The 46,103-nt window shown below is 72.5% G+C and carries 44 protein-coding genes; 20 read left to right on the top strand and 24 right to left on the bottom strand.

Annotated elements, in window-relative coordinates; translation table 11 throughout:
- Positions 1-27 precede the first annotated feature (27 nt).
- The 3 genes from ACWDX7_RS26520 to ACWDX7_RS26510 form a co-directional block, all read right to left on the bottom strand.
- Positions 28-714: a hemerythrin domain-containing protein gene (locus ACWDX7_RS26520; RefSeq protein ID WP_451489556.1), complete on the bottom strand. Its 687-nt coding sequence runs from the start codon at positions 712-714 to the stop codon at positions 28-30.
- Positions 715-852: 138 nt separating this feature from the next.
- Positions 853-2,028 carry a zinc-dependent alcohol dehydrogenase gene (locus ACWDX7_RS26515; protein ID WP_451489555.1) on the bottom strand — a complete coding sequence of 392 codons (1,176 nt, stop codon included), beginning with the start codon at positions 2,026-2,028 and terminating at the stop codon, positions 853-855.
- Positions 2,025-2,504, bottom strand: coding sequence for a hypothetical protein (locus ACWDX7_RS26510; RefSeq protein ID WP_451489554.1), 480 nt, complete (start codon positions 2,502-2,504; stop codon positions 2,025-2,027). Before ACWDX7_RS26510 ends, ACWDX7_RS26515 begins: the two co-directional genes overlap by 4 nt.
- Positions 2,505-3,059: 555 nt before the next feature.
- On the opposite strand from ACWDX7_RS26510, the gene ACWDX7_RS26505 reads away from it, so the two are divergent.
- From ACWDX7_RS26505 to ACWDX7_RS26490, 4 genes are all read left to right on the top strand, one after another.
- Positions 3,060-3,545 carry a DUF2243 domain-containing protein gene (locus tag ACWDX7_RS26505; protein WP_451489553.1) on the top strand — a complete coding sequence of 162 codons (486 nt, stop codon included), beginning with the start codon at positions 3,060-3,062 and terminating at the stop codon, positions 3,543-3,545.
- Positions 3,542-4,384 carry a cytochrome c oxidase assembly protein gene (locus ACWDX7_RS26500; RefSeq protein ID WP_451489552.1) on the top strand — a complete coding sequence of 281 codons (843 nt, stop codon included), beginning with the start codon at positions 3,542-3,544 and terminating at the stop codon, positions 4,382-4,384. Before ACWDX7_RS26505 ends, ACWDX7_RS26500 begins: the two co-directional genes overlap by 4 nt.
- Before the next feature lie 121 nt (positions 4,385-4,505).
- The gene (locus tag ACWDX7_RS26495) at positions 4,506-5,702 is read left to right on the top strand and encodes a hypothetical protein (protein WP_451489551.1); all 1,197 of its coding nucleotides are present in this window, start codon (positions 4,506-4,508) and stop codon (positions 5,700-5,702) included.
- A gap of 68 nt (positions 5,703-5,770) precedes the next feature.
- Positions 5,771-6,355, top strand: coding sequence for a hemerythrin domain-containing protein (locus ACWDX7_RS26490; protein ID WP_451489685.1), 585 nt, complete (start codon positions 5,771-5,773; stop codon positions 6,353-6,355).
- Between the two features lie 114 nt (positions 6,356-6,469).
- On the opposite strand, the gene ACWDX7_RS26485 is transcribed toward ACWDX7_RS26490, so the two are convergent.
- The 4 genes from ACWDX7_RS26485 to argG all read right to left on the bottom strand — a co-directional run bounded on the left by ACWDX7_RS26485 (position 6,470) and on the right by argG (position 11,786).
- Entirely contained in the window at positions 6,470-7,003 is a 534-nt protein-coding gene (locus ACWDX7_RS26485; protein WP_451489550.1) for a hypothetical protein, read from the bottom strand.
- A 57-nt stretch (positions 7,004-7,060) separates the two neighbouring features.
- Positions 7,061-7,525, bottom strand: a complete 465-nt coding sequence (locus ACWDX7_RS26480; protein ID WP_451489549.1) for an SPW repeat domain-containing protein — start codon at positions 7,523-7,525, stop codon at positions 7,061-7,063.
- 79 nt (positions 7,526-7,604) lie between these two features.
- Positions 7,605-9,995 carry an ATP-binding cassette domain-containing protein gene (locus ACWDX7_RS26475; protein WP_451489548.1) on the bottom strand — a complete coding sequence of 797 codons (2,391 nt, stop codon included), beginning with the start codon at positions 9,993-9,995 and terminating at the stop codon, positions 7,605-7,607.
- Between the two features lie 345 nt (positions 9,996-10,340).
- Positions 10,341-11,786, bottom strand: a complete 1,446-nt coding sequence (argG, locus tag ACWDX7_RS26470; protein ID WP_451489547.1) for an argininosuccinate synthase — start codon at positions 11,784-11,786, stop codon at positions 10,341-10,343.
- Positions 11,787-11,903: 117 nt separating this feature from the next.
- Between argG and ACWDX7_RS26465 the strand changes: the two genes are divergently transcribed.
- The 6 genes from ACWDX7_RS26465 to ACWDX7_RS26440 all read left to right on the top strand — a co-directional run bounded on the left by ACWDX7_RS26465 (position 11,904) and on the right by ACWDX7_RS26440 (position 16,653).
- Positions 11,904-12,323, top strand: coding sequence for a helix-turn-helix domain-containing protein (locus ACWDX7_RS26465; RefSeq protein ID WP_451489546.1), 420 nt, complete (start codon positions 11,904-11,906; stop codon positions 12,321-12,323).
- Between the two features lie 10 nt (positions 12,324-12,333).
- The gene (locus tag ACWDX7_RS26460) at positions 12,334-12,750 is read left to right on the top strand and encodes a VOC family protein (protein ID WP_451489545.1); all 417 of its coding nucleotides are present in this window, start codon (positions 12,334-12,336) and stop codon (positions 12,748-12,750) included.
- Positions 12,751-12,852: 102 nt separating this feature from the next.
- Positions 12,853-14,457 carry a N,N-dimethylformamidase beta subunit family domain-containing protein gene (locus ACWDX7_RS26455; protein WP_451489544.1) on the top strand — a complete coding sequence of 535 codons (1,605 nt, stop codon included), beginning with the start codon at positions 12,853-12,855 and terminating at the stop codon, positions 14,455-14,457.
- A 70-nt stretch (positions 14,458-14,527) separates the two neighbouring features.
- Positions 14,528-15,889 (top strand): LCP family protein, encoded by a 1,362-nt coding sequence (locus ACWDX7_RS26450; RefSeq protein ID WP_451489543.1) that lies wholly within the window; start codon positions 14,528-14,530, stop codon positions 15,887-15,889.
- Between the two features lie 139 nt (positions 15,890-16,028).
- Positions 16,029-16,259 carry a hypothetical protein gene (locus ACWDX7_RS26445; protein WP_451489542.1) on the top strand — a complete coding sequence of 77 codons (231 nt, stop codon included), beginning with the start codon at positions 16,029-16,031 and terminating at the stop codon, positions 16,257-16,259.
- 178 nt (positions 16,260-16,437) lie between these two features.
- Entirely contained in the window at positions 16,438-16,653 is a 216-nt protein-coding gene (locus ACWDX7_RS26440) for a hypothetical protein (RefSeq protein ID WP_451489541.1), read from the top strand.
- 33 nt (positions 16,654-16,686) lie between these two features.
- On the opposite strand, the gene ACWDX7_RS26435 is transcribed toward ACWDX7_RS26440, so the two are convergent.
- On the bottom strand, positions 16,687-17,463 hold the full coding sequence (locus tag ACWDX7_RS26435) for an LppU/SCO3897 family protein (protein WP_451489540.1): 777 nt from the start codon (positions 17,461-17,463) through the stop codon (positions 16,687-16,689).
- Positions 17,464-17,627: 164 nt separating this feature from the next.
- Positions 17,628-18,647 carry a helix-turn-helix transcriptional regulator gene (locus ACWDX7_RS26430; protein WP_451489539.1) on the bottom strand — a complete coding sequence of 340 codons (1,020 nt, stop codon included), beginning with the start codon at positions 18,645-18,647 and terminating at the stop codon, positions 17,628-17,630.
- Between the two features lie 93 nt (positions 18,648-18,740).
- On the opposite strand from ACWDX7_RS26430, the gene ACWDX7_RS26425 reads away from it, so the two are divergent.
- The 4 genes from ACWDX7_RS26425 (at position 18,741) to ACWDX7_RS26410 (ending at position 20,644) form a co-directional block, all read left to right on the top strand.
- On the top strand, positions 18,741-19,460 hold the full coding sequence (locus tag ACWDX7_RS26425; RefSeq protein ID WP_451489538.1) for an NADPH-dependent F420 reductase: 720 nt from the start codon (positions 18,741-18,743) through the stop codon (positions 19,458-19,460).
- Between the two features lie 69 nt (positions 19,461-19,529).
- Positions 19,530-19,766, top strand: a complete 237-nt coding sequence (locus ACWDX7_RS26420) for a hypothetical protein (RefSeq protein ID WP_451489537.1) — start codon at positions 19,530-19,532, stop codon at positions 19,764-19,766.
- A 149-nt stretch (positions 19,767-19,915) separates the two neighbouring features.
- The gene (locus ACWDX7_RS26415; RefSeq protein WP_451489536.1) at positions 19,916-20,329 is read left to right on the top strand and encodes an STAS domain-containing protein; all 414 of its coding nucleotides are present in this window, start codon (positions 19,916-19,918) and stop codon (positions 20,327-20,329) included.
- Between the two features lie 162 nt (positions 20,330-20,491).
- Positions 20,492-20,644: a hypothetical protein gene (locus ACWDX7_RS26410; RefSeq protein ID WP_451489535.1), complete on the top strand. Its 153-nt coding sequence runs from the start codon at positions 20,492-20,494 to the stop codon at positions 20,642-20,644.
- 62 nt (positions 20,645-20,706) lie between these two features.
- Here ACWDX7_RS26410 and ACWDX7_RS26405 read toward each other — a convergent pair whose 3' ends face one another.
- The 6 genes from ACWDX7_RS26405 to ACWDX7_RS26380 form a co-directional block, all read right to left on the bottom strand.
- Entirely contained in the window at positions 20,707-21,741 is a 1,035-nt protein-coding gene (locus tag ACWDX7_RS26405) for a DNA topoisomerase IB (protein WP_451489534.1), read from the bottom strand.
- A gap of 95 nt (positions 21,742-21,836) precedes the next feature.
- Entirely contained in the window at positions 21,837-22,145 is a 309-nt protein-coding gene (locus ACWDX7_RS26400) for a hypothetical protein (RefSeq protein ID WP_451489533.1), read from the bottom strand.
- Positions 22,146-22,223: 78 nt separating this feature from the next.
- Positions 22,224-22,706, bottom strand: a complete 483-nt coding sequence (locus ACWDX7_RS26395) for a hypothetical protein (protein ID WP_451489532.1) — start codon at positions 22,704-22,706, stop codon at positions 22,224-22,226.
- Positions 22,707-22,845: 139 nt separating this feature from the next.
- Positions 22,846-23,925 carry an SCO0930 family lipoprotein gene (locus tag ACWDX7_RS26390; RefSeq protein WP_451489531.1) on the bottom strand — a complete coding sequence of 360 codons (1,080 nt, stop codon included), beginning with the start codon at positions 23,923-23,925 and terminating at the stop codon, positions 22,846-22,848.
- Positions 23,926-24,023: 98 nt separating this feature from the next.
- Positions 24,024-25,439: an NADH-ubiquinone oxidoreductase-F iron-sulfur binding region domain-containing protein gene (locus ACWDX7_RS26385; RefSeq protein ID WP_451489530.1), complete on the bottom strand. Its 1,416-nt coding sequence runs from the start codon at positions 25,437-25,439 to the stop codon at positions 24,024-24,026.
- Between the two features lie 29 nt (positions 25,440-25,468).
- A complete protein-coding gene (locus ACWDX7_RS26380) occupies positions 25,469-26,473 on the bottom strand; it encodes a hypothetical protein (RefSeq protein WP_451489529.1) in 1,005 nt (334 codons plus the stop codon).
- Positions 26,474-27,190: 717 nt separating this feature from the next.
- Here ACWDX7_RS26380 and ACWDX7_RS26375 point away from each other — a divergent pair.
- A complete protein-coding gene (locus ACWDX7_RS26375) occupies positions 27,191-28,351 on the top strand; it encodes a PucR family transcriptional regulator (protein ID WP_451489528.1) in 1,161 nt (386 codons plus the stop codon).
- Between the two features lie 331 nt (positions 28,352-28,682).
- Here the strand turns inward: ACWDX7_RS26375 and ACWDX7_RS26370 are convergent, their stop codons facing one another.
- From ACWDX7_RS26370 to ACWDX7_RS26355, 4 genes are all read right to left on the bottom strand, one after another.
- Positions 28,683-30,125 (bottom strand): DUF1996 domain-containing protein, encoded by a 1,443-nt coding sequence (locus ACWDX7_RS26370; RefSeq protein ID WP_451489527.1) that lies wholly within the window; start codon positions 30,123-30,125, stop codon positions 28,683-28,685.
- Between the two features lie 9 nt (positions 30,126-30,134).
- Entirely contained in the window at positions 30,135-30,830 is a 696-nt protein-coding gene (locus ACWDX7_RS26365; RefSeq protein WP_451489526.1) for a DUF4142 domain-containing protein, read from the bottom strand.
- A 321-nt stretch (positions 30,831-31,151) separates the two neighbouring features.
- Positions 31,152-32,456, bottom strand: coding sequence for an MDR family MFS transporter (locus ACWDX7_RS26360; protein WP_451489525.1), 1,305 nt, complete (start codon positions 32,454-32,456; stop codon positions 31,152-31,154).
- Entirely contained in the window at positions 32,453-33,598 is a 1,146-nt protein-coding gene (locus ACWDX7_RS26355; protein ID WP_451489524.1) for a PLP-dependent cysteine synthase family protein, read from the bottom strand. The genes ACWDX7_RS26360 and ACWDX7_RS26355 overlap by 4 nt, the downstream gene beginning before the upstream one ends.
- A 1,110-nt stretch (positions 33,599-34,708) precedes the next feature.
- Here ACWDX7_RS26355 and ACWDX7_RS26350 point away from each other — a divergent pair.
- The 5 genes from ACWDX7_RS26350 (at position 34,709) to ACWDX7_RS26330 (ending at position 38,428) form a co-directional block, all read left to right on the top strand.
- Entirely contained in the window at positions 34,709-35,545 is an 837-nt protein-coding gene (locus ACWDX7_RS26350) for an ABC transporter substrate-binding protein (protein ID WP_451489523.1), read from the top strand.
- The gene (locus tag ACWDX7_RS26345; protein ID WP_451489522.1) at positions 35,512-36,342 is read left to right on the top strand and encodes an amino acid ABC transporter permease; all 831 of its coding nucleotides are present in this window, start codon (positions 35,512-35,514) and stop codon (positions 36,340-36,342) included. The genes ACWDX7_RS26350 and ACWDX7_RS26345 overlap by 34 nt, the downstream gene beginning before the upstream one ends.
- Before the next feature lie 55 nt (positions 36,343-36,397).
- Complete coding sequence (locus ACWDX7_RS26340) at positions 36,398-37,198, top strand: amino acid ABC transporter ATP-binding protein (RefSeq protein ID WP_451489684.1); 801 nt, start codon at positions 36,398-36,400, stop codon at positions 37,196-37,198.
- 87 nt (positions 37,199-37,285) lie between these two features.
- Positions 37,286-37,492: a hypothetical protein gene (locus ACWDX7_RS26335; protein WP_451489521.1), complete on the top strand. Its 207-nt coding sequence runs from the start codon at positions 37,286-37,288 to the stop codon at positions 37,490-37,492.
- Between the two features lie 327 nt (positions 37,493-37,819).
- Positions 37,820-38,428, top strand: a complete 609-nt coding sequence (locus ACWDX7_RS26330; RefSeq protein ID WP_451489520.1) for a response regulator transcription factor — start codon at positions 37,820-37,822, stop codon at positions 38,426-38,428.
- A gap of 18 nt (positions 38,429-38,446) precedes the next feature.
- Here the strand turns inward: ACWDX7_RS26330 and ACWDX7_RS26325 are convergent, their stop codons facing one another.
- The 5 genes from ACWDX7_RS26325 to ACWDX7_RS26305 form a co-directional block, all read right to left on the bottom strand.
- Entirely contained in the window at positions 38,447-40,372 is a 1,926-nt protein-coding gene (locus ACWDX7_RS26325; protein WP_451489519.1) for an ATP-binding cassette domain-containing protein, read from the bottom strand.
- Positions 40,369-42,123, bottom strand: a complete 1,755-nt coding sequence (locus tag ACWDX7_RS26320; protein ID WP_451489518.1) for an ABC transporter ATP-binding protein — start codon at positions 42,121-42,123, stop codon at positions 40,369-40,371. Before ACWDX7_RS26320 ends, ACWDX7_RS26325 begins: the two co-directional genes overlap by 4 nt.
- A gap of 67 nt (positions 42,124-42,190) precedes the next feature.
- The gene (locus ACWDX7_RS26315) at positions 42,191-42,328 is read right to left on the bottom strand and encodes a SapB/AmfS family lanthipeptide (protein WP_451489517.1); all 138 of its coding nucleotides are present in this window, start codon (positions 42,326-42,328) and stop codon (positions 42,191-42,193) included.
- Positions 42,325-44,967 carry a class III lanthionine synthetase LanKC gene (gene lanKC, locus ACWDX7_RS26310; protein ID WP_451489516.1) on the bottom strand — a complete coding sequence of 881 codons (2,643 nt, stop codon included), beginning with the start codon at positions 44,965-44,967 and terminating at the stop codon, positions 42,325-42,327. Before lanKC ends, ACWDX7_RS26315 begins: the two co-directional genes overlap by 4 nt.
- 292 nt (positions 44,968-45,259) lie before the next feature.
- Positions 45,260-45,931 carry a restriction endonuclease gene (locus tag ACWDX7_RS26305; protein WP_451489515.1) on the bottom strand — a complete coding sequence of 224 codons (672 nt, stop codon included), beginning with the start codon at positions 45,929-45,931 and terminating at the stop codon, positions 45,260-45,262.
- Between the last annotated feature and the right edge of the window lie 172 nt (positions 45,932-46,103).

Below are 46,103 nucleotides of genomic sequence, written 5' to 3'. Positions count from 1 at the left end.
GTCCAGGACCGCCCACCCCGCGCGATGTCACCGCCTGCGGCGCAGCGCGGCGCGCAGCCCCCAGGCGGCCAGCACCGCCGTGAGCGCTCCCGCGACGAGGCGGCGCTGCGGCAGGTGGCCAGGGGCGGCGGGCAGCAGGTCACGGGCCCGGTCGAAGAGGCTCAGGGGGAGCCCGGCCAGGGCGTTGCCGGGCGGACGGCGCGAGACCGCCGGGTGGGGGTGGGTCGGCGCGGTGCGGCGTACGATCTCCCAGGCCGTGCCCAGGCGCCGCAGCCGGGCCGGGTCGTTGCCCATGGCCTCCTGGAGCCGGGGCAGCAGCAGGTCCTCCTCGTCCCGGATGTCCTGCCGGATGAGGTCGAACGCCGCCTCCACCCACTGCTCGTGCCGGGGGTCGCCCGGATCGGTGGACTCGATCGCGGCCACGAGGGCGTTGATCTCCTGGTGTTCCTCCTCCACCCGTGAGGTGAGCTCCGCCCCGTCGGGCGCCAGGCGTCGCAGGGCGGGCCACAGGACGGTCTCTTCGGCGAAGGCGTGGCTGAAGGTGAGCTGGATGATGTCGTGGAGGATCTGCCGGCGCTCGGACGCGCTGCGGCTGCCGTGCGTGTACAGGTTCATGAGCCGGTCGAGTTCGGCGTGGTCGCGGCGCTGGCGGGCCAGGACGCTGGCCTGTCCGCCGAGCTGTTCGGGGCTCTGCCGTGCGATGGAGAGGGGCATGAGGGTTGTCCTAACGCGGGAAGCTGTGGATGGCCGGGGCCGGCGCGAGTCCGCGCACGGCCGGCCCGGTTGCCGAGCCGGCTGCCAACACGGCCGCTGGTTCCGCCCCGTGGGAGCCCGAGTACGAGTACGGGTCCCTCAGGCGTCGGGGCGGATGACGGCGCGTACGCATCCGTCCTTCTTGTACTTGAACATGTCGTAGGCCCGGGGCGCCTGGTCCAGCGACACCGTGTGCGTGGCGAGGTGAGAGGTGGTGAGCTCTCCTGCCGCCATGCGTTCCAGGAGCATGGGTATGTACCTCTGCCCGTGCATCTGGGCGCCGCGCACCGTCAGGCCCTTGTTGATCACCGCGCCCAGGGGGAACTTGTCGACGGCGCCGGTGAAGACACCGAGGATGAAGACGGTGCCCGCCTTGCGGCAGGCGTGAATGGCCTGGCGTACCGCGGTCGGCCGGTCGGTCTGCATGCGCAGCTGCACCTTCGCCTGGTCGTAGAGGTGCATGGGGCCGTCGCTGTGGGCTTCCAGCCCCACCGCCTCGATGCATACGTCGGGTCCGCGGCCGCCGGTGCGCTCGCGCAGCTCGGCGGCCACGTCGGTGGAGGTGTAGTCGATGGTCTCGGAGCCGATGAACCGCTCGGTCATGGCGAGGCGTTCGGGGATGCGGTCGATGGAGATGACCCGCTCCGCTCCGAGCAGGATCGCCGCCCTGGCCGCCATCTGGCCGACGGCGCCGCAACCCCACACCGCGACGGTGTCGCCCGGTTCGACGCCCCCGAGATCCGCCCCCATCCAGCCGGTGGGCACGGAGTCGGACACGAACAGGGCGCTGGTGTCGTCGATTCCGTCCGGGATCGTGAAGGCCCCGTAATCGGCGAAGGGGACCCGCACGTATTCCGCGTGACTGCCGCGCAGTCCGCCCATCGCGTGCGAGTAGCCGAAGATGCCCGCCGATTCGTAGCCGAAGAGGGCCTGGCCGATCCCGGGGTTGGTGTTGGTGTTGTCGCACAAGGACCACAGGTCGTGCGCGCAGTACCAGCACCGTCCGCACCCGACGAAGGAGCAGACGACCACCCGGTCGCCCACCCGGTGGCGCCGCACCTGCGGGCCCACCTCGACGACCTCGCCGATGAACTCGTGGCCGATCACGTCCCCGGACCGCATGGCCGGGATGTAGCCGCCGATCAGGTGCAGGTCCGAGCCGCAGGTCGTCCCGGCGATCAGCCGCACGAGCATGTCCTGCTCGTTGCGCAGTTCCGGATCGGGCACCTGCTCGACGGACAGCTTGTTGACGCCTTCCCAGCACAGGGCTTTCACAGCACTCCCTCCCCACCGGAGCGGCGGCTGATCATACCGACGAGCCGGCCGGCAGGGGTCCCTCCGGTCTCGGTGGGCGGCGAGTCCGGCCGCATGACCTCACCGGCTTCCAGGAGGGCCTTGGCTTCCCGCAGCGCGGTACGGACCTCCTGCCGCGGGTCCCGGCCCGCGAGCCTGGCGGGCAGCGAGGCGGCTTTCGGCTGGCCCTCCGGCTGGCGCAGCCGGACGGCCAGCTCGGTGCCGCGGTCACCAGGCGCCGGGCGGACCCGCGCCTCCAGCCTGTCGCCCAACCGGTCCAGCGGCGCCGGCGGTGCGCCGTCGACGTACACGTCCGTCGGCGCACGGTTGACGGTCACCACGAGCCAGCGGTCATCGTCGTCCTTCCGCCAGGCCTCGTGGAGCCGGGCCTTGCGGGCCGCGGCCACACCCGCGCCCAGCCCGGCACCCAACAGCATCACCCGATACGACCGTTTCACGTGTCCTCCCCGTGAGAGCCGAGCTTCCTCGGGGGCGCCTGCCCCCGGTACCGGCCGGGAAACGGCCGTTCCCGGCACACCGGGCCGTACGCGCGCCGTGGCGGGCGGTACGGCGAGCTGATCACGGCCGTTCGCGCCCCGCCCTGGCCGGCTCCCCTCCAGCCCGCGCGGTGGGCCACACACGCATGCACCCCACCCACTGCACCGCGCACACCACCGCCTGACCACTGCCTGAGGAGACCCGGCCGCCCGCCGGCACAGCATGAGCGCCGCGGCCGGGGGAAGGCGCTCCGCGCAGGGGTCCTCGGCCCCCGGCCCACGACGAGCAGGTACCGGCCCACCCCGACAGGAGGTCGTCATGTCGATCATCACGCCGTCCCTACGGCGGAGCCTTCGCAGCGGTGCTTTCGCCCGAGCGGGAGACGACCGGGTGGCCCGCGGCCACGACTCCGTCTGCCGCCTCTCGCCGCTTCCCCCGCCGATGCTCCGTACCGACCGCCGGACCACACCCGAAGCCCGGCGCGCAGCGGGGGCCGGCCGGCCCGCACCACGGCGATGAGGGGCCCCGCGGCAGTGGCCCCCGGCGCACGCCGTGAAGGCGGGCGGTCGGCGGCGGTGTGCGCCCTCATCGGCGCGGCGGTGATGGCGGCCGTGGACGAGATCGTCTTCCACCAGATCCTCGGCTGGCACCACTTCTACGACCGCTCCACCCCGGCCGTGGGCCTGCTGTCCGACGGTCTCCTCCACACGGCGGAACTCCTCGCGCTCGTGGCCGGGATCTTCCTGTACGCCGACCTCGGCCGGCGCCGCGCGCTGTCGGCGCCGCACGCGTGGGCCGGTTTCGTCACCGGCACGGGAGCCTTCCAGCTGTTCGACGGCATCGTGGACCACAAGCTGCTGCGCCTGCACCAGATCCGCTACGGCGTCGACGTCACCCCGTACGACTGGGCCTGGAACGCCTGCGGTGCCGTACTCCTGCTCGTCGGCTGCGGTCTCGGTCTGCGCGCCCACCGCCGTGCCGCACGGGAGGACCCCACGTGACACCTGCCCACCTCCACCCCGGCCCGGCCGGCACGGGCGTGGACCCGGCCGCATGGGTCACGGTGGCGGCGGCGCTGCTCGCGGCGTCCGCCTACCTGCTGGCCGCCGCCCGGCTCAGGCGCCGTGGGGACGCCTGGCCGTGGCCGCGTGACGTGTCCTTCGGCGCCGGCTGCGCCGCGCTCCTCTGGGCGGCCGCGGGCCCCTTGCCGGGCGGCCCCTTCACCGCGCACATGGGTTTGCACCTCCTCACCGGTATGGCGGCCCCGCTGCTCCTCGTCCTCGCCCGCCCGCTCACGCTGGTGCTGCGAAGTCTCCGGCCCGGCCGGACCCGCCGCGGACTGCTGGCCGCGGCGCACTCCCGGGCCGCCGCCCTGCTGATCGCCCCTCCCGTCGCCGCGCTCCTGGACGTGGGTGGCCTGTGGCTGCTCTACCGCACCCCGTTGTTCGCGGCCACCCAGCACCGGCCGCTCCTCCAGGCGGTGGTGCACGCACACGTACTGGCCGCCGGACTGCTGTTCACCTTCGCCGTCTGCCGGCTCGACCCCGTACGCCACCCGGCGGGCCTGCCCCTGCGCGCCGCCACGCTGCTGGCCGCCGGGACCGCCCACGCCGTCCTCGCCAAGAGCCTGTACGCGGCGCCGCCTCCCGGGACCTCCTTCGCCCTGGCGGACCGGCACCTGGGGGCGCAGCTGATGTACTACGGCGGCGACTTGGCCGGGCTCGCCCTCGCCCTCACCGTCGCCGTCCAGTGGTACGCCGCCACCGGACGGGCGTGGGCCCGGCGGCGGCCCGTCACGGACAGGGTGCGGGTGGACGCGCACGGGGGCGGGCAGGGCTGATGGCAGGGCTGATGGGGTGAGCCACGCAAGTGCCCGCGCGTGGGCCACGGATGTGGACGCCGAAGCGGGGAAGGATGGCCCACATGTCCCCATCCGTCCGTCTACCGAAGGCCGGTGCCTTATGACGTTCAATCCTCTGGAGCAGCGCGGTATCCCGCTGGACCGTCAGGTACGCAGCTGGCGGGAGCTGAACGTCTCGCCGATCGACCCCGATGCCACCGACCCTTACACCCGCTGCCGGGTCATCACGATGAACGGCATCGAGGTCGAGGCGATCATGTTCAGCCACCAGTTCGCGCGCCACTGCCCCGACCCGGAGGTCAAGCGGCAGCTCGCCGAAGTGCGTTACGTCGAGGCGCAGCAGCAGAAGGCCGTCAACTGGCTGCTGCCCGGTGTCTCGTCCGTCCTGGAGACGACGATCGCCTACGAGCAGGTGGCCGTCGACCTCACCTCCTGGATCGCCCGCATGGAGCCGGACCCGTATCTGCAACAGGCCTACCAGTTCGGTGTGCTGGAGGACTTCGACCACCTGTACCGGTACGCGAACCTGTACGAGATGATCGAGCACCGCAAGGCCGAGTCGATCGTCGACGGCCTGACGGAGGTCATGCCGGGCCGTCCCACCCGGATGCACCACCGGCACCCGGTGGACAACGTGCGTGACCCCTACGACAAGGCCACCACCAACCCCCTGTCCAAGCTGCACGCGCTGACGGTCCTGTCGGCGGAGCAGCAGACGATGAACTTCTACATGAACACCGGCCCCACCTACATGGAGCCGATCGCCCGGCAGCTCTACCAGGAGATCGGGCTGATCGAGGAGGAGCACGTCACCCACTACGAGTCCCTCGTCGACCCGGGCGAGACGTGGTGGGAGCAACTGGTCAACCACGAGTACAACGAGTGCTACCTGTACTACTCCTTCATGGAGCAGGAGAGCCACCCCAAGGTGAAAGCGCTCTGGGAGCTGCACCTGAACATGGAGCTGGAGCACCTGCGGATCGCCTGCGACCTGATGCGCCGCCACGACGGCCGCGAACCGGAGGAGATCCTCGCACCCGCCCTCCCGAACGTCTTGACCTTCGAGCCGAACAAGGAGTACCTGCGGGAGCTGCTCGCCACCCAGATCGACGTGACCACGCTGGGTGCCGGCTACGTCCGCGAAGCCCACGAGCGGTTCGAGCAGATGCAGCAGCGCCTGCACGACGGCGAGAGGCCGCCCAGCGACCGCGTCGTGGAGCAGCACCGGCAGATGTTCGAGCGTGACTACCGGGTGGAGAGCGAAGGCCCGCACCCGGTCGCATCCGAGCGCGCCTGATGGCGGGGAAGAAGGACGGCGCAATGGCAGCGATGGACCGCGCGAAGGAAGGTGCGAAGGAGGGCGCGATGGACGAGCAGGCCCAGCCCGGCGACCCGGCGGCCGGGGAAGACGTGGTGGCGCTCCTGATGCGCCAGCACGGTCAGATCCACAGCCTCTTCGACGAGGTCCGCGCGGCCCGGGGGGAGGAGCGCACGGACGCGTTCCGGCGTCTGCTCCAGCTGCTGTCCGTGCACGAGACGGCCGAAGAGGAAGTGGTGCACCCGCACGCCCGTTCCGCGTTCGAGGGCGGCACCGAGGTGGTGGAGGAGCGGCTCGCGGAGGAGAAGGCCGCCAAGGAGAAGCTCTCCGCCCTGGAGGACATGGAGACCTCGGATCCCGCGTTCATGCCCGCCCTGCTCTCCCTGCGCAACGCCGTCCTCATCCACGCGCGGTCCGAGGAGCGCTACGAATTCGCCCAGCTGCGCCGCACCACATCGCAGGCCCGGCTCGCGCTGATGGCCAAGGCCGTGAAGGCGGCGGAGGCGGTCGCGCCGACACATCCCCACCCCGGGATCCAGAGCGCTACCGCGAACCTGACGCTCGGCCCCATGGCAGCCGTCGCCGACCGCGCACGCGACGCCATCCGCCGCACCATGGCCGACGGCGGCTGAAGCCGGTGCAGAAGCCGGGGCCACCCGCCCCACACGGGTGGCCCCGGCGCGAACGCCGCGGTGGCCGTGGAGCTGCATGACCCGCGGCGTCCGGATCAGCCCCGGGGCGCCCAGCTACCGGCCGTACGCCTGCTCGCGGGGCAGCGGGCCGACGTGCTGGTGCCGGCCCGGGCGCCGGGCGGCGTGCGCCTGACCGGGGCCGGGGCCGTCGCGCTCGGCCAGGGCATCGGCGACGATTCCGGTGGCGAAGGCGTAGACGGCCTTGTGGAGGAGGTCCACCACCAGTTCCTTCCTCGGCCATGTCGGCGGCGGAGCTCCCACGCCGGTGGCGTTCTCCAGGATCTGGTCGTTGGTCAGCCGTACGACGGCGAACTTCGCGGAAGACCACGGGCCTCGCAGACCCGCCTGCGCCATGACCGAGCGCAGCACCCCCAGCGCGGCGCCCTGACCGAAGTGCATGGCCCAGTTCAAGGCCGACGGCTGGCGGCCCCGTCGCTCGGGCAGGCCCGTCAGCCGTTGCAAGACCCTGGCAGGCACGTACGAGTCGGGGCGGCCGGTGAAACGCTGCTCCACCTTCTCGCCCAGGGTCATGACGCTCACACCGACCGTGCCCGCCACCAGTCCTTGCCACAGTGCGCGTTTCATCATGATCGACCCCTGCCCGTCCCTGTCGTACGCCTCGCGCCGCCGTTGCCCCATGGCTGACTAAGGGCGGCGTCGGGTGGACGCCGGGAGGCGCTGCCCGGACTCGGTGTCGTTCGCCCGGCGGTCGGTGCGCAGTACCAGCAGGGACAGCGCCGCGGCCAGCACGAGCACGGTGCCCATGGCGAGGTCGAGGATCGTGCTGCCGGTGTCCACCGCCGTCTTCTGCAGGCTCAGCACGAACGGCGAGGCGATCATCCACAGCCCCGCCAGGCCGATGACCACGTCGGAGCGCCAGCTGCCGCCCCGGTAGAGCCGCCTGCCGACGACGAGGGTCAGCACGGTCCCGACGACGGCCTCGTTGACCTGTGCGTCCTTGGGGCCGTCGTGGATGGCCATCGGATACGCCCAGAGGGCGACGGCCGCGACGAGCATGACCATGCCGAGCACCTGGTCATGGATCCCCTGCCGGAACAGATGCCGCCTTTCCTGCGGGACGGGCGAGTGGTGCTGGTGGTAGAGGGCCATGGCGTCCTCCTCGGTTGTCGCGAAGCCACCGTCTCTTCCCGCCGCCTACCCGCCCCGCGCACGTGCACGCGCAGCGCGGTCAGGCGCCGACGTACGCCGCGAGGTGCTCGCCGGTGAGGGTGGAGCGGGCGGCGGCCAGGTCGGCCGGTGTCCCCTCGAAGACGATCCGGCCGCCGTCGTGCCCCGCACCCGGGCCGAGGTCGATGATCCAGTCGGCGTGCGCCATGACCGCCGGGTGGTGCTCTACGACGATGACCGACTTGCCGGAGTCGACGAGCCGGTCGAGCAGTCCCAGCAACTGCTCCACGTCGGCGAGGTGCAGGCCGGTGGTCGGCTCGTCCAGGACGTAGACGCCGCCCTTCTCCGCCATGTGGGTGGCCAGCTTGAGCCGCTGCCGTTCGCCGCCGGACAGGGTGGTGAGCGGCTGGCCGAGGCTGAGGTAGCCGAGCCCCACGTCGGCGAGCCGGCCGAGGATGCGGTGAGCCGCCGGTGTGTGCGCTGGGCCGGAGCCGAAGAACTCCTCGGCCTCGGTCACCGGCATCGCGAGCACTTCGCTGATGTCACGCCCGCCGAGGTGGTGCTCCAGCACCGCGGCCTGGTACCGCTTCCCCTCGCACTCCTCGCAGGTGGTGGTGACGCCCGCCATCATCGCCAGGTCCGTGTAGACGACGCCGGCGCCGTTGCAGGTGGGGCAGGCGCCCTCGGAGTTCGAGCTGAACAGCGCCGGCTTCACGCCGTTGGCCTTCGCGAACGCCTTGCGGATCGGGTCGAGCAAGCCGGTGTACGTCGCCGGGTTGCTCCGTCGCGAGCCGCGGATCGGGCCCTGGTCGACCGACACCACATCCGCTCCGGCCGGGATCGATCCGTGCACGAGGGAGCTCTTGCCGGAACCGGCGACGCCGGTGACGACCACGAGCACGCCCAGCGGGATGTCGACGTCGACGCCCCGCAGGTTGTGCGCCGTGGCGCCGCGGATCTCCAGGGCGCCGGTGGGCTCGCGCACCGCCGTCTTGAGGGCGGCCCGGTCGTCCAGGTGGCGGCCGGTGACGGTACCGGCGGTCCGCAGACCCCCGACGGTACCCTCGAAGCAGACGGCGCCGCCCGCCGTACCGGCGCCGGGGCCCAGGTCCACGACGTGGTCGGCGATCGCGATCGTCTGCGGCTTGTGCTCCACCACGAGCACGGTGTTGCCCTTGTCCCGCAGCCGCAGCAGCAGGTCGTTCATCCGGCTGATGTCATGGGGGTGCAGTCCCGTCGTCGGCTCGTCGAAGACGTAGGTGATGTCGGTGAGCGAGGAGCCGAGGTGGCGGATCATCTTCACGCGCTGCGCCTCGCCGCCCGACAGCGTGCCCGACGGCCGGTCGAGCGAGAGGTAGCCGAGGCCGATCTCCACGAACGAGTCGAGGACGTGCCGCAGGGCGTCCAGCAGCGGCGCCACCGAAGGCTCCTTGAGGCCGCCTGCCCATGCGGCCAGGTCGCTGATCTGCATCGCGCAGACGTCGGCGATGCTGACCCCCTGGATCTTCGAGGACCGGGCACCTTCGCTGAGCCGGGTGCCATCGCACTCCGGACAGGTGGTGAAGGTGACCGCGCGCTCCACGAAGGCCCGGATGTGCGGCTGCATCGCCTCCTTGTCCTTGGACAGGAACGACTTCTGGATCTTGGGGATGAGCCCCTCGTAGGTGAGGTTCACGCCCTCGACCTTCACCTTGGTCGGCTCCCGGTGGAGGAAGTCGTGCAGCTCCCTCTTGGTGAACTCGCGGATCGGCTTGTCGGGGTCGAGGAAGCCCGACTCGGCGTAGAGCCGTACGGTCCAGAAGCTGTCCGACTTCCAGCCGGGGATGGTGAACGCGCCCTCGGCGATCGACTTGGAGTCGTCGTAGAGCTGGGTGAGGTCGATGTCCGAGACCGCGCCCCGGCCCTCGCAGCGCGGACACATGCCACCCGTGCGGGAGAAGGTGGCTTTCACCGCCTTCTTGGCCCCGCGCTCGACCGTGATCGCACCGCTCGCCCGGACCGAGGGGACGTTGAAGGCGTACGCGCTGGGCGGGCCGATGTGCGGCTGTCCCAGCCGGCTGAAGAGGATGCGCAGCATCGCGTTGGCGTCGGTGGCGGTGCCGACCGTGGAGCGGGGGTCGGCGCCCATCCGCTGCTGGTCGACGATGATCGCGGTAGTCAGCCCTTCCAGTACGTCGACCTCGGGGCGGGCCAGGGTCGGCATGAAGCCCTGCAGGAAGGCGCTGTAGGTCTCGTTGATCAGCCGCTGCGACTCCGCGGCGATCGTGTCGAACACGAGCGAGCTCTTGCCGGAGCCGGAGACGCCGGTGAAGACCGTCAGGCGGCGCTTGGGGATCTCTACGCTGACGTCCTTGAGGTTGTTCACGCGCGCGCCGTGCACGCGGATCAGTTCGTGACTGTCGGCGCCCTGCGGCGCGGGCGACTGCGTGTCCGTCCCCGTGGCCATGCTCATCGTGTCTCCATTGACTGGGTGTCCCATGTGCCGGGCAGGGCCTGCGCTCGGCGGTCGCCTTCCCGGTCGGGAGTCGGTGCGGCCCCGCTCGACCGGCTCGACGCGCCCGCGGCTTCGAGCCGAACGTCTGATTCTCTTGCGTTCCGGTCCGCCGAGCCTGTCAGGTTCCGGGGGTGGGCGCTTCTCCATTCCTGATCGATTCCCTTCCCGGCCGATGCGGTCAGCCGCCCCACCACGCGGAGAAGGCCGGCCCGGCGCCCTGGGCGCCGAGCCGGCCTTCTTCCGTTGCTGCGTCCTTCGTTCCTGCCCTGCCGTGGCGCCGGGCCTTCCGCTCGGCGCGGCCGCTCAGTCCGTGCCGAACTCCATCGCGGCGCGGTCCAGCATCTCCTCGTCACCGGAGACCTCACCGCGCGAGGCGATGGCCTCGGCGCCGCCCTCCTGCATGACGCCGATCAGCCCGGTCGAGGCCGCCTGGGCGGCGCCGATGGCAGGGTTGGCCGTGCCGATCAGGCCCAGTCCGGCGTACTGCTCCAGCTTGGCGCGCGAGTCGGCGATGTCGAGGTTGCGCATGGTGAGCTGGCCGATCCGGTCCACCGGACCGAAGGCCGAGTCCTCGGTGCGCTCCATGGACAGCTTGTCCGGGTGGTAGCTGAACGCCGGACCGGTGGTGTCGAGGATCGAGTAGTCCTCACCGCGCCGCAGCCGCAGTGTCACCTCGCCGGTGACGGCCGCGCCCACCCAGCGCTGCAGCGACTCGCGCACCATCAGCGCCTGGGGGTCCAGCCAGCGGCCCTCGTACATGAGCCGGCCCAGGCGCCGTCCCTCGTTGTGGTACTGGGCGAGGGTGTCCTCGTTGTGGATCGCGTTGACGAGGCGCTCGTACGCCGCGTGCAGCAGGGCCATGCCGGGCGCCTCGTAGATGCCGCGGCTCTTGGCCTCGATGATCCGGTTCTCGATCTGGTCCGACATGCCCATGCCGTGGCGGCCGCCGATGGTGTTGGCCTCCATCACCAGGTCGATGGGGGAGGCGAACACCTTGCCGTTGATCGTCACCGGGCGGCCCTGATCGAAGCCGATCGTCACGTCCTCGGCGGAGATCTCGACCGAGGGGTCCCAGAACCGGACGCCCATGATCGGCTCCACGGTCTCCACGCCGGTGTTCAGGTGCTCCAGGGTCTTGGCCTCATGGGTGGCGCCCCAGATGTTGGCGTCGGTGGAGTACGCCTTCTCCGTGCTGTCGCGGTAGGGCAGGTCGTGGGCGAGGAGCCACTCGGACATTTCCTTGCGGCCGCCGAGCTCGGTGACGAAGTCCGCGTCCAGCCAGGGCTTGTAGATCCGCAGGTGCGGGTTGGCGAGCAGGCCGTAGCGGTAGAACCGCTCGATGTCGTTGCCCTTGAAGGTGGAGCCGTCGCCCCAGATCTGTACGTCGTCCTCCAGCATCGCCCGGACCAGGAGGGTGCCCGTGACGGCGCGGCCGAGCGGCGTGGTGTTGAAGTAGGCGCGCCCGCCCGAGCGGATGTGGAACGCCCCGCACGCGAGCGCCGCCAGGCCCTCCTCGACCAGCGCCGCGCGGCAGTCGACCAGGCGCGCGATCTCGGCGCCGTACGTCTTCGCACGGCCGGGCACCGAGGCGATGTCGGGCTCGTCGTACTGGCCGATGTCGGCGGTGTAGGTGCACGGGACGGCACCCTTGTCGCGCATCCAGGCGACCGCGACCGAGGTGTCGAGACCGCCGGAGAAGGCGATGCCGACGCGCTCGCCGGCGGGAAGGGAGGTGAGGACCTTAGACATAGGAAGAGTATGCACAACAATGCATGATCATGCAAAGAGGATGGCCGGACCAGGTACGGGACCGGTGCCCGGGGGCGGGTGAAGGCAGCGGCTGCGGCGCTGTGGGATGGTGGTCGCGTGACCTTGGAGGACCTCGTCCGGCTGCGCCGCGCCCGTGACCTGATGGACCGCGACTACGCGCAGCCGCTCGACGTCCCGGCGCTGGCGCGCGTCGCCCTCATGTCGTCGGGCCATTTCTCCCGCAGCTTCCGCGCTGCCTTCGGCGAGACACCGTACAGCTACCTCATGACGCGCCGGATCGAGCGCGCCAAGGCGCTGCTGCGGCGCGGCGACCTCACGGTGACGGAGGTCTGCTTCGCGGTCGGCTGTACGTCGCTGGGGTCCTTCAGCTCGCGGTTCAGCGAGCTGGTCGGCGAGAGCCCGAGCTCGTACCGGGCCCGCCGCCATGACGAGGGCGCCACCATCCCCGCCTGCTTCGCCAAGATCTACACGCGACCGGTCAGGAACGGAGAAGCCGGACCCGCCGCCCGCCAGTAGCGTGCACGGCATGGACATCAAGCTTTCGCAGTGCTTCATCGCCGTGGACGACCACGATCAGGCGCTCGCCTTCTACCGGGACGTCCTGGGCCTGGAAGTGCGCAACGACGTCGGGTTCGAGGGCATGCGCTGGGTCACCGTCGGCTCGCCGTCGCAGCCTGATGTGGACATCGTCCTCGAACCGCCCCTCGCGGACCCGAACGCCTCACCCGCCGACCGGGAGGCCATGGCGCGACTGCTGGCCAAGGGCCTGCTGCGCGGTGTCATCTTCAGGACCGACGACTGCGACGCCACCTTCGAGCGCATCCGCGCCGCCGGCGGCGAGGTGCTGCAGGAGCCGGTCGACCAGCCCTACGGCGTCCGCGACTGCGCCTTCCGCGACCCTTCCGGCAACATGCTCCGCTTCAACCAGCCGCGTCAGCGGTAGCCCCCGGGACCGGGCGCGCCCGGACGCGCGGCCTGCGGGGGCGGCGGCCGTCGATGGGATAGAACGGGTGCCCCAGGCGACGGCGACTTCCGGGGTGATGCGGTGGAACGGACGGACCTGCCGAGCGGAGCGGGGGAGCACCGCAAGGGTCCCGGGCGGCGACTGGTCCTGGGACTCGCCGCGGCCACGATCGCATCCTGGCCCGGCGGTACGGCGGCGGCCCGGGCCGCAGCGGGCCGCGGTGAAACCGGGGCCCGAGCGCCGCAGGGATGCGGGCTCGACGTGCGGGCCGAGAACGCGCTGCCCGGGTCCCCCGACTGGCGGATCACCCGGGCCGGCCCGGCGCGGGCCGTCGAGGGTTTCGCCGACCGGGTCAGCGTCCGCCCCGGCGAGCCGTTCGGGTTGCGCGTGTCGACCACTTCGGCCTCCTACACCGTCCGCGCGTACCGGATGGGCTGGTACGGCGGAGCCCGCGCCCGCCTGGTCTGGCAGTCGGGCCCCCTGCCGGGCATCCTCCAGCCGCCGGCCCGCCTCCATCCCGAGACGCGGATGGCCGAGGCCGCCTGGCGGCAGACCGGGCAGGTGGACACCTCCGGCTGGCCGGAAGGCAGTTACCTGCTCCGCCTGGACACCGAGGACGGGCAGGCGCAGCGGTTCGTACCCCTCACCATCAGGTCCGCCTCGCCCGCCGGCCGTACGGTCGTGGTCAACTCCGTGGCCACCTGGCAGGCCTACAACCGGTGGGGCGGCGCGGACCTCTACAAGGGCACGACGGGCAAGAAGAAGTCGCGGTCCCTTCACGTCACCTTCGACCGCCCCTACTCGGGCGGAAAGGGCGCCGGCCAGTTCCTCGTCTACGAAGCACCCGTGATCGCCCTGGCCGAACGCCTGGGCCTTCCCCTGGCCTACGCCACAGGGGTGGACGTGGCCCGCGACCCGCGGCTGCTGTGCGGCGCGGCCGCCATGGTCTCACTGGGCCACGACGAGTACTGGAGCCCCGAGCAGCGCGGCCACGTGACCCGGGCGCGCGACCAGGGCACCAACCTGGCCGTGCTCGGCGCCAACTGCTGCTACCGCAGGATCCGCTTCGAGGCCTCCCCGGTGGGAGCCGACCGGATCGTGGTCTGCTACAAGGACGACTACGCCGCGGACCCGGGCTATCGGCGGGGATCCCCACCGACGAACGACTTCCGGCGCCGGCCCGCGGCCGACCCCGAGAGCTCCCTGCTCGGCGTGATCTACGCCGGCTATCCCGTCGACGCCCCCTATGTGGTGTCCCATCCCGGCCACTGGCTGCTGGCGGGCACCGGGGCGCGGGCGGGTGATTCCTTCCCCCACCTGGTGGGGGTCGAGTTCGACCGTGTGAACCCGGCCTATCCGACGCCGCGGCCGGTGGAGGTCCTCGCCCACTCGCCGGTGGTCTGCAAGGGGCGGCCCTCCTACGCGGACACGGCGTACGTGTCGCTGCCGAGCGGGGCCGCGGTCTTCGCGACGGGCACCATGCGGTGGGTCGAGGCCCTCGACGCGACCGGGCCCGCCGGCGGCAAGGGCAACCACGGCCTCGACGCCCGGGCCGGGCACTTCACCCGCACCGTCACCGCCAACGTCCTGCGCGCGTTCGCCCGCGGGCCGGCCGGGCGGTCCAGGCCCGCCCAGGACAATCTGGCCGCCCACTACGGGGACAAGGCCACCACTCCCGGCGCGTAACCCCACCCCCTCGCACCACAGGCAGTAGCGTCACGATTCGCAACTTTTGGCACGATTCCGGGGATGTGCTGTGCGTCGACTCACCGTAGCTCTCACCCTGCTGGCAACCCTCGCGGCGGCTTCCTACGCCGGCTCCCAGGCCATCTCCGCCGAGCGCCGGGCAGCGGGCGGGGGCCGCGGCACGAACATCCTCGTCGTCGGCATCGACAGCCGCGCGGGCCTCTCCGCCGCCGAGAAACGGCGTCTGCACGCGGGCGGCAAGGGATGCAACTGCACCGACGTGATGATGCTCGTCCACCTCTCCGAGAACCAGCGGCGTGCGAGCGTCGTCTCCATCCCCCGTGACTCCTACGTCCAGTACGCCGACGTGGCGGCCCCCACCGCGGGCTCCGCGCCCGCCCGCTTCGGAAAGATCAACGGGGCGTTCGCGATCGGCGCCGGCCCGCTGACCGTCCGTACCGTGGAGCAGGCCACCGGCCTGCGCATCGACCACTACCTGGAAACCGGATTCACCGGATTCGAGCAGACGGTCAACACCCTCGGCGGCGCGACCGTGTGCACGGACAAGCCCCTCAAGGACGACGGTTCCGGCCTCGACATCAGCGCGGGGGTCCACCACGTCGACGGGAACGGAGCCCTGCGCTACGTCCGGGCCCGGCACATCGACCGGCCCGGAGACCTCGGCCGGGTCCGCCGCCAGCAGCGCATGGTGAACGACCTGCTGGCCCGCCTCACCGCCGAGGGCGCCCTGGCCGGGCCGGTGAGCACGGCGCGTACGGCCCGTGCCCTGCTGAAATCCGTACGCACCGACGAACGCACGGGACTGGACGACCTGGTCCGCATCGGCTGGGCGCTCGGCCGGCTCCGGCCGGAGCGCACGGAGTTCGCCACCGTACCGATCCGGGTCTTCGACCACCGGGTGCCCGGAGTGGGTTCCACCCTCGTGTGGGACGAAGCCCGCTCCGCCGCGTTGTGGGACGCTCTCGGAGCGGACCGCGCCACTACGGGCGACCCCCGCATCCAGCCCGTTCCGCAAACGCCGGTCGACACCAACCCCGCCAAGATCGCGGTCAGGGTGGACGACGCGACCGTCGCAACGGCCTTGCGCGGCAACGGTTTCGTCGTCACCGACACCTCGTCGGCCGCCCCGCCGGTACGCCACGAAGGCCCACCGGTCATCAGCTACGGCCCGGGCCGGGAGGCGGGCGCGGCCACTTTGGCGGCCGCCCTGCCCGGCGCCCGCCTCCGCCCGGTCCCGGGTCACGACACGTTCTTCGACGTCGCGATCGGTACGCGGCCCGTCCTGGTCAAGACCGTGACCTACGACCGCAACACGGCCGAGGGCGCGCCCGTCACCGCCGACACCCTGCGCTGCGGCCGTACACCGGGATCCCTGGGCTCCGCCACACCCACGGCCGACCACCGTCCCTGACGACCGCCACGACCGCCGGGGCGCCCGCCGTCAGTCGTCCCGCCGTCGAACAGCCTGGCGTGGCTGACCCGTTCCGGGCACGGCCGCGTGTTCTGCTTGGGCGACGATCCGTGATGTTCAGCCGAACCGGGAGGTGGCGATGGGATTTCTCGACCGGGCCAAGGAGCAGGCCCAGGGCGCTCTGCACCAGGGCAAAGCCAAAGTGGACGAGGTCCAGCAACAGCGCGCGGGTAACGACCTGCTGAAGAAGCTGGGGGCGGCGTACTACGCGGAACGCCGTGGAAGCGGCACGCCGCAGGCGACTCAGGACGCCCTGGCCGCACTGGAAGCCCATGTCGCCGCCCACGGGGACGGCTTCCTGCGCGCGTGATACGTCAACTGGGCTTGCCGCTTCGTCTCGAACGGTGAGCCCAGTCGGCTGCGGCACAGGCGCTCGGGAGCGAGACGCGACCCCACTCCCGTGCCGTCACGCACCGTGTTTACAGAAGCGGATATGGGAAACGCTGAGTAGCCGAAGGGAATAAGAACCTAGGCGAAAGGCGGGACCCATGTCCGTGAGTATCGGCATCATCCTCGTCATGGTGGCGGGGTTCATCACTGTGATCGTGCTCGCCCCGGCGGTGGCGCCGGCCGAATCCGACCAGGCCGCGGCGCGGCCCACCGGCGAAAACCCGCGCCCGCCCGCGGCGAGTCACCGCCGCTCGCGGCGGCTGCGGTCCATCCCGCCCCAGCGCACCGTGGACCACAGGCGAAGCCTCGGGTGAGCGGCGGCCCCTGGCCGGGGCGCCTCCCGGTGGTCAGCGGGCGTACGAGCCGATGCCGACCAGGCAGTACACGTACTGGTTGATGACGGCGCCGTTGAGGGTGTAGCGGTAGGAGAACGCGTACTCCGTCTTCGGATTGTCGTCGCAGCGGCTCATGTCCGAGGTCATCGGGATGCTCTCGATCACCCGGTAGTGCGCGTCGGACGCCGAGCAGGAGACTTCCTCGACGTCCTCGACGCGTTGCGCCGTGGTCGAGTCCGGCAGGGTGCCGTTGAGGCAGGTGCCCCTGTCGAAGGGGGTGGGGGCCGTGTCGGCCTCAGGGGTGGAGACGGGATCGCTCGTCGTCTCCGGTGTGGGTTCGGCCGGGGAGGAGGAGCGGCTGTAGGAGGGGAGCGGGGAGTAGGACGGGCTGTACGACGGGTACGCCGACTCCGAACTGGCCGAGGGGCTGGGCGCCCCGGCGGCGGAGGCCTCGTCGTCGGTGCCGTCGCCGGAGTTGAACAGGGCGAGACCGGCGATGACGGCCGCGACGAGCCCGGCCGCCACCAGCCACCCGGCGATGCCCCGTTTGGGCCCCGCTCCCGACGCGGGCGGGACGGGGCCCCCGGACACCGCCGAGACCCCGGACACCGCCGAGACCCCGGACACCGCCGAGACCCCGGCCGCCGCGGCCGCCGTCGAGACCCCGGCCGCCCCGGACACCCGGATCCGTACCAGCACCTCCTGGTCGCCGACCCGGGCCCGGACCAGGTCACCGTCCCGGCAGGACGAGGGGATGCGCAGGCGGGTGGGCCCGGTCGCAAGAGGCACTGTCAGGATCGCTCCGTAAGTCGCCTGTTGGGGAGTGATCGTTATTTCTGTTTCCGGTGACGACATCAACTGTTCCTCAAGGTATGGGGCGCGAGCCGCCGGCGGACTTCCCGAGATTCTCCCAACCCGCGTCGGCTGACGCAGCCATTCCGCCAAGCGCGGGGTCAGGAGCGCTGCCGCTCCGTCACCTCCCGGCTCCCGGAGGCCGCCGGGGCGCTGCGGCTGGTCTCGGTGGCGTGCAGCGCGCGGCGGGCGGTCGTGCGGAGGTGATCGATGATCTCGGGGTCGGCGTCGAGTGTGTAGTCGGCGTCGAGACCGGCGAGGGTCTGGGCGATGCGGGGGAGGCGGTCGTCGGAGGCGTCGAGGCGGCAGGTGTGTTCGTCGATGGGGGTCAGGCGTGTGGCCAGGCCACGGGTGCGCGCGCGGACGTGGTCGGCGGGTGCGTGGACGGTGGCGACGGCACGGTAGCGGGTGGGGGCCGTGGACAGCCGACTCGCGACGAAGGCCGCCGGGTCGTCGCCGGGTACGCGGCGGGGTGCGACACGTCGGCCGGTGGGTGCGGGGTTGGTGGTGCGGTCAAGGCGGAAGAGGCGCCAGTCGTCCTTGTCGGTGTCGTGGGCGAGGAGGTACCACAGGCCGCCGGAGGCGACCAGGTGGCACGGCTCTACGCGGCGCCCGGTGACGGCGCCACGCTGACTCGTGTAGTCGAAGGCGGTGATCTCGTGGTCGCGGCAGGCGACGGCGAGGGTGACCAGCACGGCCGGGTCGGCCCGCGGTCCTCTTGCCTCCCAGGTGATGCCGGTGAGGGAGCTCTGGAGGGCGGTGACCTGGCCGCGCAGGCGCCCCGGCAGGACCTGTTCGAGTTTGGCCAGGGCCCGCAGGGCGGTTTCCTCGATGCCGGTGAGGCCGCCCGCGGCGGTGCGCAGGGCCACGGCGATGGCGACGGCCTCCTCGTCGTCGAGCAGGAGCGGCGGCAGGTCGCTGCCGGAGGTGAGGCGGTAGCCGCCGGCGTGGCCGCGGGCGCTGTCGACGGGGTAGCCCAGCTCACGCAGGCGGTCGATGTCGCGGCGGACGGTGCGTACGGTCACCTCCAGCCGTTCGGCGAGGTCGGCGCCGGACCATTCCCGCCGGGTCTGGAGCAGGGACAGCAGTCGCAGCACGCGGGCGGTCGTATCGCTCGTCATGAATTCCATGATGCCGGTGTCAAAGGACAGGAGCTGTCCTGAAATGCCCCTACGGTGGAGACGTCTACACGGAGCAAATCGGGAGGTTTCCCCATGAAGATCGCTGTTCTCGGCACCGGCGGCGGCGCCCGCGCCCACATCGCCAAGCTCGCCGAACTGGGCCACGAGGTTCACGTCGGCACCCGCGACCCCCGGGCCACCCTGGCCCGCGCCGAGCCCGACATGATGGGCACCCCGCCCTTCAAGGACTTCCTCGCCGAGCACCCCGCCATCGGACTGCACACCTTCGGCGAGGCCGCCGCCGTCTCCGACGGCCTGGTGATCAACGGCATCGACGGCCACAACGCCGTGGAGGCGCTGTCCGCCATCGCCGACCCGCTCGCCGGCAAGACGCTCATCGACTACGCCGTCCCGTACATCTACCAGCACACCCCGCAGTACCCCTGGCCGACGCCGTGGGGGATCATGCCGAAGCTGGACCCGTGCGACAGCGACAGCCTCGGCGAGCAGATCCAGCGAGCCCTGCCCCGCACCAAGGTCGTGAAGTCCTTCGTCACGCAGGAGCAGGCCACCGTCGTCGACCCCGAGGCGGTAGGCGGCGGGGACCACACGATGTTCGTCGCCGGCGAGGACGCGGGCGCCAAGCAGCAGGCCACGCAGCTGCTGAAGTCCTACGGCTGGACCGACATCCTCGACCTCGGCCCGCTCGTCTGCGCCCGCGGCATGGAGATGTACGCGCACATGCACTCCGCCATCGGCTTCGGCCTGGGTCAGGGGTTCGGCGGCCACTTCGGCATCAAAGTCGTCCGCTGACCGCCACCCGGCCCCCTGCTCGGGGGTGGGGACGCGTACCGGCGGCCGTGGCGTGGAACAGATGCCCGCATGACCGAAAGTGCGAGCCCTGCCGTCCCGACACCGCGCGTCACCGTACGGGAGGTGCAGCCGGGCGATCCGCCCTTCCGCATCGTGGAGATCAACGGGGAGGTGGTGGGGGCGGCCAGGTCCATGACGGACGTGCTCAAGGTCGCCGCCGCCGCGGGCGTCACCATCCACAACCTCGACGATCCGGCCGAGATCCGGTGGGTGGGCGGCGGTAGGTACACCTGGAGGCGGCACTAGCTACTGCGGCCCTGTCGTCAGCTGATCCCACCGCGCCGTCACTCTTTTGGCGCGTCATGTACGAGGTGGCACTCGGGTGAGGCCAGGATGAGGCTCTTCGGATTCGGGCCCGCCGTGTCGGGCCGGGCGGCGACGGGAAGGGCACCACGATGGGCTTGTTCGAGACGGCGGTGGAGCGGGCCGACGGTACGGTCCTCATCAGTGCGAAGGGGGATCTGGACGGGACCGCCGGGCCGGTCCTCCAGCAGGCGCTGGAGGCGGTTACCTCCAGTGACACCGTGGCCTTGATCGATGTGCACGCCGTGCGGTTCATGGACGCCGGCGGACTCCTGCTCTTCCTCGATCTGCACCGGCGGGCGGAGTGCTTGGGGCTGCGGGTACTCGTCGTGGGATGGCAGGCACAACCGCAGGGGCTCATGGCGTCGGTCGCCGGCATTCCGGGGGCCGGTTCTCGCACCGGGGAGCGGTACGCCCTTGCGGGCTTCCGCCGTCTGATCGAGGAACGGGCCGAGCGGCAGCGCGACCGGGCCTCCGACCAGAACGGATCCCTCTCCCTGCCGTAGCGCCCCGGTGCGGCAGTGGGCCGCGGCGTCCCCGCGCTGTGGTGTCGGGGGCCCGCGGCAGACCGGCGGGTCGCTCGTGTCCGCCTATCGGACAGGCCATTGCGGCCCGACATCGCGCCGCACACACTGTAGCGATCCGATCCCCACAGAAAGCGGTCCGTCATGGGCGAACACGTGCATATCCGCCTCAAGGACGGCATAGCCGTGTCTCCGGCCGGTGACCTGATCGAGACCTACCACTGCCGGTGCGGCAGTACCTGGACCAAGAGCTACCAGGTCGAGGACCGGGATCCGGACGCACTGCCCGGCAGCTGAGCCGGAACTGCGCGAGGTCCTGGGGGCCCGAACCGCCGGGGGCCGGGGCTTCTCGGCCGGCGTCAGTGCTCTTCGGGCGGGCGCCCGGTCCGCAGCAGGTGCAGCACCGCCCGCTCGGCGGGTCCCTGCGTCGCCGGTGTGCCGTACGAGCCCTCCGCGCCGAGGCCGGGGAGGGCGGGGGCGACGGTGACGCCCTCCTCGTACAGCTCGATGACGTACGGGTTGATGTAGGAGGCCCGGCACACCGCCGGGGTGTTGCCGAGGTAGCCGGAGACTTCCCGGACGGCCCGGCTGATGGCGCGCCGGCGGGCGGTTTCGCTGCGGGCGGCGCCTTGGGAGACGGCCAGGGCGACGGCGGCCATGACCGTCGCGTGCCAGGTGCGGAAGTCCTTGGCGGTGATCTCCAGCCCCGCGAGCTCCTTGAGGAACTCGTTGACCTCGCCGCCCGTCACATCGTGCCACTGCGGGCGTTCCCAGTAGGCGAGCAGTCTCTCCCCTCCGCCGCGTCGGCGCAGCAGGGAGGTCAGGCTCCGGCAGGTGACCGGGTCCACGACCGCCTGGATCTGCTCCTTGCCGTGCTTGCCGGGATAGGTGAAGACCACCTCGCCGCCCCCGCAGCGGGTGTGGGTGCGCAGCAGGGTGGTCAGGCCGTAGCTGTTGTTCATGTCCGTGTAGCGGTCGCTGCCGATGCGGAAGAATCCCAGGTCGAGCAGGCGTACCGCCGTCGCCAGCACCCGCTGCCGGGACAGCCCCCGCTCGCTCAGGTGCGCTTCGACGGCTTCGCGTACGGCCGGCAGCCGCTCCGCCACGTCCAGGACGTGTTCGTGCTTGGCCTGCTCCTGTTCCGCCCGGAACTGCGGGTGGTACAGGTACTGGCGGCGCCCGGCGGCATCCGTTCCCACCGCCTGCAGGTGCCCGGTGGGGCGGGAGCAGATCCATACGTCCCGCCAGGCCGGGGGGATGACCAGCGCCTTGATCCTGGCCAGTTCGGCGGGGTCGCGAAGAGGCTCCCCGTGGGCGTCGAGATAACGGAAGCCGCGGCCGTGGCGTTTGCGCGCGTACCCGGGATCGGTGGGCCGAGTGTGGTGAAGACGCAACCGAACCTCCTCACGGACGGGACGACGGACGCCGCCCCGCTGTCACCGAGCATCCTTGCCGTACCGGCCTTCCGGCCAGGGCCGGGCGGCCGGCATCAGGGACGCGGATTGATGCGCTGCCACGGTGGACGGGCGTCACCTCCCCGGCGTCCGGCGACCGAGGCGCATCGCGGGCACAGCCGCTGGACGCGGTCGGCCGCTCCGCCGGACTCGGGGATAGCGTCGCTCCAGGAGACGTGGAAGAAACGCACCAGCTGCGAGCGGCTGAGGGAGAGACCGCAGACGGTTTCGTTCCGCCCCGGCTCCCAGGCGTGGGCCTCTCCCGCCGGCAGCCGGACCCGGCCTTCCTCCTCGTCGGTCCACTGTCCCGAGGCGGCCACCGCGTAGCGCTTGCTCGATCCCATGCCCTACGGGTACCTCGTCCGGCCCGGACCATGCGGGGGCGGCGCGCGGGCCTTCCCTTCCCCTGCGGTCCGGGCCGGTCAGTGCGCGGCGTCGGGGTGGCCCGAGTGGCCGGTGGCGGGGGCCTCGTGGGTGTCCCCGTGCTCCACGGTGCCGCCGAGCCGGGCCCGCAGTGCGGTCAGTGCCTGCGCGGACGGCGTCGTGACGACCCACCGGTCACCCACCAGGTAGCTGCCGCCGTAGTTCCGGGCCTCGGACAGCCATACGCGCAACCCCGGCTCGGCCGCGAAGGTGATCATGCGGTAGGTGTCCTGGCCCGTGACGCAGCCCCCTTCGCGCAACTCTTCGGCTTGGACGTTCACTTCGGCCGTGCATCCGATGGCGGTGGCGATCGCCTCGATCGAGGTCGGCCCCGTCCCGCTCGGCCGCTGCCGCTCGTCGGCCGGCCCGTGGCGGGGCGCCGAGTGCCCCGCGCAGGCGCCGCACAGCAGGGCGGCGCACACCGCCGCCACAGCCGGGAGCGGGGAGCGGGAGAGCCGGATTCGGCGGTCGGTCCACAGCATGGCAACCTCACGGGCGGGAGCGGAGCGGATCAGTGTGAGACAGGCATGACGCCCGGGCGGGGAGGAGCCCGGGCGCCACGTGCGGGTGGGTGCGGAGAGCCGACAGGCGGCCGACAGGCAGCGAGCCGACAGGCAGCGGCTAGGCCGCCTTCGCCTTCTCGCCCTTGTCGGTGACGGCGAACCAGAGGCCTTGTTTGCCGTGGCCGCTGATATCACCAGGTTTCGCATCACCGGTGAACGAGTAGACCGGCCAGCAGTCGATCGTCATCTGCTCCGACCCGTCCGGGCGTTTCACCGAGCCCACGAGTTTGGGATCAATTCCCGATACCTTGTCCTTGCCGACCGCCTTCGCCGGTTTCCACGTGTCGAGGCAGGAGTCGAGACAGCCGAATTTCATCGGCCAGGCGCTGTCCTTGTCGAAACGGTAGAGAGTACGCCCTTCCGCATCGGCGAGAATATTGCCGAGCTTGGCGTCCTGGTTGACGGAAAGACCGGCGTGCTTCATCTTCGCCTCCTCGGACCCCGCCGGCGCCTCGGAACCCGCCGGCGCCTCGGGCGCCTTCTTCGCGGCGGCGGCCGGCTTTCCATCGGCCCCCAGCACGTGCCAGGTCCCGCCGACGCCCTCACCGAGCGCGTCCCCCGCCTTCGTGTCTTTCGCGTAGCGGTACACGGGCCACCCCGCGAGGGTCAGCTGGCGCGTACCGTCGGCCCGCTCCACCGAACCGAGGAGGGCGGAGTCGATCCCCGCACCGGCCGTCGCCCCGTCCGCGGCCACCACGGGCCAGGCCGCGGCGCAGTCGCCTTCGCAGGCGGACTTGGGGGGCTGGGCGGTGTCCTTGTCGAACCGGTAGAGGGTGAACCCCGCGCCGTCCGTCACCGCCCCGCCCACCGCCGGAAGCTCCCGTACCGTCAGCTGCCCGGCGGGACCGGTCCCGGCGGCCGCGCCCGCCGGGGAGCCGGCCGGGGCCTCTCCGTACCCCGAGCCCGAGCCGGGCTGGGCGTCGGATCCGTATGCGCCGCCCGTATCGTATGCGGAGCCGATTTCCTTACTGCCGCTCACGGGCTGCACCGCCCCTTTCCGGTCGGACGAGTCCTCTCCACTGCCGCATCCGGCCGTCAGCAGTAATACCGCGACCGCCGACCCGGCGAATATCTCGCGACGCCTCTTGTTCACGGTTTCTCCTTCGGATTCGGTCCTGCGTTCTGTTCCCTCGGTCATTGATACGGGGAGTAAGCCGAGTGAAGTCCATATCCGCCGGAATTTGTCAGATCTCGCCAAAGTGCAAGGCGCGGCGAGCTGTCGAACCGTCCACCGGCTCAGTCCTGGATGCGCAGCGCGAGCGCCGGGCAGCGCCGTACGGCGCGCAGCGCCTTCGGCCGCAGCCGCCCCGGCACCGGCATGGAGCCGAGGGCCGGGAAGCCGTCCTCGTCGAGCCGCACGACGTCCGGCAGGACGTCCGCGCAGAGCCCGTGACCTTTGCAGAGGGTCCAGTTGACGACCAGCCGCTCCGGGATCTCGTCCTCCGGCAGCGGCAGTGCCCCCAGTACCCGTCGGCCGCAGCCGCTGCCCACGGCATGGTCCCTGAACTCGTCGGGGAAGACGGTCAGCGCCGAGGCCACGAAGTGCGAGGTACCGTCCGGATGGCTGCACGCCCCCCGGCCCCGGACCGCCCTCAGCCGCGCCTCCACCGCTTCGAGCGCTGCCCGGCCGCCTCCCCGCACGGCCTGCTCCAGTACGTCGGCCAGCCCGGGCAGCCCGCGGACGCACGGCCCGCACTGGCCCGCCGACTCCCCCGCCATCCAGCGGGTCACCCGCGCCACCTCGCCGGCCGGGCAGGTGTCCTCGGGCAGGGGCAGGACCGCGCCCGCCCCGAGCACGGCACCGAACGTCGCCAGGGACCGGCGCGACACCTCCGAGGCGCGGGCCGAGCCGGGGTCCAGCCATCTGCCGTGATAGCCACCGACGAGCACGCCCTGGCCGAGGCCGGTGCCGCAGAGGTCCAGGACGTACGCCAGGGACGTCCCCGTGGGCGTCTCCACCACCATGGACCCGGCGACCGTCAGCAGGACGGTGCCCGGTTCCGCGGCCAGCCCGGCCGTACGGTACTCCGGCGCGCCCATCCTCGCCGCGACGGCGAGCTGGGCGAAGGTCTCGGTGTTCGACAGCAGGGTGGGTACGCCGTTCAGGCCGCGCTCGCTGGTGCGGACCGTCCTTCCCGACGGCAGCGCCGCACCACCGTTCAACCCGCTGACGAGGGCGGTTCCCTCACCGGTCACGAAGCGGTCGGGGAGCCGCACCACGCGGACCCGGCGGCCGGACGGACCGCGTTCCGCGACGGCTTCGCGTACCGACTGCTCCACGTCCGCCCGCGTCACGGCCACCACGACGTCCTCGGCGGCGAGCACGGCCGCCGACAGCAGGGCGCCGTCCAGTACCAGATGGGGGGCGTGCAGCAGCAGCGCGGTGTCCTTGAGGCAGCCCGGTTCGCCTTCGCTGCCGTTGACGACGACGGCGGTCCGCCCGTCCCGCCCCCGGGCCGACCGGATGACGGCGCGCAGCTTGCGGGCGAAGGGGAAGCCCGCTCCGCCCCGGCCCCGCAGGTCGATGTCGTCCGCGAGGCGGACCAGTTCGTCCGGGTGGCAGCGCGGCAGAGCGCCGTGCGCGCCGAGATGGGCCTCGCGGTCCAGGCGGGGGAACCGGTCGAGTCCGGTGAGCAGTCGGGGGGCGCCCACACAACCGAGGCGGGGGCGCGGACCGGCCGTCACATCGCCCGCTCATGGAGGTCCGGTTGATCACCGTGCCGGGCCGCTCTCCCGGCGGCCCGGCCGGGCGCGTACGGGGCGACGTAGGGCGCGTACAGGGGCCGGGGCGGGGGAGCCGGACCCAGCGGGCCGCGGCCCGTATCCGGGGCGGCGAGCGGCTCCACCGGCGGCACGGGCATGAAGGAGGGTTTGGCGCAGGGGCGTCTCGGGACGCGCCCGGGCTCGGGCGCAACGGCCGGCTGGCCGGCCGGCCGTGACGGCCGGCCGCGCATCCTGGCTCTCAGGCGCAGGGCGAGGACACCGGCGACGCCGATCAGGCACAGCGCGTAGGCCGCCGTCACCGCCGGGCCGGCGGGGCGGCCCGCCTTGAGCGCGTGCACCAGCGACGCCCCCCATGCGGGGTACGCGCCGAAGTGCAGGGCCCGCCACCACAGGGAGCGGTTGTCGGTGGCGAAGACGCTGCGCACCGCACCGGACACCGCCACCGTCACGAAGAGGTACCCGGCCAGCGTGCCGAGGCCTATGAGCACGGGCCGATCGCGGTCGGCGAAGGGGAGGACCACCGAAGCGGCGCTGGTCTGGCCCTGCGCCACCTTGACCCAGATGTGGAGGGCCAGGAAACCCAGTCCGGCCACCGCCAGGCCGCGGTGCACGCCCTGGGCGAGAAGACGGTGGCCCGACCAGAGAAGCATCCGGTCGGTGGCCAGCAGCCCCCACAGGACGGTGGCGGTGAGCGAGACGAGCGAGAGCACGCCCGCCGCGTAGTCCAGAAAGTCCCGTACGTGCGCGAAGGCGCCGGCCCGGGCCGTCACGGCGACGGCCAGGAGGGCCGCGGCGCCGGCGCAGATCACGCCGGGCCGCAGCCTTCCCGAGACGGGCAGGAGGGAGGGCTGCCGGACGGCACGCCGTCCGGCGGGGGGATCCGTCGCCGCCGCGGCGTGACGGCTCTTGCGGCGGGCTCGGTGCGAGCGGGGCATGTGCGGCTGGGACAGGGGCAGGGGCATCCAGTTCTCCTGTGCGCCTGGGCTCCGAGCGCTCCACCTGGCGCTCGGCACCCGGGGGTCGTGGTCGGCAGTGCCCCGGGGCGCGGTGCAACTCCTGCGCCGCCCGGGGCAGTTAGGGGCCGGAGTGCAGAAGCATCGTGGAGCCGCCCGGCACCTCCGCGCGATTTATCGAAACGTGATAATTTCTCGCACCGCGTCTCCGGCACGTCGAACAACACCGGAAGATTCCCCTCCAGCGGGGGTTGCGACAGGCCGCCGCGCCGCCTGCCACCTATGCGTTCCCGACGGCAAAGATGAGGCAAAACCGCCGGACCGCAAGGGGCCGGACCCCTCAGGGAGGGAGTACGAGGGTCTGAACTCGTCTGTCCGACAAGGTCGTTGGCGAGACGGCCGACTTCCGGCGCGCTCGTCGCTCTCCCATCGGACAGGCCTCACCCCGGCATGAACGAGGAAGCGATGTGCGAACTTCTCAACCGCATCTGGTCCCGCCCCCGAGGCGAGTGGACCCGCGTCCTGCGCAGGGAACTCCCGGCGCTGGCCGACGAGATAGTGGAGGAACTTCTGCATGGAATTCCGGGATTTTCCGCACTCATCGATGACAACGATGCCATTGATGAGGAATTGGTCAGGCACACGGTAGAAAGGGCCCTTCTCACCGCTCTCGGCTATCGGCGTCCGGACGACCGGGCTGACCGGGCTGGCCGGGCTGACCGGGACGTGCGTGGCGAGCAGCCCGGTCCCGGCGTGGACCAGGACCGGTACGGGGAACACGCGCCGTACGAGGAGAAGAGCGCGGACGGCCGCGGCCGGACGGACGGGAGTGGCGACGGCCGGGAGAGCGAGGTCAGGCACGACGGCAGACGCGAGGCCGCCCGCGATGACGTTCGCGAGCCCGTCCGTGAGCCCGCTCACGAGGACGGCCCCGGAGCCGGACGCGGAGGCGGGCACGGTGGAGGGCACGGCGGAGGGCACTGGGCCGGGCCCACGGGGCCGAGCGGCCCCAGCGGTCCCACAGGACACGGCGGCCCCGCCGGCCCCACCGGCCCCACCGGAGAACGGCAGGAGCCCGCCGCACCGCCGCCCGACCGCACGCGGCAAGAGCTGTTCAGGGAGCTCACCGACGACAGGGCCGCCTCGGATGGCTCCCTCACGGAGCTGGCGCAGGCGGCCGGCTGGCCCCTGCCGCTCGCCGTACGGGCCGTCGTACTCGCCACCCCCGGCGAGACTCAGCAGCTGGCGGCGGTACTGGACGACGCCCTCGTCGGCATGTTCGCGGGCAGGCCCTGCCTGCTGGTGCCGAGCCCGGACCCGGACGCCCGGGCGCCCCTGGAACTCCCGCTGCGCGGTCGCCTCGCAGCCGTCGGCCACGCGGTTCCCCTCCGGGATACCGTTTCCTCCCTGCGCTGGGCGCTGCGCCTGCTCGCCCTCACCCCCGGTCGCCAAGGCCTTGAGGCCCGGCCCGTCTTCGTCGACGACCACCTCTCGACCCTGCTGCTCCTCCAGGACGAACCCCTCGCCCACGCGCTGGCCGCCCGGTGGCTGCGGCCACTGGCGGACCTGACCCCGCGCCAGAGCGAGCGTCTGGAGGTGACCCTGCTGGCCTGGCTCGAAGGCGGTGGCGCCCCCGAGGCGGCGAAGGCCTTGAGCGTGCATCCCCAGACCGTGCGCTACCGCATGCGGCAACTGGAGAAGCTCTTCGGGCCCGGGCTGCGCGATCCCCGTACCCGGTTCGAGCTGGAAATGGCCCTGCGCAGCCGCCGGCTGATGGCGCAGGTACGGCTTCAGCACTCGCGGGCGGGCCGCAGGGCGGGGCGCTTCGTTTCGGCGGAGTTCACGCCGTTAGTGGTGGGGAGGATGGCCCGCGTCAACGGCCTCTGAGGCCGCCACTTCGGCCGCGGCCCGGCTCCCGGTCCCCGCTCGCGGGGCCCGGGGGCCGGGCCGTTCCTCGCACCGCGCCAACGGACAGGCGCCCGCGGTGCCGCCCGGAGGACGCGAGCTGCCACCACGCTCAGCGTGATGGCAGCTGCCCGGGGTCCGGGCCCCGGTGGGGTGTGCGGTGTTGGCCCGAAGCCGGCTCCGGGCCAACACCTTCCCGGGCCGGGCGCGTGCGAGGGGGAGGGGAGCGCCCGGCCGGGAGCAGGTGATCCGTCACCCTGTCGGTGTCGGTGTCGGTGTCGGTGTCGGTGGCGGAGTGGTGCGGGTGCCGTGGTCAGCGGCAGGTGCGCCCGCTGTTGATGCAGTCCACGGCCTCCGCCATCAGGCCGGTCGACATGACGTTGATGAAGTCGTCGTGGTCGGTGACCGGCTTGTGCAGCTGCTCGGGGAAACTGTCGACGGCGAACCGGGTGCCCGGTGCCACTTCGTACGTGAGCCGCTGGACCAATTGCGGAATGGCCGTGAAGCCCCGCGGGCACCGGCCCGCGCGGTCCGGGAAGGCCACGTGCGTACGGTGGTTGGCGCTGTCCGTGTTCCTTCCGTCCCAGCAGCTCTGGAAGGTGAAGGTGCGCACCACGTCGCTGCCCTGCGGGCAGACCGGGTACTTGTCCTTCAGCTGGCGGTCCTCGAAGCCGGTGCAGCTCCACGAGGCGTTGGCGTTGGCATCGCCGTTCGTGAAGGCCTTCGCGTCCCCCGTGATGATGCGCAGGAAGCGGGGCATGGCCGTCACCCGGCTGACGGGGCTTCCCTTGAAGGTGATCGTCACCTGCTTGGGCCGCAGGATGGTGCCGATGTTGGCGTCCTGGCCGCCTCCGGGGGCGTTGGCGTCCCGCTCCGCCCTGCCGTCGCGCAGCCGCAGTACCGGCCAGTAGTAGCTGGACTGGTCGCCATTGCTGCAGGTGGTGCCTGAGGCGGCGAGGCTGGCGTTGGTGGAGAAGGCGTCGGTGGACTCGTTGCCCACGTAGTCGTGCATGTGGTGCGCGCCGTTGGAGACGCCGGGCGCCACGATGACGTTGTCCGGGTTGAAGTGGCCGTTCTCGTTGCGGCCGCACTGTGAACTGAAGGATCCCGAGGAGGCCCCGGCCGAGCGCGCGGGATTGCGTACGTTGGGCCGGACCTGGTTGATCGGCGTGAAGTCGCTCCGGTCCGGGCCGCCTTTCCGCCCGAAGCCGTCGTCGGCGAGCGCGTCACCGGAACTCCTGGCGCCGAGCCCGTCGTTGCCGTCCCCGCTGCCGTTGCCACGCTCGTCCGTGTTCTCCTCCGTGTTCTCCTGTGCCTCCTCGTCCGCAGCGGGCGCCTCCTTCATCTCGCAGCCGCTCAAGGACTCCAGTCCTTCAGGACGCGCCCCCGATCTCCCCAGGGCCTCGGACACGCGGGCGATGGTCTTGGCACGCTCGTCCTTGAGCCCGTCGAGGAGTGCGTCTCCCGTTGCCTCGCCGGCCGCCAGCCGCCGGTAGGCCTCCGCCACTTGGGCATCCAGTTCGGCGAGGTTCGCGTCCACCTCGGCCCGGGCCCGGTCGGGAACGGCGGTGAGCCGGTCACCCACGTCGGGGCAGTCGATGGTGTCCGTCACCTCTGCCGGGCGGCGCTCCCGGTCCTGACCGGCGGACGCGTTGCCGGCGACGACGGCTACCCCACCGCCGCCCAGCAGCAGGGCGACGATCGTGGCCTGGAGCTTTTTCGACAGCCGGGGGCGTTTGTGGCCCTGTTGACTCATGCGATCACTTCACTTCGTCGATCGGACATCGGAAGGGGCACGGTCCAGTGGCGGGACCGAAGGGACGGAAGCGGGGGCCGGCGTCGGGTCGGCGAGTGCGTCGAAGTCGACCAGTCCGCTGTCTTCGAGGACCGTGATGTGGTCCAGGACCGTGGCGTTGGCGGAGGTGGCGAGAGCGCGTACCTTCGAGTTGCGGGTCTGCGCCCGCACCTGGGCCACGAGGGCGAACACCTTGCCGTGCGCGCGGCGCAGCAGCTGGATGAAAAGCCGTTCGTAGTCGGCTCCCTGGGCGCGGGTCAGTTGGCCGAGCCAGTCCCGCTGCTGCTCGTTCGGCTGGTTGGGGAGGTCGATGCCGAGAGCCTGGCCGACCTCTATGACCTGCTCGTCCAGGTCGGTGTGGCCTTCGACGAGGTGGTCCCCGGCCGTGCGTACCGAGGCCCGTGTCCCGCGCTGCTGGGCCTGCCGCCCGGCGGGCAGCTCCCATAACCCGGCGAGCCGTACCTTCCGCATGAAGTCCCGGTCCGTGGGAGTCAGCGGCCCGTACGCCGTACTCATGATCCCGGCGCCGTCGTCGTCCGGAGCCGGGCCTGAGACCGTGGCCGAAGCCCGGCCCCCGAATCTCTCCACGGGGATCAGCAGGGCGATCAAGGTGACGGCGAGGGCGGTGATGACGAAACCGCTGCCGATCGTGTACCGGGTAGCCACCGACAAGCCGCTGACGGGTCGCCGCCGAAATGACAGCACAGTGCCTCCTTGCTCCGTGGGACGGGAAGGCGCGGGTGCGCGGTGCGGTGCGGTCGGCACCCGCGATTCCCGGAGTGCCACGGGACGCTAGTGCCCCGCGCGCTGCCGGCACCGCAGGACCATCACCATCGGATAAACATCCGGGCGGCTCCTCGAACTGCTGGTACCGTTCCGCGCGCCCGGCCCCTTCGAGCCGTGCCTTTTCGAGCCGTGCCCGGCCCTCCTCCAGCCGCGCCCGGCCCCGGGCGTCACCTCTTCCGCCCGGGGCCGTCGGGCCCTTCCTCAGGCGGCCATCGGCTCAGGATCCGGTTCGCGCGCCGGCCGTGTGAGCCTGCCGGTGCGGTGCAGCCCGTACAAGGCGGCGGCGCAGCAGAGGCCGAGGGCGGCGAGCGCCAGCCAGGGCAGCCCGGACATCCCGGCCGCGCGGGCCGCGTCCAGCGCCGCACCGGTGAGCAGGTTGCCCAGTGCGATGCCGACACCGCAGACGGTGTTGTACAAGCCGTAGTGCGTGGCGACCAGGCGTTCGCCCGAGAGCCGCACGATCGTGTCCATCTCGAAGGGGTAGGCGATCATGGTTCCCAGGGCCAGCAGCAGGGCGGACAGCGACGAGGGCACGGCGGCCAGCAGCCACAGCGCCGGGCCGCGGGCCGGCACAGGGAGCGCCGTTGCCGCCAGCAGGGGCAGAAAGGCCAGGCCCATCACCAGCACCCCCCAGATGAGCGCGCGGCCCGGCTCCATGCGGGCCTTGCACCAGGCGGTGACCCGCGTCTGGAAGAGGACGGTGCTCAGCCCGGAGACGGCGAAGAGGACTGCCACCGCCGCCGTGCCGAACCGGCCGTCCCCGCCCAGGCGCCGGACCTCCAGCGGCAGGGCCAGGTAGACCTGGAAGGTCATGACGTACGAGCCGGTCATGGCCAGTGAGAACAGCAGGAACGGGCGGTTGGCCAGAATGCCGCGCCACTGCGCGAACATCCCCTCCCGCCTGCCGTCCCCGCGTCGCACCGCCTCGTCGGCGCGGCGCGGGGGCAGCGCCCGGATCTGTACGAGACTCAGCACCGCGAAGATCGCTGCCGCGACGAGGCACGTGACGCGGAAACCGACGCCCGTCAGCACCATGCCCACCAAGGGGCCGAGCAGGATGCCCGCCTGGTAGAAGACGTTGAACAGGGCGAAGGCCTCCACTCGGCGTTCCCCCGAGTCCGCCGCCAGGTACGCCCGGGTGGCCGGGTTGAACAGGGCCCCGGCCAGCCCCGTCGCGGCGGATGCGGCGAGCAGCGCGGGCACGGACTCCACCAGCCCGAGGGTGGCGAAGCCCGCCACGCGCAGCACCAGCCCGGCAATGATCATCGGCTTGTAACCGAGGCGGTCGGCCAGCGTCCCGCCGATCAGGAACATGCCCTGCTGGCTGAAATTGCGTACGCCGAGGATCAGCCCCACGGTCCAGCCCGCGAGCCCCAGCGGCCCGGACAGGTGGCTGGCCAGATAGGGCATGAGCATGTAGAAGCCCACGTTGATGGAGAACTGGTTCACCATCAGCAAGCGCACGCCGCACCCGTAGGAACGGAACTGTGTGAAACCGGCCCTCATCGGGCCCGCTCCTGCGAGCGGTCCGCGCCGCGCGCGGCGGCCGGGTCGCTCCCCGGAGCCCGATCGCGCAGGGTCAGCGGATCGGCCACCGCGGCGCAGCGCGTCCAGCGGTCGACCTCCCTCTCGTCCGGACTGCCGATCACGTCCGGTTCGGCGGCCGGAGGGGAGCCGAGCAGGCCGTGGGCGGCGCAGTAGTCGTCGTCGTACACCGTGCCGAGATAGCGCTGGGGCCCGTCGGGGAAGACGGCCGCGATGCGGGTCTGCGCGGGCATGACGCGCGAGAGCCAGCCGGCCACGAGGGCGACCGCGCCGACACTCCAGCCGCCGGTGGCGTAGTGGGACGCCGCGAGCCGGCGACAAGCCCACACCGCTTCCGCCGGGGCCACCCAGTGCACCTCGGAGAACTGCTCGTAGGCGACGTTACGGGGATAGATGCTGGATCCGAGGCCGCGCATCAGCCGGGCCCGGGCCGGTTGGCCGAAGATGGTGGAGCCGACCGTGTCGACTCCGATCAGGGCGAGGTCGGGGTACCGCTGCCGCAGGACGCGTGAGATGCCGGCGGAGTGCCCGCCCGTGCCCACACTGCACACCAGGACGTCGATGTGGCCCATCGCGTCGGCGAGTTCGAGGGCCAGCGGGGTGTAGGCGGTGGCGTTGTCGGGGTTGTTGTACTGGTCCGGGCACCAGGAACCGGCGTACCGCGCCATCAGCTCGGTGACCCGGTCACGACGGGCCTGCTGCCAGCCGCCCGCCGGGTGCGGTTGGGTGACGACGTCGACCTGGGCTCCGTAGGCGGCGAGCAGCCGGGTCATGGATCTTTCCAGGCCGGGGTCGGTCACCAGGGTGACCGGATGCCCGTACACCATGCCGGCCAGTGCCAGCCCGAGACCGAGGGTGCCGCTCGTGGACTCGATGATTCGGCGTCCCGGCTTCAACTCGCCTCGTGCCCGGGCGCGTTCGACCATGTGAAGACCGGGGCGGTCCTTGATGCCGCCGGGATTGAAGCCTTCGAGCTTCGCCCAGAAGCCGCGTCCTGCGGGGGAGGGGTGCTCGGACACGCGCAGCAGGGGAGTGTTGCCGACCAGGCCGGACAGGGCGGTGCGGCGGTCGGGGGGCGTGACGTCGGTTGTCGGAGGATGCATGGATCCGCTCTCGTCGTTGATGCGTCATGGAATCGCTCATGCGCGCATGCCGTCCCGCCGGCGGGGCGGGCCCGCCGACGGACGGCATGGGTCAGCCGGAGGGAACGGCTGAAGGGGAGCGGTCTAGATGCGCCAACGGCACACGCTGGTCAGCGTGGAGCGGCCGGAGTGGGCTATCGGTTCTTCGCCCGCCCCTGGGGGTACGGCCGGACCCACCGACGTGCGGCTGCCTACGGGGGCCAGGGGGAGCGCGGCCCCGTCTCCCACGGTGGGGTGACGCTCACCCGGTGTCGGGGGAGGCAGCCCGGGGGAGGCGCAGGCGGAGCCGTGGTCCTGATCCGGATGGGGCGGCTCTGCCGGTTCTGCCGGTTGTGCCGAATCGGCCGACGCCGTGAGGGACGGGCCGGCCAGCCCGTGGGCGGGACCGTCGCCGAGGAGGAAGGACGAGCAGTGGACGGCCGCGAACAGCAGCGCGCTCAGCACACCCACGAGAAGGCCGGCCAACCAGGGGGAGCCCTGGTGAGCCGGTCGTCCCCGGGGGTTGCGTGGCACAGTTCCTCCGTGCGGCAAGCGACTCCTCGGCCCGAAGCGGGAGGAGCGGCAAGGGAAGGTCGCCGTCGTTCGGCACCGCAGTGCCCACGCTCTCGAACATAGCGCGCTTCCCGTGGGGCCATGGGGATTTCAGGACACGGTGGGGCGGCCCCCGCACGGCCCGACGGCGGCGAAGCGGGAGTACGGGCGGCGCCTCGACGGGCTCTTCACGGACGAGCCGGTCGCGTTCCGCTCACTCGTCGGCGGCGACTACGACCACGCCGTGCGGCTGCTGCCGGGCGCGGTCCCGCCGGAGGCGAGCGGGCCGGGCATCCACATCCGGGCCCGCGGCCGAACGGTGCCGCGGCGAGCGGCGGGCGGGTCCGGGGCGGTGTGGACCATCCGGCGGCAGCGGCCCGCCCCACGAGTGGCGGCGCTCGCGCTCGCCGGGGCGATCGCCGCGGCCGGTATGCGGCGCATCGCGAATGGTCCGGCGCCGGGCGCGGTGGGGGGCTTACGATCTCGACCGACGGTCTCCTCCGGGACCGCCGCCGCCCCGCACCCCCGTGGAGGTCAACCGTGTCCTGGACGGCCGAAGGACAGCGCAGGCACCGCAGCAGTCTCCGTATCCGCGCCGCGGCCGCCGCCGCGGCGGGCATCTTCCTCGCCGCGGGCTGCACCTCCGGCGGCGGGCCGGGGGAGGCGGCCGGAGGAGTGCCGGTCGTGGAGGCGGGCAAGCTGACCACCTGCACCCATCTGCCCTACCCGCCCTTCCAGTTCGAGCAGCAGGGCAAGATCGTCGGTTTCGACGTGGCCCTGATCGACCGGGTCGCCGCCGACCTCAAGGTCGAACAGAAGATCCTCGACACACCCTTCGAGAACTTCAAGACGGGTGCCTTCCTGAACTCCGGCGAGTGCGACCTCGCCGCGGCCGGCATGACGATCACCGACGAACGCAAGAAGAACGTCGATTTCAGCGTCCCCTACTTCGACGCGACTCAGGCACTGCTCGCGACCAAGAAGAGCGGGGTGACCTCGCTCGCCGACGTCAGGACGAAGAAGCTGGGCGCCCAGGCGGAGACCACCGGCGAGAGCTACGCCAAGTCCCAGGGCCTGGACCCGGTCGCCTTCGAAAGCTCGGACGCGGTGCTCAACGGTCTGCGCACGGGGCAGGTCGACGCCGTCATCATCGACTACCCGGTCGTCCAGGGCTGGCTCAAGGACCAGAAGAACGCCGCCGAGTTCGCCCTCGGCCAGAACATCGAGACCGGTGAGCAGTACGGCTTCTCGGTGAAGAAGGGCAACACCGCCCTCCTCGCCGCCATCAACAAGGCGATCACGACCGCCAAGGCCGACGGTACCTACAAGAAGCTGTACGAGCAGTGGATCGGGCCGATGCCCCAGGCCACGTCGTGACCTCCCGGCTGACCAGGCGCCAGCGCCGCCGGGTCTCGCAGGGCATCCAGTACGCGGTCTTCGCCGCCGCACTGGTCCTGCTCGGCCTCTTGGCCGACTGGGACCGGCTGCGGAACCAGTTCGCGCAGACGGACCTCGCCCTGCGGCTCTTCCCGGAGATCATCACCCTCGCCCTGCGCAACACGGTGGTGTACACGCTGTCGGGGTTCGTCTTCGGCCTGGTGCTCGGTCTGGTCATCGCGATGATGCGGTTGTCGTCGGTGGCCCCCTACCGGTGGCTCGCCGGCATCTACATCGAACTGTTCCGGGGCCTGCCCGCCCTGCTGATCTTCATCTTCGTGGGCGTGGCCGTCCCGCTGGCCTTCCCGGGGACCGCGATTCCCGGGGGCACCTACGGCAAGGTCGCGCTCGGCCTCGGCCTGGTCGCCGCCGCCTACATGGCGGAGACGATCCGGGCGGGCATCCAGGCCGTACCCAAGGGCCAGATGGAAGCCGCCCGCTCCCTCGGTTTCTCGCACGCCCGCGCCATGGTCTCGGTGGTCATCCCGCAGGCGTTCCGCATCGTCATCCCGCCGCTCACCAACGAACTGGTCCTGCTGTTCAAGGACTCCTCGCTGGTGCTGTTCCTGGGCGTGACGCTGGAGGAGCGGGAACTGACGAAATTCGGCAGGGACCTCGCGAGCCAGACCGCCAACTCCACCCCCATCCTGGTCGCGGGCCTGTGCTACCTCCTCGTGACCGTGCCGCTGAGCTTCGTGGTGCGCCGCCTGGAGGCGCGCGCCGACAAGGCCACGTGAGGACGAGATGCCACCCAAGGACGAGATGCCGGACAACACCGAGACGGTGGACACGATGGCCGCGGACCGCCCCGAGATCGAGATCCGGGGGCTGCACAAGTCCTTCGGTGACAACCACGTCCTGCGCGGCATCGACCTGGAGATCGCCCGCGGCGAGGTGGTGTGCGTCATCGGGCCGTCCGGCTCCGGCAAATCGACCCTGCTGCGCTGTGTGAACCTGCTGGAGGAGCCGAACGAGGGCCAGGTCTTCGTCGGCGGCACGGAGGTCACCGACCTGGACGTCGACATCGACGCGGTGCGCCGCCGTATCGGCATGGTCTTCCAGCAGTTCAATCTGTTTCCGCACGTCAGCGTCACCGGCAACCTCACGCTGCCGCAGCGGCGGGTCTTGGGCAGGGACAAGGCGCAGGCCGCCGCCGTGGCCCGGGAGAACCTCCGGCGCGTCGGCCTCGCGGACAAGGCGGACGCCTTTCCCGCGCAGCTGTCCGGCGGTCAGCAGCAGCGGGTGGCGATCGCCCGCGCCCTGGCGATGGGCCCCGAGGTGATGCTCTTCGACGAGCCGACCTCGGCGCTGGACCCCGAACTCGTCGGCGAGGTGCTGTCGGTGATGCGGGTGCTGGCGGACGAGGGCATGACGATGATGGTCGTCACCCACGAGATGAGCTTCGCCCGCGAGGTCGCCGACCGGGTCGTCTTCATGGACGGCGGAGTGATCGTCGAGCAAGGGCCGGCGGCCCGGGTGATCGGCCGTCCGGCGCACGAGCGGACCAGGAACTTCCTCAACCGCATCCTGGACCCCGCGGCGGTGGAGGCACCCGCCGGCGACGAGGGACCGGGGCGGGGACAAGCCCGTTGAACGAGCGGAGGCCCGAGCGGTGAGTCGTGGCGCCACGAGGGAACAAGCGGGGAGAGGCCGATGGTCGGCCAGGCAGGAGCCACAACGATGACAGAGGCATCCCGTCCCATCTCGGCGGCCGAAGCGGCCCGGGCAGCGCTGGAGGAGGTCACCGATCCCGGACAGCGGGCGATGACCTTGGCCCTGCTGGCCGTCGGCGATCAGCTGTGGGCGGCGGCCGAGAGCGTTCGGAGCATCGACGGGCGGCTGGAACAGGTGAACGCGTACCTCGGGGCGCTGGCCAACAAGCCCTGATCGCCCGGGCACCGCGCCGTACCGGCGACGCAGCCCTCCGCACCTCGCCCCATGGGGGTGATCCGCCGCCGCTGACGGGTCGTGCCCTCGGAGAACCACCGGCAAGGGGCCGGAATCGGCCCCTCCGTGGGACGGGGTGCGGAAAGGGTTTTCATCGTCCTGACCGTGCGGAGGAGGCGGCTGCGACGGGTGCCGGGGCGTGCGGGTCGCATGACGGGGGCACGGCCTTCGGCCATGCGCCCCCGCACGCCCCCGGCAGTAACGTTCCGCCAGGGTGATCGTGGGCAACTGCTTGGTGCTGATCGATCACACCTGAGGAGAGCCCCGATGACCAAGGTCCTCGTCCTGCACAGCGTCAGTCTCGTGAGGTCGGCTCTCGCCGCCCTCCTCAGATCCGAAGGCGGGTTCGACGTCACCACCGCGGGCTGGCGGACCGCCGACCGCCAGGCGGAGCGCTTAAGGCCGGACGTGGCGGTCGTGGACCTCGACTGCCCGGGCGCCTCGGCCGCCCTCGGGGGAGACGGCACCGCGGCTCGTACGGTGCGCACCTGGCCCACTCCGCTGCTGGTGCTCGCCACGCCGGTCGCACCGGGCTCACTGCGGCGGGCCTTCCAGGCCGATGCCCTCGGCTACATGGACAAGGACGGATCGCCGAGCCGGCTCATCCGGGCGATACGCCAGGTCGCGGCGGGGGAGCGCTTCGTCGACGCATCTCTCGCCTCGGCCCTCATGGCGGCCGGCCCCGTACCCCTCAGCCCGCGCGAGCTGAGCGTGCTGGCCCGGGCTGCCGAGGGCGACTCGGTCGCGGAGATCGCACGCGCCCTGCACCTCGCCAGCGGAACCGTACGCAACTACATGGCGGCGGTCACCCGCAAGACCGGCGCCCGCAACCGCATAGACGCGATCCGGATATCCCGGCGGGCCGGCTGGGTGTGAGCCGCTGAAGGCCGCCCCTCAGCATCGCGCGTCCCACATCCCCACGAGCTCCCGGTAGAGGGGTGATCTGGCCGGGAGTTCCTCGTGCGTACCGCAGACCGCGCGGGTGCCGTCCAGGACGAGGACCCGGTCCGCCCGGGCCGCGGAGGAGATGCGGTGGGCCACCACGACGAGGGTGCCGGGGCGGGCGGCGAGGGCCCGCTCGGCTTGCTCCTCGGTACGGGGGTCCACATGGCACGTGGCCTCGTCGAGCAGGAGCAGCGGGGCCGGGGAGAGGTAGGCGGCGGTGAGGGCGAGCTGCTGCCGCTCGCCCTGGGAGAGCCGTCCCGGATCGAGCGCCGCGTCCAGCCCGCCCAGCCGGTGGACGAGGCCGGCGACACCGAGGGCGGCCAGCGCCTGCGCCACCTGTGCCCCGGGGACCGGCCCGGGGCACAGGTGGGTCAGGTTTTCCCGGACCGTGCCGGTGAAGACGTAGGCCTGCTGCGGCAGCAGCGTCCGGCGGAGGTCGGGCCCGCCCCCCACAGCGGGCCGGGCCGGTGCACCGGCCAGCAGGACGGTGCCCCGGCCCGGAGCCAGCAGCCCGGCGAGCAGGGCGGTGAGCGTGGACTTGCCGATTCCGCTGGGCCCCACCACGGCGAGGTGTTCCCCGGGTCGCACGATCAGGTCGAGACCGTCGATCACGGGATGCGCGCCGGGCCCGTAGGCGAAGCGGACCCCCCGCAGCTCGACGGCGGCCGGGCTCCGGCCCGCGTCCGACGGATCGGCCGGCCCCGCCGGGCTCCGGCCCGCGTCCGACGGATCGGCCGGCCCCGCCGGGCTCCGGCCCGCGTCCGACGGATCGGCCGGCCCCGCCGGGATCGGGGGACCCGCCGGCCCCGCCGGGCCCATCGGCCCCGCCGGGCCCATCGGCCCCGCCGGACCGTGGCGAAGCGGATCCGGCTTCGGGGGCGCGAGAGCCGGCCGCGGCCGGGCCGTTGCCCCTTCCGGTGCGCAGAACCGGTCCAGCACCACCAGCAGCCTGGTGCCCGCCGAACCGAGGGCCGCCATCAGCGCGTTGAGGGACGGCAGCAGCGACTGCACCAGATAGGTCAGGGCGCCGGCCAGGGTGCCCGCCGTGACCCCCCGCCCGAGCAGCCAGGGCGTCCCGGCCAGCAGAGCGACCACCGGCAGGCGCCCCGCCACCCCCAGCGCCACCGTACGCACCGCCGCCCACCGCGCGAGCCGCCCGGCGAGGCGCTCCTGCGCGGCGATCAGCCGTACCACCGGAGCACCCGCCGACTCGCCCCCGCCGCAGGCCACGACGTCGCGCAGACCTTCCGCCAGCTCCCCGACCCGCCAGGACAGCGCCTCGTCGGTGTCGAGTGACGCGCGCTGCACGGCGGCCATCGGGGCCAAGGTGGCCAGGAAGCCGGCCGTCCCCACCAGCAGCGGGGGCAGCACGAACCACAGCAGTACGGGCGCCAGCGCGGCCATTCCCGCCAGCGCTCCGACGGTGGTGAAGACGAACGACCGCGCGGTCAGCACCAGTCCGGCGAAGGAGTCCCGGGCCATCTCCGTCTGCTGTGTGAGCCGGGAGACCGCAGCTGATCCGGTGCCCCGCGGCCGACCCGCGACGGCCTGCTCCACCGCCTGGCGGACGGCCCGCCGGACCAGGCCGTCGCGCAACGGCTCGACCAGGTCCGCGAGAGCGCCGAACACCCCGCGCAGGGCGGCCGCGCCGAGCAGGGCGCCCACCGCGGCCACGCACAGCCAGCCGATCCCCGTGCCGGTACGGCCGGCGAGGAAGCCGTCGTCGAGGGCGCGGGCCACCCCGTAGCCGCCGGCGAACGTGTGCGCGGATTCCAGCAGCGACCAGAGCGCGAGCCGGACCAGGGCGGGCAGCCGGCCGCGCAGGAACCGCCGGCCCTCGGGGGCCACCCGCCGCCAGGTGCCGTACTCGCTCACCGCGCCGGCTCCCGGCCGGCCGACGTCTCCTCGGCGGCGAACACAGCCCGGTATTCCGGGTCCCGCCACAGCTCGGCGTGGGTTCCCGTCGCCCGCACCCGTCCCGCTTCCAGCCATACGACCCGGTCCGCCGCGGCGGCCGAGGAGACGCGGTGCGCCACGACGAGGCGGGTGCCGGCCCGCACCTCGTGCGCCAGGGCCCGCTCGACCTGGCGCGCCGTGACGGTGTCCAGGCTGGAGGTGGCGTCATCGAGCACCAGCAGCCGCTCCGCATGGCAGAACGCCCTGGCCAGGCCCAGGCGTTGCAGCTCGCCGCCGGACAGGGGCGCGTCGGCGACCGGGGTGTCGTAGCCCTCCGGCAGGCGCCGTACGAAGGCGTCCGCCCCGGCTGCCCGGGCTGCCGCGCGCACGGCCTCCGGGCCGGGCGCGGGCGCCGTTCCGAAGGCGATCGCCGCCCCGACGCTCGCCCCGAAGAGCGCGGGGCGGTCGAAGGCGTGCCCGACCCCCCGGCGCAGCGCCTCGGCCGACAGTTCGTCCAACGGCACCCCGTCGAGCAGGACCCGGCCCGCGTCGGGATCGGTGAGCCGTCCGGCGACGGCGGCGAGCACGGTCTTGCCGGAGCCCGAGTGGCCGACGACGGCGGTGGTCGTGCCGCCGGGAACCCGCAGGCTGACATCGCGCAGTACGGCTGTCCCCCCGCGTTCCACCCGTACCTCTCGCAACTCCAGTGTGCCCGGGCCGCCGTGGGGCAGGGCCCGTCGGCCGTACGTCAGTTCCGGCAGGCCGAAGAGCGCCGCCGTACGCCGGGCGGCGGTCCGCCCGCGCACCACCGCGGCCAGGGTGCCGGTCACCGCCCCCACCCCGGCCGCCAGGCCCGCGTAGCGGACGGCGGCGAGCAGTTCACCCACACCGAGAGCGCCGGCGGACAGCCGGACGCCGCCCACCGCGAGCACCGCGTACAGCAGGAGGGGCATCAGAGCGCTGGTGCGGGCCATCGTCGTGCCGTAGACCCGCCACATCTGCCTTCCCTCGCCGTCCAGTTCGGGCAACCGTGCGAGGATCCGTGCCTGTTCGCGCTCGGCGGTGCCGGCGGCGGCGATGGTCCGGGCCCCGGCCAGGGTCTCCACGAGCCGGCCGGCCATGGCCAGCTGCACCTGCTGGTAGCGGGTGACGCTCGCCGTGGAATCACGGGCGAAGGCGCGCAGCATCACCACCAGCAGCGGCAGTCCGGCGAGGAAGGCCAGGGCGGTCCACACATCGATGAGGAAGAGGGCGACCAGCCCGCCGACCGGAAGAAGCAGGGCGGCGCTACCGGTCGCGGCGGCCACCGGTACGGTCCCCGCCTCGGTGGCGTGCGCGGTCAGCCGCGCGGAGACGTCTCCGGGGGAGTGCCGGGCCGCGTGGTGCGGTGCGGTGCGCAGCAGCCGGGCGATCCCGAGCCGCCGCAGCCAGGCGGTGGAGCGGGCGCCGACGCTGCCCGAGATCCGGGCGGTGGCGGCGTCGAGCAGGACCTCGGCCCCGATCACCACGGCGCACCACACGGTCCACAGGGCGCTCGCAGGGTCGCGGCGGAGCAGCAGATCGAGGGTGTGGCCCAAAACGGCGGGCTCGGCGAGGGCCGCGCCGGCGGCGGCGACCGAGCACCCCCACACGGCGGCGGTGCGGCCGGCGCTGTGCCGGGCGGCCGCCCGCAGCGCCCGGTCGGCGTCGTGTGCGGCCGCCGCCTCCCCGGCGTGATCGGGCGGGATCATCGGCGATGGCTCCAGGGGTGTGGTGCGGGCCCGGGCGGCGAACCGCCCGGGCCCGGGAAGGACCTGATCAGTTACAGGTCGTGACGCTCAGGCTGCTGTCGCCGCAGAGAAGCAGGCTGGCGCGGCTGCCGCCGCCGGTGAGATGGGCGGCCTCGCTGGTCTCTTCCTTGGGGATTTCCATCGACTGCAGGTCGAGAAGCGTCATGGCTGATTCCTCTTCTTCACTGTTGTGTTCCGATGGGACACGGCCCCCCGGTGGGGGACCGGCTCTGGGGCCGCCGCGGTGGGCCGCAGCGGCGGAAGGAACGGCAGGTGTGCGCGCCCGCCGGGCGCGGCGCTGCCGAGGGCGAGGAGGGCGCCGGCCGTGCCCGTGGACAAGTCCATGGACAGGCGCATCAACTGCTCGCCGGGAAAGGCCAGTCGGCCTCGGTACGGGACCGCGTGGCGGGCCAGGGCATCGATCTGCCGCGCGATGTCCTCGTCCCGCGTGCCCGGGCCGGGGGTCGTGGTCCGGGCCAGGTGGAGGATCATCCCCGCGGCGCCGCGGAACAGACCGGGCTGTGCGTAGAACGTCGCCTGCGCCGCCCGGATGACCGCTGTGCGGGCCCGTTCGAAACGGTCCTCGGCGGCGTGCTCCAGCCAGTCGTCCAGCACCATGCCGATGCCGACGCTCCCCGCGCCGAGGTAGGGCATCGTGCGCCACCCCTCGTCCACCTGGAGGGTGCCGTGGGCAGTGGTCACGCAGCGGTCCAGATCACGGTGCAGGGACCGTCCGGCGGCGCGCAGCAGCTCCCGCTCCCCGGTGCGCTCGTACAACCGCAGCTGGAGCAGCGCCAGTCCGCTGTGGCCGTGGAGCAGGCCCGCCCGCTTCAGGCCGGGGGCGGCGCGGTCCGCCAGCTCGGCGCAGCGCAGGGCGGCGGTGTGCAGTTCGCGCTCACCGGTGGCCTCGCCCAGGGAGTCCAGGGCCAGCCCGATGCCCGCGAGCCCGCTGTGCAGGTCGGGCCCGACGCTCTGCCACGGTTGCGCCAGCAGTTGTTCGGCGAGGGCGAGCGCGCGGTCGCGGTGGCCGAGCCGCTCCAGGGTCCAAGCGGTGCCGGCGAGGCCGTCGTAGAAACCGAGCGGGGTGCCGGAGGCCGGCTGCTTGGTGCGGGCCAGCAGCCATTCCTCGGCCTCCGGCCACGGTTCGGCGCCGGTCTCGGCGAGCGCGTAGAGGACACCCGCGGCTCCGTACCCGAAGCCGACGCCCCCGCCCTCGCCGCTGAACTGGGCGATGTCCCCGGGGAAGAGCCGGTCCTCGCGGTCCGGGGTGGCACTGACCCGCAGCGCCGCCGTCATCGAGGCGCGGGCCTCCTCCCAGTCGCCCGGCTCGACGGGCAGGTACGCCCCGGCGGGCGCCGGTATCCGCCCGTCGCAAACGCCGGGCGAGGGCCCGGAGAGAATCTCCTCCACCGCTTCGTCCAGGAACCGCGGGGGCAAGGGGAACTGCTCGGCGGCGATGGCCGCCAGATGCGCCGCCTTGGCCCGGTCCAGTACGAGCAGGCTGGTCAGCGGCAGGAACAGGGCGAGCCGGAGGCAGGCCAGCGCGTACCGGTCCACCGAGAAGCCCCGCCGGTCGCCGGGCGCGACGAAGGCCGGGTTGGCGACGGTCTGCCGCAGCCCCTCGTCCACGTGTGCCGCGGCCTCGAAGTCGAGCAGCGCGACGGAGGGCTCGCCGGTGGTCTCGTCCTCGCTGACCATGATGTTGAAGAGGTGCAGGTCGTTGAAGACGATCCCCCGCGCGTGCACCGCGTCGACGGCCGCCGTCACCTTCTCGTGGACGGTCAGGGCCCACCGGGTGTAGGCGGCCAGCTCCGCGGGGTCCGGGTCGGCCTCGATCAACGGATGCCGGCGGGCGAAGTAGGTGTTGAGGGGCTTGCCGTCCAGGTACTGCAGGACCAGGAAGTGGTGGTCTCCCACGGTGAAGGTGCCGTGCACCGCCGGGACGCAGTCCAGCCCCGCCAGCCGCTCCAGCGCCGCCCGCTCGCGGTGCAGCCGCGTCACCGCGTCCGCCCCGTCGGCGGCGAGCCCGGCGAAGGGGCGCGCCTCCTTGAGGATCACCGGCTCGCCGGTACGGGTGTCGCGTCCGGCGTAGACGCCGCCGCCGTTGGAGAAGTGCAGGGCGCGCTCGACGGTGTAAGGGCTGCCCGCGAAGGTGACGGCCGAACGCCGGTCGAGGTGTGGCCGCAGGAACGCGGGCAGCTCGACCCACTCCGGCGGCTGGAACACCGGACCGCGCGGGTCCGGTACGAGCCGGCCGTCCGGTGCCTCGACGGCCGGCACCAGCTCGCCGTGCTCGTCGTAGCAGTGCCGCAGGGTGAAACTGCCGTAGCGCAGGTGGACCGGGCCGTCACCCCAGCGCAGGTCGCTGAGGATGTACGGGCCGCGTTCACCGGCCAGCAGGGCGTTGAGCTCCTCGGCGATCCGCCGGCACTGCTCCTCGTCGGCCGGGTAGACCGTCAGGAACTTGCCGCTCGCCGCGCGGTCCGCGTACTTGGCGTTGCGGTTGTGCAGCAGGTACCGGCTGGGGACGAACTTGAAGGCGATCCGCCGGTTCACGCAGTAGGTGCGGACCCGGTCCAGGACGGCTTCGGCGTTGTCCAGGCAGGCGGAGACGTGGATCTTCCAGCCCTGAGCGGGCAGCTCGGCGTCCAGGGGACGCAGCGCGAACCAGTCCCCGCTGCGGTGCGACTGCCATCCCGCCGGTACGGGGGCGAGCGCGGCCGGATAGCTCTCCTCGGCCCGCCGGTACGGCGCGTCGTAGAACCAGCGGTCGGCGTCGCAGAAGGCGGCGTACCCCTTGTTCACACCTGCTCCCTCGGTCGGTGGCGTGATCGACGGTGTCACGCCGGCCGGGGTCCGCGACAGTCACGGCTGTCACCGACGGGGTGTGCAGTACGCACGAGTCACTTCAGCGAGTCCTGTCGTCAAAGTCCCTCCCGGCCCGGGGCGCCTGGCACCGCACCTCCCTGCGTTGTCGGGGCGCCCGAGTACGTCCAGTACACGGGCGCCCCTCCGCCTTGCGATGCACGACACCAGACGCCTTGGGGCCTTACCGGAGCTACTTTGACGACAGGGCCGGGCGTGCACCGGCTCCCGGTCACGGGCGGTCCTGCGCTCCTGTGGCGACGGGCGTCTCCCACGGCGGAGCCGCCCTCAGGTCGGTCCACGCGGCCAGCCCCTCGCCGTCGACCAGGACGATGCCGCAGGTGGCGGCGTACTCGGTGGCCGGGGCGGTGAAGGAACTGGTGGTGACGAGCACGGCCACATCCGCCTCGTGGACGGCGAAACAGGTGCCGCCGAAGCGCTGGAGGTCCTGCGAACCAACCCGGTGGCCCTCCCCGTAGTGCTTGCACTGGAGGACGACGCGCAGGCCGTCCGCCGTCGTGGCGACCACGTCGGCGCCCAGGTCGCCGGCCCCGCCGACCACCTCCACCTGCGGGCAGCCGTCCCGTACGCACAGCGCGGCGACCGTGTGCTCGAAGCCGTCGGCGTCGACGCCCGCGTGGTCCAGGACCTCCGCCCCGAGATCCGGAACCTCCGCCACCTGCTGCCCGGGGACGGGGACCGCGGCCGGAGCACCGCCCGCGCCCGCCCGGGAAGGGCGGCGGCCCGGCGCCACGCCGCACCGGGCCAGCGCCAGCCCTCCCGCCAGCAGCACCACCGCGGCGACCGGCACCATCCCGGCACCGCCCCCCGGCGCCCCGAGCGTCCTGACGAACGCCGCCACGCCGACCAGGCAGATCCCCGCGAGCCCCAGCGCGAGCACCACGTCACGTGCGAAAGAGGCCGGCCCCCTGTCCGCCGTCCTCCTGCGTCCTCCCCCGCGTCCTCCCGACGCCGACATCGGGTCCCCTCCCTCACTCGTAAGACGGCCGCGGTCCCGGACCCAGGCGGAGCTGCTGGGAGACGACGGCTCCCGGGTGTCGGTGATCGCGCCCTGG

Source organism: Streptomyces sp. NPDC003034 (assembly GCF_053591375.1).
The sequence above is the reverse complement of the archived record's forward strand: the minus strand, read 5'-3'. Positions and strand labels throughout refer to the sequence as shown.

What these genes read in the sequence shown, in the direction of transcription:
- ACWDX7_RS26330 (WP_451489520.1), top strand. Translation starts at nt 37,820, where the DNA reads ATGACCAAGGTCCTCGTCCTGCACAGCGTCAGTCTCGTGAGGTCGGCT.
- ACWDX7_RS26440 (WP_451489541.1), top strand. Translation starts at nt 16,438, where the DNA reads ATGTCCGTGAGTATCGGCATCATCCTCGTCATGGTGGCGGGGTTCATC.
- ACWDX7_RS26400 (WP_451489533.1), bottom strand. Translation starts at nt 22,145, where the DNA reads ATGGGATCGAGCAAGCGCTACGCGGTGGCCGCCTCGGGACAGTGGACC.
- ACWDX7_RS26335 (WP_451489521.1), top strand. Translation starts at nt 37,286, where the DNA reads ATGACAGAGGCATCCCGTCCCATCTCGGCGGCCGAAGCGGCCCGGGCA.
- ACWDX7_RS26370 (WP_451489527.1), bottom strand. Translation starts at nt 30,125, where the DNA reads ATGAGTCAACAGGGCCACAAACGCCCCCGGCTGTCGAAAAAGCTCCAG.
- argG (WP_451489547.1), bottom strand. Translation starts at nt 11,786, where the DNA reads ATGTCTAAGGTCCTCACCTCCCTTCCCGCCGGCGAGCGCGTCGGCATC.
- ACWDX7_RS26420 (WP_451489537.1), top strand. Translation starts at nt 19,530, where the DNA reads ATGACCGAAAGTGCGAGCCCTGCCGTCCCGACACCGCGCGTCACCGTA.
- ACWDX7_RS26445 (WP_451489542.1), top strand. Translation starts at nt 16,029, where the DNA reads ATGGGATTTCTCGACCGGGCCAAGGAGCAGGCCCAGGGCGCTCTGCAC.
- ACWDX7_RS26505 (WP_451489553.1), top strand. Translation starts at nt 3,060, where the DNA reads ATGAGGGGCCCCGCGGCAGTGGCCCCCGGCGCACGCCGTGAAGGCGGG.
- ACWDX7_RS26490 (WP_451489685.1), top strand. Translation starts at nt 5,771, where the DNA reads ATGGACGAGCAGGCCCAGCCCGGCGACCCGGCGGCCGGGGAAGACGTG.
- ACWDX7_RS26460 (WP_451489545.1), top strand. Translation starts at nt 12,334, where the DNA reads ATGGACATCAAGCTTTCGCAGTGCTTCATCGCCGTGGACGACCACGAT.
- ACWDX7_RS26410 (WP_451489535.1), top strand. Translation starts at nt 20,492, where the DNA reads ATGGGCGAACACGTGCATATCCGCCTCAAGGACGGCATAGCCGTGTCT.
- ACWDX7_RS26425 (WP_451489538.1), top strand. Translation starts at nt 18,741, where the DNA reads ATGAAGATCGCTGTTCTCGGCACCGGCGGCGGCGCCCGCGCCCACATC.
- ACWDX7_RS26395 (WP_451489532.1), bottom strand. Translation starts at nt 22,706, where the DNA reads ATGCTGTGGACCGACCGCCGAATCCGGCTCTCCCGCTCCCCGCTCCCG.
- ACWDX7_RS26340 (WP_451489684.1), top strand. Translation starts at nt 36,398, where the DNA reads ATGGCCGCGGACCGCCCCGAGATCGAGATCCGGGGGCTGCACAAGTCC.
- ACWDX7_RS26360 (WP_451489525.1), bottom strand. Translation starts at nt 32,456, where the DNA reads ATGAGGGCCGGTTTCACACAGTTCCGTTCCTACGGGTGCGGCGTGCGC.
- ACWDX7_RS26320 (WP_451489518.1), bottom strand. Translation starts at nt 42,123, where the DNA reads ATGATCCCGCCCGATCACGCCGGGGAGGCGGCGGCCGCACACGACGCC.
- ACWDX7_RS26520 (WP_451489556.1), bottom strand. Translation starts at nt 714, where the DNA reads ATGCCCCTCTCCATCGCACGGCAGAGCCCCGAACAGCTCGGCGGACAG.
- ACWDX7_RS26380 (WP_451489529.1), bottom strand. Translation starts at nt 26,473, where the DNA reads ATGCCCCTGCCCCTGTCCCAGCCGCACATGCCCCGCTCGCACCGAGCC.
- ACWDX7_RS26430 (WP_451489539.1), bottom strand. Translation starts at nt 18,647, where the DNA reads ATGACGAGCGATACGACCGCCCGCGTGCTGCGACTGCTGTCCCTGCTC.
- ACWDX7_RS26480 (WP_451489549.1), bottom strand. Translation starts at nt 7,525, where the DNA reads ATGGCCCTCTACCACCAGCACCACTCGCCCGTCCCGCAGGAAAGGCGG.
- ACWDX7_RS26315 (WP_451489517.1), bottom strand. Translation starts at nt 42,328, where the DNA reads ATGACGCTTCTCGACCTGCAGTCGATGGAAATCCCCAAGGAAGAGACC.
- ACWDX7_RS26355 (WP_451489524.1), bottom strand. Translation starts at nt 33,598, where the DNA reads ATGCATCCTCCGACAACCGACGTCACGCCCCCCGACCGCCGCACCGCC.
- ACWDX7_RS26485 (WP_451489550.1), bottom strand. Translation starts at nt 7,003, where the DNA reads ATGATGAAACGCGCACTGTGGCAAGGACTGGTGGCGGGCACGGTCGGT.
- ACWDX7_RS26475 (WP_451489548.1), bottom strand. Translation starts at nt 9,995, where the DNA reads ATGAGCATGGCCACGGGGACGGACACGCAGTCGCCCGCGCCGCAGGGC.
- ACWDX7_RS26495 (WP_451489551.1), top strand. Translation starts at nt 4,506, where the DNA reads ATGACGTTCAATCCTCTGGAGCAGCGCGGTATCCCGCTGGACCGTCAG.
- ACWDX7_RS26390 (WP_451489531.1), bottom strand. Translation starts at nt 23,925, where the DNA reads ATGACCGAGGGAACAGAACGCAGGACCGAATCCGAAGGAGAAACCGTG.
- ACWDX7_RS26415 (WP_451489536.1), top strand. Translation starts at nt 19,916, where the DNA reads ATGGGCTTGTTCGAGACGGCGGTGGAGCGGGCCGACGGTACGGTCCTC.